Here is a 57,175-nt window from a genome sequence, read left to right on the forward strand (position 1 = left end):
GTATCGGTCTTCTTGGCGCGTGCCAGTTTTTCAGTGAGCTGCACCTGCTTGGCCTCGGCTTCAGCCTTGGTGGCGAACGGCCCCAGCAGCACTTCGTCCTTGCCGTCGACCTTCACGATGTAAAAATTGAAACCATGTTCCAGCAACCAGGCCGTGAGGTCGGTGAGCGCCTGTAATTTGTGGTCGGGTGGCCCGACCCATACATCCCATTCCTGAGCGGCAATCGCGCCGGTTTGTGGCTGGCTTTCAGTCACGGCAGGCTTGGCCTTGGGCGCATCGACGCTTTTGCCTTCACCGCAACCGGCCAATGCCAACACCGCAATTGCCATCGCTACTTTACGCACTGCCCTGCTCCTTAAAGGATTAAAGAGGCGACTTTATCATTCACTGTCTATTCTGGCCGTCATAAACGTTGGCTTAAACAATGCGAATGATGTATCGCAGACCTGTATGATGCCGGCATGGGAATTAATGCCGCCTCTATGCGTCCTAAAAGAGGCAGCCACAGGGAAGCGCTTAGCAGTAAGCTACACACATCTGACATCTGCCCTGTCTGAAACACGTGTCCTTAAAAGTAATCAAGGAGAAGTCCATGCTTATACTCACCCGCAAAGTCGGTGAAAGCATAAACATCGGTGATGACATCACGATCACCATCCTGGGCGTCAGCGGCCAGCAAGTACGAATCGGCATCAACGCACCCAAGGATGTTGCCGTGCATCGCGAGGAGATCTACCAGCGCATCCAGGCCGGCCTGAGTGCCCCGGACAAAAACCAGACGCCTTGAAGAACCTTCAGTAGCCAGCCCTTTCGTTCACTGTAACGGCTGGCGAAAACCCCTTCGAACCGCTCTTGTGTCTATTGCGTGATTGACGCCTCCAATGCATTCATCTTCGCGCCAAGATGAAACTGTCTTCACGCTTTGAACTTGTCGTGTCATCCATAGCCGAATCATCTACTGATACCCTGCCATCCGTGTGCGCGAAGGAGCACGTCGATGAGGCTAACCCCTGCGCAACCATTCGCTCTACGAGCCTGGATCATAGCCCTACTGATAGGGCTGGCATTCGTGGGGCTGGAATATGGCTTGAGGCTTGAAATCGCAGGCACCGACCCCGCCGATCCGCCGTCCTGGCTCGACCTCACACTGGTGCTGGGTGGCTACCTCTTCATGTTCTGCCTCAAGCCCATCCAGAGGGCCGTACAGCTTAAATTGTGTCAACAAACCGTTCAGAAAAATGCACGTTGATGCGCAGCGCTTCGCTATCAGATCGCCGGTATTTACAGCGACGCAGCACGACCTATGCTTTGCTCTGCACGCTCACTGAAAGGTGCTGAAACCGATGGACACTTTGAGCAAATCGCAAATCGAGTCCGCGCTGGCTGCCCGTCTGCCGAGCTACAACGTCACCTGCACATTGCACGCCGACGGCACCCTTTCGGCGGTGCTCAGCGGCCCGGAAACCGACCATTTCGCAATTACCGGAATCGTGCGCGCGCACTATCGTGGGGCGGAAGCCATTGCCCGACTGGCGAATGAAATTCTCAGGGAAATGGTGCTGTCCCGCCAGGCGATGAGGAATGACCGTATGCAGCCTCCCTCTGCTTCACCTGGCTGCGAACAAGGCCGAGACCGGTAACGGGTTTCGGCCTTTTTGTATCAGCCCACTTCATTCTGCAAGGACAACAAGCCATCAGCACCGCGCTGCACGCGCAGGTGGGCATAGCCGTCAATCCTGGCGTGTTCGGTCACCATGGGCTTGAGGTGCGTCGACGTTACGACCATCACGTCCGCCCCTGCCGCTTCTCCCGCACGAATCCCCACCGACGCATCTTCAAACACCAGGCAGTCCTGCACCGGCACGCCCAGGCGCTGCGCGCCCAACAGGTAACAGGCCGGGTCGGGCTTGCCAATGGCGACGTCTTCGGCCGTGACCAGCACCGCCGGCGGGGCAATCCCGGCCGCTCGCAGCCGACGCAACGCCAGCTCACGAGGCGCTGAGGTGACCAGCGCCCATTGATCGCCCGGCAGGCGGTTCAGAAACGCGACCGCGCCGGGGATCGCGACAATGCCTTCGACATCATTGATTTCCGCTTCGGTAATCCACTGCGCCTCAACTTCGGGATCAACCCCCGGCAACGCCTGGCGGGTGATGGTATCGATCGCGCGGGCGCCGTGAATGGTGGTCAGGAACGCCGCCACGTCCAGGCCGTGGCGTTCGGCCCAGGTGCTCCACACCCGCTCGGCGGCGGCGATGGAGTTGAGCAGGGTGCCGTCCATATCGAACAGAAAGGCGCGGTAACGGCGGGCAAATACGGCTGAACCTCGGATGGACACTGCGTGGCTTCCTCGTGGGCGGTAACAAATAATCGGCCCGATGCAATCTACGGATCACCTCGGTGCTTGTAAACGCCGCCAACCCCTCGATCGCATTACAGCTTTGTAATGAAGCTGTAAGTCTTGTCAGCACCCTCACTTCATACAGTGGCGGCGTCAGTCACCCACACCGGTTGACGCCACCTTCCCACTGATGAAAAGGGTCACCCCATGAAACCTGCAAGCAAACTCTGCCTGATCGCCGCCAGCCTGCTGATGCTGGGTACCGGCACCGCCCTGGCCGGCACTGTCGCACCGGTCAAAGCCAACAACGTGGTGCTGGTGCACGGTTCCTGGGCAGATGGCTCGAGCTGGTCCGAAGTGATCACCCGCCTCCAGGCCGCCGGCCTGCACGTCACCGCCGTGCAAAACCCACTGACATCGGTGGCCGACGATGTCGCCGCCACCAACCGCGTACTGAATCAACAGGACGGTCCTACCGTGCTGGTCGGCCATTCCTACGCTGGCACCGTGGTAAGCGATGCCGGGGTGAACCCCAACGTCAGCGCCCTGGTGTACGTGGCGGCCCGCGCCCCGGATGCCAATGAAGACTTTGTCGCGCTTTCCGCCAAGTACCCGACCATGCCGGTGCGGGCCGGTGTGGAAGATCACGATGGCTACCTCACGCTGAGCCAGGACGCGTTTCTCAAGTACTTCGCCGCCGACGTGCCGCACGCCAAGGCCATGGAGCTGTACGCCGTGCAGCAACCCATCACCAAGAGCCTGTTCAGCGGCCGCACCGTGAACGCCGCCTGGCACACCAAGCCATCCTGGTACGCGGTGTCGACCCAGGACCAGACCATCAACCCGGACCTGGAACGGTTCCTCGCCAAGCGCATGAACGCCAGCACGATCGAGCTGCCCTCGAGCCACTTGTCGCTGGTGTCCCACGCCAAGGAAATCACCGACCTGATCCTCGAAGCCTCCGGCCGCCAGCCTTGAGCCCTTGCATTACAAACTTGTCATGAACCTGTTGGTTGGCTGTTCGGAGCGCTTGGTTACCGTGAACCCACTGCCACGCTCTGGCAGCCAACCTATTAAGAGAGAGATCGCCATGAAACTGTTTATCCTCGGCTTTGCCGCTTTGCTTGCCACTGGCACCGTGTTCGCTGCCGAACCCGTCATCCACGACAAGACCGGCTTTTTCGTGCACCTGGATGTCGACAAAGTCTTGTCGAGTACCGATACCTACGGCCAATGCGGCATCGTTCCCGCGCGTCTCGACTACCTGGACCACCAGGGCCGCGAACACGTGCTGGACTACCAGGTACAGGCGATCGGTTGCCCGAGTGACAATTGATCGGACTACACTTGCGCAACGCACAGAAGCAGGGCAACTCCCATGAACATTCTTGTAGTCGAAGACGAACCCAAGGCCGGCAATTACCTGCTTAACGGCCTGCAGGAGCTGGGCTACTCCGTCAGCCTCGCCCGCGACGGCGTGGACGGTTTGCACCAGGCCCTGGAAACCTCGTTCGACGTGATCGTGCTGGATGTGATGATGCCGAAGATGGACGGCTGGGAAGTCCTGCGCCGCTTGCGCAAGGAAGCCGATACGCCGGTGCTTTTTCTGACGGCCCGCGATGATATCGCCGACCGCATCAAGGGCCTGGAACTCGGCGCCGATGATTACCTGATCAAGCCCTTCTCCTTCGCCGAACTGGTGGCGCGCCTGCGCACCCTGACCCGCCGTGGCCCGAGCCGGGAAGAAGAACAACTGCAGGTCGCCGACCTGCAGATCGATGTGCTGAAACGCCGCGTGACCCGCGCCGGCACACGCATCACCCTGACCAACAAAGAGTTTGCCCTGCTGCATTTGTTTGCCACTCACCAGGATCAGGTGTTGTCGCGCTCGCTGATTGCCTCGCGAGTGTGGGACATGAACTTCGACAGCGACACCAACGTGGTGGACGTGGCCGTGCGGCGCCTGCGCCTGAAAATCGACGACCCGTTCCAGCTCAAGTTGATCCACAGCGTGCGGGGCATCGGCTACCGCTTCGATACCCAGCCATGACCCACCGTCGCCATTATTCACTGACCCTGCGCCTGGCGGTGATTTTCGCCTTGCTGGCCTTCGCGCTGCTGGCCACGCTGGGCGTTGCGCTGTACCGCGAACTGGAGCGTGAGTTGATCAAGCGCGACGACGCTGCGCTGATCTATCGCACCGATCAGTTACGCAACCTGCTCAACGACAGCAATACATTGGATCTGATCAGGACCAAGCCTGAGCTGTTCCAGAACATGCTGGGCAACAGCGAGTCAGTGCTGAGCATTGCGGCGCCGGGGCAGAAGCCCTTGCTGCTGGTCAACCCGGGCAATATCGAGATGCCGGTGGTGCCGGCCGTTGCCAAAGACCACGCGCTGGGCCTTGCCGATGTGCACCATTTGCCTGGGGTCAACAATGTCCCCTTCGCCGCCGTGGCGGCGTCGATCGATTCCGGGGACCTGGGCAGCCTGCAAGTCACCACCGGACGCTTGATGACCGAACGCACCGCCATGCTCGCCAGCTATCGCCTGAGCGTGTTTATCCTGGCGAGCATTGCCGCGATCATCCTTGCCCTGGTCGGGTACTTGCTGGTGCACCGTGGCCTGCTGCCGTTGCGACGCCTGGCCCGGCATGCCCAAGGCATCGGCGTCGGCAACCTGGCCGAGCGCCTCGACAGCCACGGCGCGCCAAAGGAATTACTGCCGATGATCGACGCGTTCAACACCATGCTCGAACGCCTGGCCAGAGGGTTTGTGCAACTGGGCCAGGTGTCCACAGACATGGCCCACGAACTGCGCACGCCGATCAACAACCTGCTGGGCGAAACCCAGGTCGCGCTGCAACAGAGTCGCAGCATCGAGAGTTATCAACAGTTGCTGGCGTCCAACGTCGAAGAGCTTGAACGCCTGGCGCGGATGCTCGACAACATGCTGTTTCTCGCCCGCACGGATCCGGCCAGCGCCCTGCGCCAACGCCAGGAACTCAGTGCAGCGGATGAAGTGGAACGTATCGCCGATTACTTCGAAGGCCTGGCCAGTGACGTGGAGGTCAGCATTCGTGCCGAAGGTGACGGTGTGATCTGGGCTGAACCGATGCTACTGCGCCGGGCCCTGGCGAACCTGTGCGCCAACGCGATCAAATATGGCGCGCCGCGTTCCGAGCTGCTGATCCAGGCGGTGCCACAGGCCGAAGGCATCACCCTGAGGGTCAGCAACCAGGGTGAAACCATTGCTGCCGAGCACCTGCCACGGCTGTTCGAGCGCTTTTACCGGGTGGATGAATCGCGCGAGCGCTCGGCCCAGTCCAATGGCCTGGGCCTGTCGATTGTAGCGACCATCATGCAGTTGCATAACGGTCGATACAGCGTGAGCAGCGAGGCCGGACTGACGTGTTTTGAGTTGTTTTTTCCGAAGCGGGACGACTGAACCGCGCGTCCCAGGCACCTGGTGTTATTTTGCAAAAATTTGGCTGTCACCCCTGGCCGGAGTTCCCACTATTCTTTCCCCAAAGCGCACGCACAGTATTGGAAACAGGTGAAGTGCAGTGGAAAGGAAACACTATCGATTCGGCGGGACAAACTCGCTGAACACCCCACCTCAAGGCAGAGGTGGTGGCGGTAACGACGGAGGTTCAGGCATGGAAAAACGATTGGGTCTACTGGAAAAGGGGCTGGCTGAAATGAAAGAAAGGCTGATCACCGTTTCGAGCAGGGCAGACTCCCTGGAAAAGCACTTCGCGACCAAGGCGGACCTTACGACCACCGAGGTGAATCTCATCAAATGGTACGTGGCCACCGCCTTCGCAATGACTGGCCTGGCGTGCGCCATCACCTTCGGGCTCACCCGCCTGTTTGCTACCTGACGATGACCCGCGCAGGTCAGCTGACCTGCCCGCCCGTTTCCGTCACATCCACTGATGTATGCCAAGCGGCCAGCAACGCCACCCGCAGTCCCTCGACCTGCGTCTCCAGCGCCATTGACGCCGCGCCCGAAGCCAGCACTTGTTCGGGCAGATATGGCACGTGGATAAACCCACTGCGCACGGCGCTAGCAGCCAGTGCGTGCTGCAATAGGTAAAACACCTGGTTACACACGAAGGTACCGGCCGTGTGCGACACCGTCGCCGCAATCTCCGCTTCGCGCACCGCCTTGACCATCGCCTTGACCGGCAGCGTGGTGAAGTAGGCTGCGGGGCCGCCAGCCACCACGGCGGCATCAATCGGCTGCTCGCCGAGGTTGTCGGGAATACGCGCGTCATTCAGGTTGATCGCCACCCGCTCCATGGAAATAGCACTGCGCCCCGGCCCCAGCCCCGTGGCGATCACCATCGCCGGCTGCAATTGGTCGATCAACTGGATCAGGCACTCACCCGCCGTGGCAAACGCACACGGCAGCCGACGCGCAACAACCTGCACATCGGCGCCCAGTTGCCAGCCATCCAGCAGGCGCACCACTTCCCAGGACGGGTTTATCGGGTCTTGATCAAAGGGCTCGAAACCCGTCAACAATAGGGTCTGCATCGTGGCCTCACATCAACAGGTAAAGCAGGACAATATTGACCACCAGCATCATCAGCGCGGTCGGCAGCTGGGCCTTGATCACCGCGTTTTTGTCGGGCAACTCCAGCAGTGCTGCCGGCACGATATTGAAGTTGGCCGCCATCGGTGTCATCAACGTACCGCAGTAACCCGAGAACATGCCAATCGCGGCCATCACTGCGGGGTTGCCGCCGTAGATCCCCACCAGCACCGGCACGCCGACGCCGCCGGTCATCACCGGGAATGCCGCGAAGCCGTTCCCCATGATCACCGTGAACAGTGCCATGCCCAGCACATACACCATGACTGCCACCAGCTTGAAATCCAGGTTGATGTAGGTGGTGGTGACATGCGCGACGGCCGTACCGACTCCGGCTTCATTGAACAACAGCCCCAGCATCGCCAGCATTTGCGGTAGCACCATGGCCCAGCCCAGGGCCTCGGTCAGGCGCCGCGATTCGCGCAAGGCCTGCACCGGGGTGTCGCGGGTCAGCCAGCACGCCAGGCCGAGGGCGATCAGGCACCCGATGCCGAGGGAAACGAAGGTGGTGTTTTTCGGGTCCAGCAGCGGTACGCCGCCGATCTCGGTGTGTTTGAGTAATACCGAGCCGATCACCGTCGTCAGGGGAATCGCCAACGCCGGGATAAACAGTTTGTGCCCCAGGCGACCGGCGCTGGCGCGGGACGCCTTGTCATGCAGCTCGGCGTGCGTGCCACGGCCGACGCCGCCCAGCCCGGCAATCAACGCCATGACCACCACGCCCACACCAATGACCACCGAGGGCAGGCGCTCGCCCACCAGGAACGGAACCGCGAACAGCAACCAGAACAAGGCGCTGGACCAGCGCTTGGGGTGGGTCCGGTCCATCAGGATCATGCCCGCAGTGATCAGCAGCAGCACTCCGGCGAGCCAGTACAGGTATTGAATCGAGATGATCATTGCGCGGCCTCCACGGCAGTGGCCACCGGCGTCATCTCACGGGTCAGCCGCCGGTCGAACCGATGCAGGCGAATCGCGTGAATGATAAACGCGCAGATCGCCGTCGGGATGCCCCACACCGCGATGTGCAGCGGCTCGACATCAATCCCCGAGCCCAGCAGGAAGGTGTGCATCAGCGCAATCGCACCAAAGGCGACGAAGATGTCCTCACCGAAAAACAGACCGACGTTGTCCGTCGCAGCGCACATGGCCAGCACCTTGTGGCGCAGCTTGTCCGGCAACTTGCCGTAGCGCTTTTCCGCTGCGCCCTCAGCCATCGGCGCCAGCAGTGGGCGCACCATCTGCGGGTGTCCGCCCAGGCTGGTCAAGCCCATGGCGGCGGTGGATTCACGCACAAACAGATAGATGATCAACAGGCGCCCTACCGTGGCGCGCTCGAACCGCGCGATCCAGTTCTGCGCGTGCAGGCGCAACCCATGGCGCTCCAGCAAGCCGATAACCGCCAGCGGCAATAACAGAATCAATTGCAGGGCACGGGTCTGAAGGAAACCGTCACCCATGGTCGCGAGGATTTTTTCCAGCGGGAAGTGGGCGGCAAGCCCGGTGGCGATGGCGGCGGCGGTCACCACCAACAGCGGATTGAAGCGCAAGACAAAGCCAACCACGATCACAAGTACGCCGATCAACGGCCATAAGTTCACAACAGTTTGCATGGCGGTGAGGTCCTTTAATGCGCGCTGCGGCGCCGTTACAGCAGGATGTGAACAAAGGGTTCACAGCAGGAAGTGGCGTGCAGTCGGCTCGGTTTTTTATTGTTGACCCGGAAGGTCGAGCGTCAGTGGCGGCAACTTTGCTGCCTGGGGGCGGGAGGTGTCCAACAAGAAAAATTGTTGCTGCAAACCAATAAATTTTGTCGGGGTTTACTGCGCACACGTAACAAGATGTGGACAGGTAACCCGCGAGTCACGCATCTTAGCGCCGCCCGTTGATCGGGTGCGGCACCGGGTACCGGCGCACGCCTCTCTCACTATTGTTGTGGATATGGAAATTCGATGAAAACCCAAAAGGTCCTGATCGCCCTCTCGTGCGCCGTTGCCCTGTCCCTGCTGGGCGGTTGTGCAGCGAAGGTTAAAAGTGGCGGCAGCGCAGCACTGGCCATCCCGGAAGCGGCCAAGCAGAACCTGGTGGTGAGCATCCATGGCGAAAAACAGGTGGAGCAAAACCCTGACTGGAACCTGCTCAAGCGCGACTGGAATAACGCGCTCCAGGTCGAAGCACGCCAGGCCGGCTTCACGGTCACCGAAAGCCCTAAAGTCGCGGCCAATGGTGAAGACGGCGTGGGCATCAGCATCAACGTGAGCAAGTTTCGCTATATCGAACCGGGTTCGCGGTATGTCGCCGGTGCGCTGGTGGGTAATGCCTGGGTGTTCTCCCGCGCCGACTACTCCGACTTGAAATCCGGCGCGCCCATTGGCTCACGCACCTACGACACGTCATCCTCGGCCTGGGAAGGCGTGGCTTCGGCAATGACGCAGAAGCAGGTCCAGGCAATCGCCAAGCAGATGATCAGCGACATCAAGAGCGCCAAGGCCCAGTAAGCCACCGCGCCTTAAACAAGGGCCAACCGCTGGGTTGGTCCTGATACTGCAATCCCGCCTGGCTTGCTTCAGAGTTGCTTGAGGGTCTCACGCGATACTTCTTGCAGACCCGCCTCGGTGATTTTCTTCCAATCACTCTCCGTCACCGCCTGCATGCTTTCATTCTTGCGCGTCACCACATTCAGCGCAGTGGCGCCCGGGGTTTCGATACGCAGGTGGGCTTTGTTACTCACGTCGACAGAGAAGAAGCCTGGGGTAAACCAGGACCAGAATTCGACAATATGCACGTTCACTGGCACGGCATCCGGAGTGCCTGGCTCGGTGACGACCTGGTAACCGGCCTGCTTGTAAGCCGCGGCTACCGACTCATTCACCAGTTGGGAAACGGTGCGGCCAGAGGGCAGCAACACGTCGCCCAACCCTTTGCCGTAACCGTTGCGCTTACGGGCAATGGCGCGCTCGGTAATCGACTTGTCATTGACCTCGTCATTTTTCAGCGATGGCGTATCCGGGCTTCGTGGAGCTATCTGGAAAACGCGATCATCCACGGTGCTGATCAGGACTTTCTTGCCATTGCTTGTTGCTGCGGCCTGGCTTGTGCTGAGCGACGCAACATTGACATCCACTTCCGACCGACTCGTGGCGCATCCCGCCAGAACCATCAGTGCCGCAATCCCCACCACTAACCGAACGCTCATGACTACCGCTCCTTATCGCCATCATTGGCATGGCCGGATATCGGCCGGCGACGATTGTACATGCGCGATATCATTTAGACATCACTCCGGCTTTTTTGAAATAACTGCATGCCGGTGAGTGTGCACTCAAGCCCGACCCGGTATCGTCAACCCAGAACGACCGTCAATGAACAAGGGGCAGCACCGGTGACTTCTTCCGCCACACCCACCGCCGAGAATGGCCTCAGCATCCAGACCCGCCTGATCGCCCTGGTGGTCGCCGTGACTTTCTTCATGGAAAACCTCGATGCCACGGTGATCGCCACGGCATTGCCGACCATGGCCACAGCGTTCGGGGTCACGCCGGTCGACATGAACATCGGCATCACCGCCTACATCCTCGCCGTGGCGATCTTCATACCGTTGTCCAGCTGGATCGCCGATCGATTAGGTGCGCGCCGGGTCTTTGCCGGCGCGATCATCGTCTTCACCCTCGCCTCGCTGCTGTGCGGGCTGAGCCAGAGCCTAGAAATGTTCGTCTTTGCGCGGGTCCTGCAGGGCATCGGTGGCGCACTGATGGTGCCCGTGGGGCGGCTGGCGGTGCTGCGCAATACGGATAAAAAAGACCTGGTCAAAATGATCGCGATCATCACCTGGCCCGGCCTGGTGGCGCCGATCCTGGGGCCAGTGGCCGGCGGACTGATCGTCACCCATGCCTCCTGGCCCTGGATCTTCTACGTGAACCTGCCGCTGGGCGTATTGGCGTTGGCCGCCGCACTGTGGCTGGTGCCGGAAGGTCGCGAAGCCAGCGTGCGCAAGTTTGATGCGAAGGGGTTCGTACTGCTCGCAGGCGCCTGTGTCGCCTTGCTGGGCGGGCTGGAATGGCTGGGCAGCCAGGCCGGCGAAATGCTCATCCCAGGCGTGGTGCTGGTCGCAGCGGGCATTGCGTTGGCGGTGTGGGCCGTGCACCACTGTCAGCACCATACTGACCCGTTGTTGCCGCTGCAGACCCTGGCGATCAATACCTTTCGCGTGAGTATCTATGGTGGGTCGCTGTTTCGCCTGGCCATCAGCGCGCTACCGTTCCTGCTGCCGCTGTTGTTTCAGGTGGCCTTTGGCTTATCCCCGGTGGACGCGGGCCTGTTGGTGCTGGCGGTTTTTGCCGGCAACCTGGCGATGAAACCCCTGACCACGACCATCATGCAGCGCTTCGGCTTTCGCCAGGTGCTGCTGGTGAATGGCGTGATCGGGGTGGCGTCGATTGCGGCTTGCGCCCTTTTCACCGCGCAGACCCCGCTCGCGGTCATCGCAGTGGTGCTGTTTGTGGGCGGGTTGTCACGCTCGATGCAGTTCACCTGCTACAACTCGATTGGCTTTGCAGATGTGCCCAAGCCACGCATGAGCGAGGCATCGGCGTTGTTCAGCATGTCGTTCCAGCTGGCCATGGGGATGGGCGTGACGGCAGCGGCGCTGTTGTTGCGCGCGTCGATGAGCGTGCAGGGGCATGAGATTCACGCACAAGTGGGTGACTTCCGGGTGGCGTTCATCGGGGTGGCATTGCTGGGGGCGCTCGCGCTGGTAGACGTCTATCGACTGCCAGCGCACGCGGGAGAAAGTGTGTTGAAGCGCGGTTGAACGCCGCCTCGTCGAATTAGGCGGTCGTGCTGACGATTGATCCCGTCGCACTGCCGCCCTCAGCGGTGACAGCCTGCAACAGCGCGGCAGTCGCTGTCTGCAACGCAGCGGCAGTGGTTGCAATCTGCGCTTGCGCCGCCGCAACCGCAGCAGCCTTGGCCGCCTCGCTCTGGTTGCTGGACTGTGCCTGCTGCATGGCTTGTTGCTGCTCTTGAAGCTGCTTTTGCAACTGCTCGATCTGCTTCTTCAACTCCTTGACCGTGTCCGACTCCGTCGAGCTGGAAGACGCCTGGCCACCGCCGCCAGCACCCGCAGTCGCTTGCGTGCCCGCGTTCATATTGACGGTCAGGCCGCCGGTACGGTTGGTGCTCTCGTTTGCCTGGGGAACCGTCGAGGTTGCAACGCTTTGACTGCTGGCTACGGCAGGAGGATTGCTGATGTTGATGAGCATGCCAAATGTCCGATGATGAAGGCTTACCGACTGCATCGGCGTGTCGGTCGATTAATTGAGGGCGGCGTCAGGATTAAATCCGAGGCAACAAAAAAGGGCCCACCTTTCGGTGAGCCCTTCTAGACCGCCCAGCAGAGCGGATTTTGTTTGGTAGGCGCGATTGGACTCGAACCAACGACCCCCACCATGTCAAGGTGGTGCTCTAACCAACTGAGCTACGTGCCTGCTGTGAGGCGGCATTCTACGGAATTCCGGAGGGGTGTCAACATCTTTTTTGCAGCTAACCCTATGAATATGCGAATTTTTTATTTGCGGCCGGCACATCGGTATTTTTTCGGTGGCTGGCAGGCAATTTTCAACTCAGGTAGGATCGGGGCACTCGTAAAAAATATAAAACAGAGGTTCCAGGATGGCGAACACCCCCTACCCCCAGTCGTATTACGCCGCTTCCGCGAATGCCGTACCGCCACGCCCAAGCCTGCAAGGCGAGGTCGAAACCGACGTGTGCGTGATCGGTGCCGGCTACACCGGCCTTTCCAGCGCGCTGTTCCTGCTGGAGAACGGTTTTCGCGTGACCGTGCTGGAAGCCGCCAAGGTCGGCTTTGGTGGCTCTGGTCGCAATGGCGGGCAGATCGTCAACAGTTATAGCCGTGACATCGACGTGATCGAGCGCAGCGTCGGCCCCAAGCAGGCACAGTTGCTCGGGCAGATGGCGTTCGAGGGCGGCAAGATCATTCGCGAGCGGGTGGCGAAGTACCAGATCCAGTGCGACCTGAAGGACGGCGGCGTGTTCGCTGCACTCAACAGCAAGCACATGGGCCACCTGGAGTCGCAGAAGCGCCTGTGGGAGCGTTACGGCCATACGCAGCTGGAGTTGCTGGACGAACGTCGCATCCGCGAGGTCGTGGCGTGTGACAACTATGTCGGCGGCCTGCTCGACATGAGCGGCGGGCACATCCATCCCCTCAACCTGGCGCTGGGCGAAGCAGCGGCGGTGGAATCCCTGGGCGGCAGCATCTACGAGCAGTCCGCGGCAGTGCGCATCGAGCGCGGCGCCAATCCGGTGGTGCACACCGCCGAGGGCAAGGTCAGGGCCAAGTTCATCATCGTCGCGGGCAATGCCTACCTGGGCAACCTGGTGCCGGAGCTGGCAGCCAAGTCGATGCCCTGCGGCACGCAAGTCATCACCACTGCACCGCTGGGTGACGAACTGGCCAAGTCGCTGCTGCCGCAGGATTACTGCGTCGAAGACTGCAACTACCTGCTCGACTACTACCGCCTCACCAGCGACAAGCGCCTGATCTTCGGCGGCGGCGTGGTGTATGGCGCGCGTGACCCGGCGAACATCGAGGCGATTATCCGTCCGAAGATGCTCAAGGCCTTCCCGCAGCTCAAGGACGTGAAAATCGACTACGCCTGGACCGGCAATTTCCTGCTGACCCTGTCGCGCTTGCCACAGGTCGGCCGCCTGGGCGACAACATCTACTACTCGCAGGGCTGCAGCGGCCATGGCGTGACGTACACACACTTGGCCGGCAAGGTACTGGCAGAAGCCCTTCGAGGCCAGGCAGAGCGTTTTGATGCGTTTGCCGACCTGCCCCACTACCCATTCCCGGGCGGCCAACTGCTGCGCACGCCGTTTGCCGCACTGGGCGCCTGGTACTACGGCTTGCGCGACAAATTAGGCTTTTGAGGCAAAACCTGTAGGAGCCCGCTCGCGGGCGATGGCGTCCGTGAGTTCGCCATCGCCCATGAGCGGGCTCGTACAATTCATAAATCGCAGACACAAAAAACCCCGGTCTTTCGACCAGGGTCTTTGCTATCGGATCAAAGTAGCCAGAGGCTTTCTTTGTGCTTCAAGGCGTTCAGTGGGCCTTGAGGCAGATATGGCGCAGCGGACGGGACTCGAACCCGCGACCCCCGGCGTGACAGGCCGGTATTCTAACCGACTGAACTACCGCTGCGTATCGCTTGACCAGCTACGGGTAAACCCCACAACCGTCTTGAAACATCTGATCGACCAGCCTTGGCTGTTCAATCTCAAGCCCGACGAATCGAACCTGGAAAATATGGCGCAGCGGACGGGACTCGAACCCGCGACCCCCGGCGTGACAGGCCGGTATTCTAACCGACTGAACTACCGCTGCGCGTCGGTGCAACCTTTAACGTTGCGTCTTGCCCGAAGGCAAAACTCTCAAGAAGTGGTGGGTGATGACGGGATCGAACCGCCGACCCTCTGCTTGTAAGGCAGATGCTCTCCCAGCTGAGCTAATCACCCTTTGCTTCGTTGAGGCCGCGAAATTTACGCAGGTAGCGGACCTAAGTCAATAGCCTGCTTGAAGTTTTTCTGAAAAAGACAAAATGGCTTCAAGACCGCCTACTCGCTGTAAATCATCTTCTTGCTCATGCCACCGTCGACCACGAACTCCTGCCCGGTGACAAACCCGGCCTGACGCGACAACAGCCACGCCACCATCGCCGCCACATCCTCCACCGCTCCCACCCTGCCCGCCGGATGCTGGGCATGGTCGGCGTCCGTCAACGGCTCGGCACGGCGCGCCGCAGGATCACGCGCATCGATCCAGCCGGGGCTGACGGCGTTCACTCGCACCTCCGGACCCAGGCTGATCGCCAATGCGTGAGTCAGCGCCAGCAAGCCGCCCTTGCTCGCCGCGTAGGCCTCGGTGTCCGGCTCCGATTGACGGGCCCGGGTCGACGCCAAGTTGACGATCGCCCCGCCATGGGCGCGCAGGTACGGCGCACAGTGCTTGGCCAGCAACATCGGCCCACTGAGGTTCACCGCCAGTACGCGATTCCAGTAAGCCAGGTCGAGGCTTTCCAGGGTGATATTGCGCGGGTCGGCCACTGCCGCGTTGCACACCAACGCGTCCAGGCGACCAAACTGCCCCAGCACCTCGGCGACACCCTGGGCCACTTGCTTCTCGTCCGCCACGTCCATGGTGATAAACCAGGCGTTGTCGCCCAGCACCTTGGACACCTTGGAACCGCGCTCGCGGTCCAGGTCCGTCAATACCACCTGCCAGCCTTCACTGATCAGCCACGCAGCAATCCCGAGGCCAATGCCCCGGGCTGCCCCAGTGACCAATGCGACGCGGCCGTTACTGGCCGCTGCAGCTTCCATGGACCACTCGATCACAAGGCTGCCAGCCCGCGAGCCAGGTCAGCTTGCAGGTCAGCCACATCTTCCAGGCCTACCGCAATACGGATCAGGCTGTCGCGGATACCGGCGGCTTCACGCTCCTGCGGCGCCAGGCGGCCGTGGGAGGTGGTGCTTGGGTGGGTGATGGTGGTCTTGCTGTCACCCAGGTTGGCGGTGATGGAGATCAGTCGAGTCGCGTCGATAAAGCGCCATGCGCCCTCCTTGCCACCCTTGACCTCGAAACTCACCACGGCACCGAAGCCGCGCTGCTGGCGCTGGGCCAACTCATGCTGCGGATGGCTCTTGAGACCGGCGTAATGCACCTTCTCGATACCGTCCTGCTGTTCCAGCCATTCGGCCAGGGCCTGGGCGTTGGCGCAGTGGGCCTTCATCCGCAGGCTGAGGGTTTCCAGGCCCTTGAGGAAAATCCACGCGTTGAACGGGCTCAGGGTCGGGCCAGCCGTGCGCAAAAACCCGACGATTTCCTTCATCTGCTCGCTGCGACCGGCCACCACACCGCCCATGCAACGGCCCTGGCCGTCGATGAATTTGGTTGCCGAGTGCACCACGACGTCCGCGCCCAGCTTCAGCGGCTGCTGCAACGCCGGCGTGCAGAAGCAGTTGTCGACCACCAGCATCGCGCCCTTGGCGTGAGCCACTTCGGACAACGCGGCGATGTCCACCAGCTCGGCCAGCGGGTTGGACGGCGATTCGACGAACAGCAACTTGGTGTTGGCCTTGATTGCCGCGTCCCACCCGGAAAGATCCGCCAGGGGCACGTAGTCCACCTCGATGCCGAAGCGCTTGAAGTACTTCTCGAACAGGCTGATGGTCGAACCGAATACGCTGCGAGAAACCAGCACATGGTCGCCAGCGCTGCACAGGCTCATCACCACTGCCAGGATCGCCGCCATGCCAGTGGCGGTGGCCACGGCCTGCTCCGCGCCTTCCAGGGCCGCGATACGTTCTTCGAACGCACGCACGGTCGGGTTGGTGTAGCGCGAATACACGTTGCCCGGCACTTCACCGGCGAAGCGCGCAGCGGCGTCGGCGGCGGTGCGGAACACGTAGCTGGAAGTGAAGAACATCGGGTCACCGTGTTCGCCTTCCGGCGTGCGGTGCTGGCCAGCGCGCACAGCCAGGGTATCGAAAGCTACGCCATCGAGGTCGCTGTCCAACCGACCGGCATCCCATTCCTGACTCATGCTGTGACTCCTTACTCAATTCTTTATTTAAGATACAAAACCGGCCCCTCAGGGCCGGTGTCTACTCAGTTGTTGTACAGATCGATGATCGCGCTGACCGCCTGGGTCTTGATCTTCGAGGAGTCGTTGCGCGCCTGCTCGATCTTGTTCAGGTAGGCCTCGTCGACATCACCGGTCACGTACTTGCCGTCGAACACGGCGCAGTCGAACTGGTCGATCTTGATCTTGCCACCGCCGACCGCTTCGATCAGGTCCGGCAGGTCCTGGTAGATCAGCCAATCGGCGCCAATGAGGTCGGCCACGTCCTGGGTCGTACGGTTGTGAGCGATCAGTTCGTGGGCGCTCGGCATGTCGATACCGTAGACGTTCGGGTAGCGCACGGCAGGCGCTGCGGAACAGAAGTACACGTTCTTGGCGCCGGCTTCACGGGCCATCTGGATGATCTGCTTGCACGTGGTGCCACGCACGATGGAGTCGTCCACCAGCATCACGTTCTTGCCGCGGAATTCCAGCTCGATGGCGTTGAGCTTCTGGCGTACCGACTTCTTGCGCGCCGCCTGGCCCGGCATGATGAAGGTACGGCCGATGTAGCGGTTCTTCACGAAGCCTTCGCGGAATTTGACGCCCAGGTGGTTGGCCAATTCCAGCGCAGCCGTACGGCTGGTGTCCGGGATCGGGATGACCACGTCGATGTCGTGCTCAGGACGCTCGCGCAGGATCTTCTCGGCCAGCTTCTCGCCCATGCGCAGGCGTGCCTTGTACACCGAAACGCCGTCGATGATCGAATCCGGACGCGCCAGGTAGACGTGTTCGAAGATGCACGGGGTGAGTTTCGGCGCCACGGCGCACTGACGGGTGTGCAGCTTGCCATCTTCGGTGATGTACACCGCTTCGCCCGGCGCCAGGTCGCGGATCAGGGTGAAGCCCAGCACATCCAGGGACACGCTTTCGGAGGCGATCATGTACTCGACGCCCTCGTCGGTGTGACGCTGGCCGAACACGATCGGACGGATGCCGTGCGGGTCACGGAAGCCTACGATGCCGTAGCCGGTAACCATCGCCACCACCGCGTAGCCACCGACGCAACGGTTGTGCACGTCGGTCACGGCGGCGAACACGTCCTCTTCGGTCGGCTGCAGCTTGCCGCGCTGGGCCAGCTCGTGGGCGAACACGTTGAGCAGTACTTCCGAGTCGGAACTGGTGTTGACGTGGCGCAGGTCAGATTCGTAAATCTCCTTGGCCAGCTGTTCAACGTTGGTCAGGTTACCGTTGTGCGCCAGGGTGATGCCGTAAGGCGAGTTGACGTAAAACGGTTGAGCTTCGGCCGATGTGGAGCTACCGGCAGTCGGGTAACGCACATGGCCAATGCCCATGTGCCCGACGAGGCGCTGCATGTGACGCTGATGGAACACGTCACGCACCAGGCCATTGTCCTTGCGCAGGAATAACCGGCCGTCGTGGCTGGTCACAATACCGGCAGCGTCCTGGCCGCGGTGCTGGAGGACGGTTAGCGCGTCATACAGCGCCTGATTGACGTTCGACTTACCGACGATACCGACGATGCCACACATGCGACGCAACCCCTACTTAATGAATCTTGACTGAACACAGCTTACTGAGGCGTTTTGGCCGGCAAGAGGTGTTCCTTGAACGGAAGATCAGCGGGTACGCTGATTCCGCTGGCCAGCCACTGACTGCTCCACCCCAATATGAGGTTCTTGGACCAATCTGCAACCAATAGAAATTTTGGCACGAGTACCGACTCCTGCCACCACGAATCCTGCTGTACCGGCCCCAGGCTCAACAGCCCGACCGCCACGACCACCAGCAACGCGCCACGCGCGGCGCCGAAGGCCATGCCGAGAAATCGATCGGTCCCGGAGAGGCCGGTGACACGTATCAACTCGCCAATAAGATAATTGACCATTGCCCCCACCAGCAGCGTGGCGATGAACATGATGGCGCAGCCCGCGATGACGCGAGCCGAAGGTGTCTCGATGTATCCGGCCAGGTAAACCGACAATGAACCGCCGAACATCCAGGCTACGACTCCTGCGATGATCCAGGTCAGCAACGACAGTGCTTCTTTTACGAAGCCGCGGCTTAGACTGATCAAAGCGGAGATGGCGACGATTGCAACGATCGCCCAGTCAACCCAGGTAAATGGCACGTTTGAGCCTACGGACGGATAAGGCGGCGCATTTTAGCAGAGCGTCGGGCTGTCGGTAAGCTGTGATTGCGGGTGCTTTGCAAATCAATGGTTTGGAGACCCCGTCCAACTTCAACCCAGCCCCAAAACCAATGTGGGAGCAGGCTTGCCTGCAATGGGGGCGGCGCATTCAACATCGCTGTCGACTGCAACCACCGCCATCGCGGCAAGCCAGCTCCCACATTTGGCCAGCATTCCAACCAGAGAGTGACAGTGATCAACCGCGCTCAGGCTGGAAACGGGTGACGAACCCCTTCAAGTTCTGCTGGCGATCCAGCAAGTCCCGCAGACGGTCGGCCTCGGCACGCTCGATCAGCGGCCCGATAAACACCCGGTTCTTGCCGTCGGCACTGCGGATATAGGCGTTATACCCCTGGCTACGCAGCTTTTTCTGCAGCGCATCGGCGCCGTCGCGATTGCCGAGGCTGGCGACTTGAATCGACCAACTGATCGGCAGGCCATTCGGGTCGATACGGCTCTGCCCCACGTCCGGCTTACCCGGTGCGGCAGGCTGCGGCGCGACCGGCTTGGGCGCAGGTGCCGGCGCTGCGGGCTTGGCAGCGGCGACAGGCGCGGCCGGAGCCGGCTTGACCACCGGCACGCTTGGCTGCACGGGCATCGACGGCGCCTGTTGCGCGGCCACTTCATCATCGGTCGGCACCGGTTCTTCTTCCGGCAGGGCCTGCGGCTCGGGCACCACCACTGGCTCAACCTGCACCTGCGGCACCGCCGGTGCCTGCGGCGCGGCTGGCGCCTCCACCACCACCTGGCGCTGTTCGTCCTGGCGGGAAAACAGCATCGGCAGGAAGATCACCGCCAATGCCACCAGAACCAGGGCTCCGACCATTCGCTGCTTGTATGCGCTATCCAGTAATGCCATGTGCAGCTTCCTCCGTGGAGCGCCGGGCCAACCACTCAAGCGCCTCGGCAACACAATAAAATGATCCGAACAACAGAATTTCGTCCTCGGCCGTCGCCACCGCACACTGCGCCTCAAGGGCTGCGGTCAGGCTTGCATACGACGCCACCGGCGCACCAAGGTTCTGCAACGCCTTTTCCAACTCAACCGCAGGACGGCTTCGCGGCGTATCCAGCGGCGCGACCGCCCAAGCCTGGACGCTCGCCAGCAGCGGCGCAACCACGCCATCCAGGTCCTTGTCCGCCAACAACCCGAAGACCGCCAGGCGACGCCCGACCGGTGGCGTGCGTGACAGGCGCTGCGCCAGGTACTCGGCCGCATGCGGGTTATGCCCCACATCCAGCAGCAGGTTCAGGCGCTTGCCTTGCCATTCGAATTCACGACGATCCAGGCGCCCCACTACGCGGGTCGCCAGCAACGTCGCCGCAATCTGCGCGGCATCCCACGGCAGATCCAGCAGCAGATAGGCTTGCAGCGCGAGCGCGGCATTTTCCATCGGCAGGTTCAACAGCGGTAGGTCATGCAGCTCCACCAACTGGCCACGCGCATCACGCCCGCGCCACTGCCAGTGCTGGTCACCGATTTCGAGATTGAATTCACGACCGCGCAGGAAGAACGGGCAATCCAGCTCGCGGACCTTGTCGAGCAAGGTAGACGGCGGATCCACGTCCCCACACAGCGCAGGCTTGCCCTGGCGAAAGATCCCGGCCTTTTCATAAGCCACCGACTCACGGGTATTGCCCAGGTAGTCGGCATGGTCCACACCAATGCTGGTGACCAGGGCCATGTCGGCATCCACCACGTTGACCGTGTCCAGGCGCCCGCCCAGGCCGACTTCCAGCACCACCACATCGAGTTGCGCGCGCTCGAACAACCAGAACGCCGCCAGGGTGCCCATTTCGAAGTAAGTCAGGGAGATCTCGCCCCGGCCGGCATCAAGTGCCGCGAAGGCTTCGCAGAGTTGCTCATCCGTGGCTTCGACGCCATTGAGCTGCACCCGCTCGTTGTAGCGCAGCAGGTGCGGAGAGTTGTAGACGCCGACTTTCAGCCCTTGGGCCTGCAGCAGCGCCGCGACAAAGGCACACGTAGAGCCTTTGCCATTGGTGCCGGTCACCGTGATCACTCGCGGCGCCGGCCGACCCAACCCAAGGCGGGCCGCTACCTGTTGCGAGCGCTCCAGGCCCATGTCGATGGCGGACGGATGCAACTGCTCAAGGTAGGCGAGCCATTCGCCGAGGGTACGTTGGGTCATAGGTTTGCAGGCACCGGTGGGACGACGATTGGCTCGACTTTAGGCGCGACGTACACAGGGGTCGGCAGGCCCATCATTTGTGCCAGCAGGTTACCCAGGCGTGGACGCAGTTCGCCGCGCGGGATGATCAGGTCGATGGCGCCATGCTCCAGCAGGAACTCGCTGCGCTGGAAGCCTTCCGGCAGTTTTTCGCGCACGGTCTGCTCGATTACGCGCGGGCCGGCGAAGCCGATCAGGGCTTTTGGCTCACCGACGATCACGTCACCGAGCATCGCCAGGCTGGCGGAAACGCCGCCGTAGACCGGGTCGGTCAGTACGGAGATGAATGGAATGCCTTCCTCGCGCAGACGCGCCAGTACCGCAGAGGTCTTGGCCATTTGCATCAGGGAGATCAGCGCTTCCTGCATACGCGCACCACCAGAGGCGGCGAAGCAGATCATCGGGCAACGGTTTTCCAGGGCGTAGTTGGCAGCGCGAACAAAGCGCTCGCCGACGATGGCCCCCATGGAACCGCCCATGAAGGAAAACTCGAACGCCGACACCACCACCGGCATGCCCAGCAGCTTGCCGCTGACGGAAATCAGTGCGTCCTTCTCACCGGTCTGCTTTTGCGCAGCGGTCAGGCGGTCCTTGTACTTCTTGCCGTCGCGAAACTTCAGGCGGTCAACCGGCTCCAGGTCCGCACCCAGCTCGTTACGGCCTTCGGCGTCGAGGAAGATATCGATGCGGGCGCGGGCGCCGATACGCATGTGGTGATTGCACTTGGGGCAAACGTCCAGGGTCTTTTCCAGCTCGGGGCGGTACAACACCGCGTCGCAGGATGGGCACTTGTGCCACAGACCTTCAGGAACCGAGCTTTTCTTCACCTCGGAACGCATGATCGAAGGGATCAGTTTGTCTACTAACCAGTTGCTCATGCTTTCTTTCTCCAGTACCGGTGGCTTGAACACAGCCCCGCGTATGCCCTTGAGCTAAATTCATATGTGGCGATGACACAGGTGGGACGGGGTCAGGTGTTCGACCAGCCATTTCCCGCCTGCATCCTCAGCCTTCCAGACAACCTGCCAGCGCAGGCTTGCCACTTCATTGCCGGGCCACCCACAGGCGGCGCCGGGCTGTTTTACACAGTGGTAGTTATGGACGGCGGCAGACTGCCAGCCGTCACATCCCGCCACTGCTGTTGCGCACAGCCTGCATGAATGCGCGAATCTTGCTGTGATCCTTGATGCCCTTGCCCTGCTCTACCCCACCGCTGACGTCCACCGCGTACGGGCGCACCTGCTTGATCGCCGCGCCGACGTTGTCGGGGTTGAGCCCCCCGGCGAGGATGATCGGCTTGCCCAGCCCCGGAGGAATCAGCGACCAGTCGAACGCTTCACCGGTGCCACCGGGCACGCCTTCGACATACGTATCCAGGAGGATCCCGCGTGCACCGGTATAGGCGGCGCAGGCACGGGCGATATCATCACCGGCCTTGACCCGCAACGCCTTGATATACGGGCGCTGGTAGCTTTCGCACTCATCAGGGGTTTCGTCGCCGTGAAACTGCAGCATATCCAGCGGCACGGCATCCAGGGTTTCGTTGAGTTCACAGCGGCTGGCATTGACGAACAGGCCCACGGTGGTCACGAACGGCGGCAAGGCATTGATGATCGCCCGCGCCTGCAACACATTCACCGCCCTCGGGCTTCGCGCATAAAACACGAAACCGATGGCATCCGCCCCCGCCTCGACTGCCGCCAGCGCGTCTTCTATGCGGGTAATCCCGCAAATCTTGCTGCGAACGGCAGACATATCGTAGAAACCTCAGGGGTTGAACCGAGAAAGTCCCGGATGGTAACAAAAGCTTTTCCGGGCGTCAGCCGCCAAGTTCACTGAAACCTGTGAGGAAGTGTGGCCCGATGAAACGCTCCGGCAGCTCGAACTCGTCACGGTACTCCACTTGCACCAGGTACAGGCCGAACGGATGCGCCGTCACCCCGCCGGTGCGGCGTATACGGCTTTCCAGCACTTCCTTGGCCCATTCAACCGGACGCTCGCCGGTGCCGATGGTCATCAGTACGCCAGCAATATTTCGTACCATATGGTGCAGGAACGCCCCGGCACGGATATCCAGCACGATCATCTTGCCGTGACGGGTCACGCGCAGGTGGTGGACTTCCTTGATCGGCGACTTGGCCTGGCACTGCCCCGCGCGAAAGGCGCTGAAATCATGCACGCCGACCAAGTGCTGCGCGGCCTCGGCCATGCGCTCGGCGTCCAGAGGACGGTGGTTCCAGGTGATTTCCTGGTTGAGGTGCGCCGGGCGGATCTGGTCGTTGTAGATCACGTAGCGATAACGCCGGGCAATCGCCTTGAAACGCGCATGAAAATGCGCCGGCATGACCTTGGCCCAGCTGACGCTGACGTCATGCGGCAAATTGATATTGGCGCCCATCACCCACGCTTTCATCGAACGCTCGGCCTGGGTGTCAAAGTGCACCACCTGGCCGCACGCATGCACGCCGGCATCGGTGCGTCCGGCGCACATCAGCGATACGGGGGAGTCGGCGACTTTCGCCAGGGCATTCTCGAGGGTTTCCTGCACCGTCAACACGCCCGAGGCCTGACGCTGCCAGCCGCGATAGCGCGAACCTTTGTATTCCACGCCCAGGGCGATGCGGTAAAAGCCGTCAGCCGCCATTTCGGCGACCGGATTATCTATATTTGCCAAGAACTGAGAGCCTGATGAGTTGCGCAAAGGCCGCCATTATGCCGATTTGTGCCGGAGCTGGCTTGCCTGCGATGCAAGCGACCCGGTCTTTCGGTAAAACCGAGCGAAGGGTATCGCCGGCAAACCAGCGCCGACAAAAGCAAAACGGCGACCCGAAGGTCGCCGCTGCATCAACTATTGACTGTTACGCCAGTCGGCCGAGCATTTCCTTGGCCTCGCCGCGCTGCACTTCATCACCTTCGGTGAGCACTTCGGAAAGGATATCCCGCGCACCGTCGGCGTCGCCCATGTCGATATAGGCTTGGGCCAGGTCGAGCTTGGTGGCGACTTCGTCAGTGCCGGAGAGGAAGTCGAACTCCGGCTCATCACCGCCCAGCGCCGCGTCTTCAGCGGTGAAGGACGGCTCGATGGAGGGGTGTTCCAGGCTCTGCGACAGGCGATCCAGCTCTGCGTTGACGTCATCCAGCTCCGAGGCGAAGGCATCAGGCTTGGCGGTGGCCTCCGGTTCGTCGGCCAGGGACAGGTCGAAATCTTCCGGCAGGTCGAAGTCATCCAGCGCCGCAGGCGTCAGGGTCGGCGGCTCGACCGCCGGCACATCCTTCATCTGGTCTTCAAGGCCGGAAAGGAAGTCGTCGTCGGACTGCGCCGAAACCGGGGCATCCAACTGCAGGTCGAGGTCGAAGTCCGACAGATCATCCGGGCTCGCCTTGGCTTCGGTCTGCTGCTGCAGGAGCGATTCAAACGTCTGCTGATCACCCTTGACCTCGGCCGGCGAAGCCGCTTCGAGATCGTCCAGGCTCAGATCGAAATCGGTGTCGAACGCCTCAGGCTCAGGGGCCGCGGGTTTGTCTTCAAGCAAATCCTTGACGTACTGGGCATCCAGCGCGGCCGCGGCGACGGCGGCACTGACGCCTGCCGCCAGCACCGCCATGGCCGGGAAGCGGCTCTTGAGCTGCTCGACCTGGGCATGGTTTTCACCGTTGGCGACCAGTTGGCGCTCCTGGGTGACAAAACCATCCTTGTCGTTTTGCAGGCCGTAGACTTCCATCAGCTTCAAGCGCAGGTCGCTGCGCTTGGGCTCGTGCTTGATCGCCTGCTCCAACACGTCAGCGGCCTGGTTCAGATGGCCACGGTCTATATGCGACTGCGCCTGTACCAATGCGTCGTTGGCGTTTTCCGGGGCCACGGCAACGGCCAGCGGGGCGAGCACCGAAGCAACCGTCGGCGCCACCACCGCCGGCTCAACCACTGGGGCCGGCGCGGGAGCTGCCGCCAGCTTGACGTTCGGCGGCGGTACTTCCAGGCCTTCGAAGCTGTCGGGCGGCAGGTCGTGGTCGATATTGGAGGTGAAGGCCGGCTCTTCAGCCAGGGCCCGCGCCATGCGCAGGTGCTTTTCCTCTTCCAGGCGCGCATTGCGATGACGCGCCCACAACAGCAGGAGCAGCAGCACCAGCAAGCCCGCCGCACCGCCGATCACCCCCAGGACGATCGGGTTGGTCAGCAGGTCATTGAATTTGCCTTCGGTGGTGGCGGGCGCAGCCTCCGGCTTGATCGGCTCGGGTGCGGGCGCTGCTGGCGTAGCGGCAGCGGCCGGGGCTGCAGGGGCCGTTGAAGCGGCGGCCGGGTCGCTGGCCAACTGCGCGGGCAGCGCCGTCGTGGCCTGCGCGCTCGGATCACCCTTCTCCGCCTGCAAGCGCGCGAGTTGATCGTTCTTCAGCTGAATCAGCTTTTGCAGCTTGTCCAACTGGCTCTGCAAGTCGGCCGCACGGCTTTTCAGTTCTTCGTTGTCGCGGCGAGTGGTGTCGAGTTGTTCCTGGGTCATCGCCAGCTTGTCGCTCAGCGCCTGGCCGTCGCCGGCCTTGCCCTTGCCGCCCTTGCGCGCGGCTTCGGCCGAGACCAGGCTCAGGTTGTCCTTGGCGTTGGTGCTTGCCGGTGCATTGCCGGCCTGGGTACGCCGGGTGGCGTCCAGCTGTTGCTTGCCTGCTGCTTGATTCGTGCCCGAACGGCGCCCCTCACGCCAGGCGGCATTCTGTGCGCTGACTTCGGCAATCGCCTGTGGTTGCGCGAGTGCGGTGCTTTGCACCGTGTCGGGCAGGCGCAGGACCTGGCCGGTTTTCAGGCGGTTGATATTGCCGTCGATAAACGCATCGGGGTTGAGCGCCTGGATAGCCAGCATGGTCTGCTGTACCGAACCGCCGTTGCGGTTCTTCGCGGCAATTTCCCACAAGGTATCGCGGGAGGTGGTTGTGTGTTGCGCAGGCTTGGTCGCGGCAGGCGCGGTGCTGGCTGCAGTCCCCGCACGCGGTGCGGGGGCTGCTGCCGTCGGCGCTGGCTGATCGAATTTTGCCGGGTCAAGCAACACGCTGTAGTCGCGCATCAGGCGGCCGTTGGGCCATTGCACCTGCAGCAGGAAGCGTACGTAGGAATCGGGCAACGGCTTGCTGGAGGTGACACGCACCACGCTGCGGCCGTTGGGATTGACCACCGGCGTGAAGGTCAGGTCATTGAGAAAGGCCTGGCGGTCAACCCCGGCATCCACAAACGCCTGGTCGGAAGCCAGGCTCGGGGTGATCTCGGACGCCGTGAGGCCACCGACATCGAGCAATTCGATTTCCACCGACAACGGCTGGTTCAACTTCGACTTGAGGGTCATCTCCCCCAGCTGCAGCGCCTGCGCCATACCGGAGGACAGCGCCGAGGCGGCCGCTATTGCTAACACCAGTTTGCGAACTTGAACCATAGCCTCATCCTTTGTTTGAACACTCCCCGGCCTGCGAGAAGGTTGGTAACCGCTGCCATAAGGCATGGCGAGCCGATAGGTCACCGACACGCTTCTGTTCCGCTTCGGGCCAAGCATAGCGCCTGGCTAGAATCAATCTACAAATTGCCGCCAAGTATCTTTTACGCAAGGCCTTTTATCAACAACTGCGCCAGCTGTACGGCGTTAAGCGCTGCGCCTTTGCGTACGTTATCTGACGCCAGCCACAAATTTAGTTCCGCCGGGTCATCCACACCGGCGCGCACTCGGCCCACATAGACCACATCCTGGCCCACCGCGTCGCCCACGGCGGTGGGGTAATCGCCCTCCTCGACCAGCTCGATGCCGGGCGCTGCGTCCAGCGCGCGATTGACGACAGCCAGATCCACCGCCGCCCCCAATTGCAACGACACTGTCAGGCTATCGCCAAAAAACACCGGGGCTTGAACGCAAGTGGCGGAAATCTTCAGGGAAGGCAAGCCCAGCACCGCGCGCAGTTCGTGGACGAGGCGTTTTTCCAGCGCGGTGTGGCCCTGGGCATCTGGCGTGCCGACTTGCGCCAGCAGGTTGAACGCCATCTGCCGATCAAAGAACTGCGGCTCCAGCGGACGCACGTTCAGCAGCTCGGCGGTTTGCCGGGCCAGCTCGCTGACGGCCTCACGGCCCTGGGCGGAGACTGCCAGGCAGGCGGTGACATTCACCCGCTGGATATCCAGCAGGCCGCGCAATGGCGCCAGGACCACGGCCAGGTTGGTGGCAGAGGGGCTGGGACTGGCGAGCTGGAATGGCTTTTTCAGCCCCTTCAGCACCTCAGCATTGGCCTCCGGCACCACGTGGGGCGCCTGCTCTGCGGGCAAGGCGCCCGACAGGTCGATCACCGAGCATCCGGCGGCCGTGGCCCGCGGCGCGAAGCTCAGGGTCACTGCCGGCCCCGCCGCGAAGAACGCCAATTGCGCCTTGCTGAAATCGAACTCGTCGACTTCCTTGACCCGCACATTCTTGCCGCGAAACGGCACCGATGCCCCGGCGGAGTTGCTGCCCGCCAGCAGATACAGGGTGCCCACCGGGAAATCCAGTTCTTCGAGGATCTGCACCAGGGTTTCACCAACGGTGCCGGTGGCGCCGATCACGGCGATTTCAAAGGTCTGGGTCATGGGGCTGCCTCGGGCATTGCGGGGGAGCGGCACTTTACCGGGTGGCTGGGGGTGAGGCAATTAGCCTGGTTTTTGGGGGATGGCTGATGGCCTCTTCGCGGGCAAGCCAGCTCCCACATTCGACCGAGTTTCTTCAGTTGAGATGCGATCAAATGTGGGAGCTGGCTTGCCTGCGATGAGGCCCTCCAGGGCAATAAAAAAACCCGCGCCTGTCACCAGAACGCGGGTTTCCAATTACCAGCAGCGATCAACGCTCCAGCAGAATCCGCAGCATGCGACGCAGCGGCTCCGCCGCGCCCCACAGCAGCTGGTCGCCCACGGTGAATGCGCCGAGGAACTGGCTGCCCATGTTCAACTTGCGCAGACGGCCCACCGGTACATTCAGGGTGCCGGTGACCTTGGTCGGGCTCAGCTCCTGCATGCTGATGTCGCGGTTGTTCGGCACCAGCTTGACCCACGGGTTGTGCTGGCTGATCAGCCCTTCGATATCGGCGATCGGCACGTCTTTGTTCAGCTTGATGGTCAGCGCCTGGCTGTGGCAGCGCATGGCGCCGATGCGCACGCAGATGCCGTCCACCGGGATCGGGTTCTTGAAGCGCCCGAGGATCTTGTTGGTTTCGGCCTGGGCCTTCCACTCTTCACGGCTCTGGCCGTTCGGCAGTTCCTTGTCGATCCACGGGATCAGGCTGCCGGCCAGCGGTACGCCGAAGTTCTCGGTCGGGTAGGCATCGCTGCGCATGGCTTCGGCCACACGGCGGTCGATGTCGAGGATCGCGCTGGCCGGGTCGGCCAGTTGATCGGCGACGGCCGCGTGGGTCGCGCCCATCTGCTTGATCAGCTCACGCATGTTCTGCGCGCCGGCACCGGAGGCCGCCTGATACGTCATCGCGCTCATCCACTCGACCAGGCCGGCTTCGAACAAGCCGCCCAGGCCCATCAGCATCAGGCTGACGGTGCAGTTGCCGCCGACGTAGTTCTTGGTGCCGGCATCCAGCTGCTGGTCGATGACCTTGCGGTTGACCGGGTCGAGGATGATCACCGCGTCGTCCTGCATGCGCAGGCTCGAGGCGGCGTCGATCCAGTAGCCCTGCCAGCCGGCTTCACGCAGCTTGGGGAAGACTTCGCTGGTGTAGTCGCCACCCTGGCAGGTCAGAATCACGTCGAGGGTTTTCAGCTCTTCAATGCTGTAGGCGTCCTTGAGCGGGGCAATATCCTTGCCCACGGACGGCCCTTGGCCACCGACATTCGAAGTGGTGAAAAACACCGGCTCAATAAGATCGAAATCCTGCTCTTCCAGCATCCGCTGCATGAGCACGGAACCGACCATACCGCGCCAACCGATCAGACCTACACGTTTCATCGCAACTACACCTTGTTAAAAAGTGGGCCGCCTTGCAGCAACAACTGCAAGCGGGCCCGAGAGATTACAGATTCCGCAGCGCGGCGACTACTGCGTCGCCCATTTCTTGTGTGCCGACCTTGGTGCAACCCTGCGACCAGATGTCGCCGGTACGCAAACCTTGATCCAGCACCAGGCTCACGGCCTTCTCGATTGCATCCGCCGCTTCGCCCAGGTTGAAGCTGTAGCGCAGCATCATCGACACCGACAGGATGGTCGCCAGCGGGTTGGCAATGCCCTGGCCCGCGATGTCCGGCGCCGAACCATGGCAAGGCTCGTACATGCCCTTGTTGTTGGTGTCCAGGGACGCCGACGGCAGCATGCCGATGGAGCCGGTGAGCATCGACGCCTGGTCGGACAGGATGTCGCCGAACAGGTTGTCGGTGACGATCACGTCGAACTGCTTCGGCGCACGCACCAGTTGCATGGCGGCGTTATCGACGTACATGTGGCTCAGTTCGACGTCCGGGTAGTCCTTGGCGACTTCTTCGACGATTTCACGCCACAGCTGGCTGGACGCCAGCACGTTGGCCTTGTCCACCGAGCAGACTTTCTTGCCACGCACGCGGGCCATGTCGAAGCCGACACGGGCGATCCGGCGGATTTCGCTCTCGCTGTACGGCAGGGTGTCGTAGGCCTGGCGCTCACCATTTTCCAACTCGCGCACGCCGCGTGGCGAGCCAAAATAGATACCGCCGGTCAGTTCGCGCACGATCAGGATATCCAGGCCCGCGACCACTTCCGGCTTGAGGCTCGAGGCATCGGCCAGTTGCGGGTAGAGGATCGCCGGGCGCAGGTTGCCGAACAGGCCCAGTTGCGCACGGATTTTCAGCAGGCCGCGCTCAGGACGGATGTCACGCTCGATCTTGTCCCACTTCGGGCCACCCACGGCGCCGAGCAGCACGGCGTCGGCCGCGCGGGCGCGGTCCAGGGTTTCGTCAGCCAGCGGCACGCCATGCTTGTCGATGGCGGCGCCGCCGATCACGTCGTGGCTCAATTCGAAGCCCAGGCTGTACTTGCTGTTGGCGAGTTCCAGGACTTTGACCGCTTCGGCCATGATTTCCGGACCAATACCGTCGCCAGGGAGAATCAGAATCTGCTTGCTCATGCGTTCCTCATTTCATCAAGCGACCTGCCCGTGGGCAGGTCGGAAAAAGTTAATCAGCGCTCGGCGAAGACCACCAGCACGTCGGTGCTGAAGGTGCCGTCGGCTTGAATCTCGTAATAATCGCGCACTTCCTGGCCCATCGCCTGCTGCAGCTCAAGGATCGCGGCGCGCAGCGCCTGCGGCGTACGCATGCGTTCGACCCACGAGGTGTATTCCAGGCGCAGGCGCTGGCGGCTGCTGGTGCGCACATGCAGGCCGGCTTCGCTGAGCTGGCGCAGCCATTCGGCGGCGGAGTAATCACGCACGTGGCTGGTGTCGCGCAGCACCTCGACGGTTTGCAGGTAAGTGTCCAACAGTGGGCTGCCCGGTGACAACACATCGACGAACGCCGCCACGCCACCCGGCTTGAGCACCCGGCGCACTTCACGCAGGGCCAGGCCGAGGTCGCTCCAGTGATGGGCCGAGTAGCGGCTGAACACAAAGTCAAACTCGCCGTCGGCAAACGGCAGGCGTTCGGCGGCGCCGTGGACAGTGCGGATATTGCCCAGGCCACGGTCCTTGGCGGCGCCAGCCACCACGTCAAGCATCTGCTGCGACAGGTCGTAGGCCACGACTTCCTTGACCAGTGGTGCCACCTGGAAACTCACATGCCCGGCGCCGCAGCCCAGGTCCAGCAGTCGTGCACTGCCCTGCCCGGCCAGCTCGGCCTGGAGCAGCGCGAACTCGGTGCCCTGGGCGTGCACGGCACTGCTCAGGTAGGCCGAGGCTTGCTCGCCGAATTGTTTTTGCACGACTTGGGTGTGGGCGCTACTGGTCATGATGATGTTCCTGGCTTTTGTGTTGTTCGTACAGGCCCTTTCGCGAGCAAGCCCGCTCCCACATTTGATCGCATTTCAACTCAAGGAACTCGGTCGAATGTGGGAGCGGGCTTGCTCGCGAAGGGGCCAGTCCAGCCTACATAGAATTACGCATCACGAAACAACCAGGGCTGGCTGGCCCGGTGCTTGGCTTCAAACGCCGCAATCGCATCGCCGTCCTGCAAGGTCAGGCCGATGTCGTCCAAGCCGTTGAGCAGGCAGTGCTTGCGGAACGCGTCCACCTCAAAGTGATACACCTTGCCGTCCGGACGGGTCACGGTCTGCGCGGCCAGGTCGACGGTCAGCTGGTAGCCGACATCGGCTTCAACCTGCTTGAACAGCTCGTCCACTTCTGCGTCGCTCAGGATGATCGGCAACAGGCCGTTCTTGAAGCTGTTGTTGAAGAAGATGTCGGCGTAGCTCGGCGCGATGATGCTGCGAAAGCCATATTCTTCCAGGGCCCACGGCGCGTGTTCACGGCTGGAGCCGCAACCGAAGTTTTCCCGGGCCAGCAACACGCTGGCGCCCTGGTAGCGCTCGGCGTTGAGCACGAAGTCCTTGTTCAACGGGCGCTTGGAGTTGTCCTGGTAGGCATAACCCACGTCCAGGTAGCGCCACTCGTCGAACAGGTTGGGGCCGAAACCGGTGCGCTTGATCGACTTCAAGAACTGCTTGGGGATGATCTGGTCGGTGTCGACGTTGGCACGGTCCAACGGCGCGACCAATCCTGTGTGTTGGGTAAAAGCTCTCATCGGGTTTTCCTCAGATCAATTCGCGAACGTCGATGAAACGACCGTTGACGGCAGCAGCAGCGGCCATGGCCGGGCTGACCAGGTGGGTACGCCCACCGGCGCCCTGACGCCCTTCGAAGTTACGGTTGGAGGTCGACGCGCAATGCTCGCCCGACTCCAGGCGGTCCGGGTTCATCGCCAGGCACATCGAGCAGCCCGGCTCACGCCATTCAAAACCGGCTTCGAGGAAGATCTTGTCCAGGCCTTCGGCTTCGGCTTGCGCCTTGACCAGGCCCGAACCTGGCACCACGATCGCTTGCTTGATGGTCGAGGCCACCTTGCGGCCCTTGGCGATCACCGCCGCGGCGCGCAGGTCTTCGATCCGCGAGTTGGTGCAGGAACCGATAAACACGCGATCCAACTGGATGTCGGTGATCGCCTGGTTGGCTTTGAGGCCCATGTACTTCAAGGCGCGCTCGATGGAGCCGCGCTTGACCAGGTCGGCTTCCTGCGCCGGGTCCGGCACGTTCTGGTCGACGGCCAAGACCATTTCCGGCGAGGTGCCCCAGCTGACTTGCGGCTTGATCTGGGCAGCGTCCAGCTCGACCACGGTGTCGAACACCGCATCGGCGTCGGACACCAGGTCTTTCCAGGCTTCGACGGCGGCATCCCACTCCGACCCTTGCGGGGCGAAAGGACGGCCTTTGACGTATTCCACGGTTTTTTCATCCGCCGCCACCATGCCCACGCGGGCACCGGCCTCGATGGACATGTTGCAGATGGTCATGCGGCCTTCGATGGACAGGTCGCGGATCGCGCTACCGGCGAATTCGATGGCATGCCCGTTACCGCCGGCGGTGCCGATCTTGCCGATCACCGCGAGGACGATGTCCTTGGCGGTCACACCGAAGGGCAGCTTGCCTTCAACGCGCACCAGCATGTTCTTCATTTTCTTGGCGACCAGGCACTGGGTGGCGAACACATGTTCCACCTCGGACGTGCCGATACCGTGGGCCAGGGCGCCAAAGGCACCGTGGGTGGAGGTGTGGGAGTCGCCGCAGACCACGGTCATGCCCGGCAAGGTGGCGCCCTGCTCCGGGCCGATCACGTGCACGATCCCTTGACGCACGTCATTCATCTTGAATTCGGTGATGCCATATTCGTCGCAGTAATCGTCGAGGGTTTGCACCTGCAAACGCGAGACCTGGTCGGCAATCGCTTCGATGCCGCCCTTGCGCTCGGGAGTCGTCGGTACGTTGTGATCCGGGGTGGCGATGATCGAGTCGACGCGCCAAGGCTTGCGCCCGGCCAGGCGCAGGCCTTCGAACGCTTGGGGCGAGGTCACTTCATGGATGATGTGACGGTCGATATAGATCAGCGACGAGCCATCGTCGCGCCGTTTCACTTCATGGGAATCCCAAAGCTTGTCGTAAAGCGTTTTGCCGGCCATCAGTCGGTCCTCATCAGCGGTCTTTCTATGCCCCGGGTCTTGAGACATTCAATAACCCTTTGGCTTGTGAGGCTGATGGTATGGCGCTACATTAAATAACTCAAATTCATATTTTTTATGCTTTGGATTACCAACTGGAATAGCACAATGGACCTGGCCAACCTCAATGCCTTTATTGCCATCGCCGAGACCGGCAGCTTCTCCGGCGCCGGTGAGCGCCTGCACCTGACCCAGCCGGCCATCAGCAAGCGCATTGCTGGCCTGGAGCAACAATTGAAGGTGCGCCTGTTCGACCGCCTGGGCCGTGAAGTGGGCCTGACCGAGGCCGGCCGCGCCCTGCTGCCGCGCGCCTATCAGATCCTGAATGTGCTGGACGACACCCGCCGCGCCCTCACCAACCTGACCGGTGAAGTCAGCGGTCGGCTGACCTTGGCCACCAGCCACCATATCGGCCTGCACCGCCTGCCGCCGATCCTGCGCACGTTTACCCGCGAGTACCCGAATGTGGCGCTGGATATCCAGTTTCTCGATTCGGAAGTAGCCTACGAAGAAATCCTCCACGGCCGCGCCGAAGTGGCCGTGATCACCTTGGCGCCCGATCCTCACCACCTCGTCCGCGCCACCCCGGTGTGGGACGACCCGCTGGATTTCGTGGTGGCGCCGGAACACAGCCTGATCAGCAACGGCTCCGTCAGCCTGGCCGATATTGCCGGCCACCCGGCGGTTTTCCCCGGAGGCAACACCTTTACGCACCATATTGTCAGCCGGCTGTTCGAGGCCCAGGGCCTGACGCCGAATATCGCGATGAGCACTAACTACTTGGAAACTATCAAGATGATGGTGTCGATCGGCCTGGCCTGGAGCGTTTTGCCACGCACCATGCTCGACGATCAGGTGGCAAGTATCGCTTTGCCGGGCATACAGCTCAGTCGCCAGCTAGGCTATATCGTGCACACCGAAAGGACGCTGTCGAACGCTGCGCGGGCTTTCATGAGCCTATTGGATGCACAGGTCGATCTGCCAGGGACACCGGCATGAACTTGTGCGCCCTCAAGGTCTGAACCTACCGCGCCGAACGCCCACAGAGCCAAGGCCCCTTGATAATGCGCAACCCCGTCGATTCCTTGCCTCCCCTGCCGCGCATCTACGCCCTTGACCCTCAAGAGGCGGAGCAAAGCTGGGACAGTGCCCCGCAACTGCTGGCCGCCCTGAATGCGGCGCGGCTGGGCGCATGGTGCTGGGAAATCGACACCGGGCGCATCAGTTGGTCGCGGGGCACCCAGGCGCTGTTCGGCTTCGATCCGCGCCAACCGCTGCCCAAGGACCTCGACTACCTGGACCTGCTCGCACCGCAGGACCGCACCCGCGTGGTGCGCGCCTTTCATGCGGTGCTGGCCGGTGAGCCGTTCGAGCAGGCCATGCATCACCACATCCAGTGGCCGGACGGCAGCCATCACTGGCTGGAAATCAACGGCAGCCTGGCCCCCGACAAGGCGGGCCGGCGCCGCATGATCGGGGTGATCCGCGAGACCACCCGCCAGCGCGAGCGCGAGCACGCCCTCAGCCACTCCGAAAAGCGCTTCGCCACGCTGTTTCACCTGTGCCCGAACATGGTCCTGCTGACCCGCCAATCCGACGGGCTGATCAGCGAAGCCAACCAGTATTTCGAAATGCACTTCGGCTGGTCGGTGGCCGACGTCATTGGCCGCACCACCCTGGACCTGGGCCTGTGGCGCCACCCCGAACAACGCGCGCAACTGGTCAAGGCCACTCAGCGCAAGGGCGAACCGATCAGCATGGAAGTACAGTTCTGCGCCAGCAACGGGCAGATTCACGATGGCACGCTCAGCGCGCAGAAAGTCGAACTGGAGGGCGAGGCTTACCTGATCAGCACCTTTGTCGACACCACCGATCGCAAAAATGCCGAGCAGGCGCTCAAGGACAGCCAGGAGCGCCTCGACCTGGCGCTGGACTCGGCGCAATTGGGCACCTGGGACTGGCACATTCCCAGCGGCATGCTCTACGGCTCGGCCCGCGCCGCCCAGTTGCATGGCTTGCCGCCCGAGCCGTTCCATGAATCCTTCGAGGCCTTCTTTGAAGGCATGCCCGATGAAGAACGCGACAATATGCGCGACGCCTACCGCACGTTGCGCGAAGGCCCGGCCGGCAACTATCAGTTGACCTACCGCGTGCAGCTGGAGGATGGCAGCTCGCGTTACCTGGAAAGCCGCGCCCGCCTCTACCGCGACGAACTGGGCGCGCCGCAGCGCATGGCCGGTACCCTGCTGGATATCACCGACCAGGTCGAGCGCGAACAACGCCTGACCGCCTCCGAGGAAAAATTTGCCAGCCTGTTCCAGGCCAGCCCCGATCCGATCTGCGTCACCTACCTGGACAGCGGTGCATTCATCGAGATCAACCCGGCCTTTACCCAGACCTTCGGCTGGACCGCCGCCGAGGTCATCGACAAGAGCGCCGAGCAGATCGGCCTGTGGGACGAATCGAGCAAGCGCCTGCAGCGTATTGAACGGGTGATCCGCGAGCAGGGGCTGAGCAACGTGGCCATCGTGGTGCACCACAAGAACGGCCAGGCCCTGACCTGCGTGATTTCCAGCCGCCTGATCAAGGTCGGCAACCAGCCGTGCATCGTCACCACGTTGCGTGACATTACCCAGCAGCAACGCTCGGAGGCCGCGCTGAAGGCCAGCGAAGAGAAGTTCGCCAAGGCGTTTCATTCCAGCCCCGACGCGATTTCCATTACCGAGCGCGACACCGGCCGTTATGTCGAGGTCAACGACGGCTTCTGCCGCCTGACCGGCTACCGCGCCGAGGATGCCATCGGCCTGACGCTGTACCAGATCGGCATCTGGGCCGACGAAAACCAGCGCGCGGCACTGCTCGCCGAGCTGCAGATCAAGGGGCGCATCCATCACCTGGAAATGCTCTGGCACAACAAGCGTGGCGAAGTGCTGGCGGTGGAGGTGTCGGTCGAGCCGATCACCCTCAATGAAACCCCGTGCCTGCTGCTGACCGCGCGCGACGTGAGCCTGTTGAAGAACGCCCAGGCGCAGATTCGCCACCTGGCCTATCACGACCCACTGACCAACTTGCCCAACCGCGCGCTGCTGATGGACCGCCTGAGCCAGCAGATCGCCCTGCTCAAGCGCCACAACCTGCGCGGTGCCCTGCTGTTCCTCGACCTCGACCACTTCAAGCACATCAACGATTCACTCGGCCACCCGGTGGGCGACACGGTGCTGAAAATCGTCACCGCACGCCTCGAAGCCAGCGTGCGCATGGAGGACACGGTGGCGCGCCTGGGCGGCGATGAATTTGTGGTGCTGCTCAGCGGGCTGGAGGGTACGCGCAGCGAAGTCAGCGGCCAGGTGCAGGAACTGGCCGACACCCTGCGCGAATTGCTTTCGGAACCGATGTTCCTCGATGGCCACCGCTTGCAGGTCACGCCAAGCATTGGCGTGGCACTGATTCCCGATCATGGCTCGACCCCGGCCGACTTGCTCAAGCGCGCCGACATCGCCCTGTACCGCGCCAAGGATTCGGGGCGCAACACCACGCAGATGTTCCACAACAGCATGCAGAAAACTGCCAGCGAGCGGCTGCGCATGGAGACCGACCTGCGCCTGGCACTGTCGCGCGGGGAGTTCAGCGTGCATTACCAGCCGCAGGTGGATGCGCGCGGCAACAAGATCGTCGGGGCCGAAGCACTGGTGCGCTGGCAGCATCCGCAACTGGGCGCACAGTCCCCCACCGAATTTATCAAGGTGCTGGAAGACAGCGGCCTGATCCTCGAAGTGGGCACCTGGATCCTCGATGAAGCCTGCGCCGCGTTCGAGCAATTGATTGCCGACGGCCTGGTGGACCCGCTGAATTTCAGCCTGTGCGTGAATATCAGCCCCCGACAGTTTCGCCAGAACGACTTTGTCGAACGGGTGGAGCGCAGCCTCAAGCAGCATCGACTGCCTTACAGCCTGCTGAAGCTGGAAATCACCGAAGGCATCGTGATCCAGAACCTGGAAGACACCATCAGCAAGATGCGCCGGCTGAAAAAACTCGGCGTGAGCTTTGCGATGGATGACTTCGGCACCGGCTATTCATCGCTGACCTACCTCAAGCGCCTGCCGGTGGATGCGCTGAAAATCGACCAGTCGTTTGTACGCGACGCGACCCACGACCCGAACGACGCCGAAATCATCCGCGCCATCGTGGCCATGGCTCGCAGCTTGAACCTGGAAGTGATTGCCGAAGGCGTGGAAACCTCGGAGCAACTGGCATTCCTGCAAAAGCTGGGCTGCCATTTGTTCCAAGGTTTCTTACACAGCCGGCCCTTGCCGATCGAGGGGTTCAGGCAGTTGCTGGGTTAGCCCTCACACCAGCTTCAAGGCGGTCAGCGTCTTGCGCTTCCAGTGCGAGGTGCCCAGATCATACTTTTGCCCATACAGGTCCAGCGCCCCGCCCACTACCGCCACGGAGTGCCAGCCGTCCGCAAGCGTGCCGATGGCGCCGTCGGCCAATTCTTCAGCCGTGCTGTTACGGATATAGCCGAACAGCCCCAGCCTTTGCAGCGCCTCGCCGGGATACTCGCCATCGTTGAGGGTTTCCAGCGCCACCGCAAACCCTTGTTCGGCGCGGAAGTCGTTGTTTTCCATTTGCGCCCGCTTGGCGCTGCAGGCGTACAGGAAGTTCGCGTAGTCCAGCAACACCGGGTTGCTGCCGGCAAAGTTCGAGGCGGCAGTGGCCTGCCTCAGCTCGGCATGGCTCAAGCGCAGCCGGAAGCCATCGCGCATCGTCACTTCACAGCCGCCCGGCGTCCTGACGATGGACGTGTAGATACCTTCCGGGAAACGAGTGATGGCGGCCTTGATTGCCGACACGGTGACGCAATTGCCCTCGACGCCCTGATAAAAGCCGCTCCAGATGTCGGCATGCCTGATGCCCTCCGCCACTTGAGACTCCTCCCCGTCCCTTTGCGGCGGCGTCTCACGGTCATCGAACAACACATACCCGTAACCATTGCCGTGTGGGTGACTGGCACCCCTCACCACGAGCGCGGCACCAAAGTCATGGGTCTGGCGGACCCAGGGCGACTCCCTGCCGACCATGTCACGAGCGGCAACCCATCGCGACAGCCCGTAGACGCCCATCCCTTCCAGGCAACGCTTGCTTGTCTCGCCCTCAAGGCTTTTTGCCAGGGCCGCCTCAAACGTCGGATAGCCACCCAACTGCTGCTTGCGCTTTACAAACGCAGCCAACATGAAGTTGGCGTGCTTCACCACGTCAGGGTCCTGCCCGCTGAACCGCGAAGCCTGCGCGGCCCGCTCAAGCTCGGCCTGGGACACCTGCACCCGGTATTGATCCTTCATGGTGACGGCATAACCATCACCCGCCGGGGTGACTTCGCTGAAAACATCGGAGGCACGCGGGCCGAGGGTCATCATCATCATATTGATAACGGCCACGTGAGTACTGCAGTCAAAGCGCTCGCCGAATCGACGCTCGGCGCCTTGAAGTGCATTCACGAAGTCACCCCGTTTCGCACCGGCCTGCACATTGAAACCACTTGCAACAGGCTCAGGCAACCGACTTGGCACCACCGAGCCACGACCATCAATTGAAGCGTTCATGGAATTGTTCACTCAAGACAGGGCAGGAAAAAAGTGCAGCCAGAGATCCCGGCTGCATCCTTTAACAGGAAACGAATAGCCGTGGATCAGATCAGTGCGACGGCGTCACCCCGCGTCGGCGCCGAGCCCTGCCGCCCGTAAATCTCTTCGCGTCCATTGATCACGGCCACCGAATGGCGGGCTCGGTTGCACATGCCCAATTGGCCCTTGGCCAGATCGCGCACGCTGACCCGCTTCATATGGTGCCTCAGCCCCAAGCGCAGGAAGCCTTCACCGGGGCCATTGTCATCTTCGCCATCGTTCAGACTCTTTACAGCCGCTCTAAAGCTGCGCGCTGCCGTGCCGTCGTTGTTTTCCATTTGCGCCCGCTTGGCACTGACAGCGAAAAGAAACTGCGCGTCCTTGAGCATGCCTTTATCCGTGCCCTTAAATAGCGAGCCTGCCGCGCCTATTTGCAACTCCTGGTCGGTCAGCCTGACCACAACATCATCACGCATCGTTACTCGATAACCGTCGTTCGTCTTTAATACCTCCTTATAGATATCCGTAGGGCTTTGGCCAAACCGATACATCGCAGCCTTGATGGCGGATACCGTGACACAGTTGCCATCCGGGCCTTGGCGGAAGCCACTCCAGATATTGTCCGGCTTGGTGCCGTTGCGTTTATCGGACAAGTTCGGGATCTGGGTCGGTACAGTGGGCATCGGTTGCGGTGCGGGTGTCGGCGCTGGCAGGGGGGCCGGTATTGGCGCTGGAATAGGCGCCGGCACTAACGGGGGAGTGACTTCTGGTCTCGGCGTAATAGCGGGAGTGCTCTTGTCCGGTCTAGCCGATATCAAGTCGATCAACCGCGTGATCAATGAATTGAACAATGTAATCAGGCCGGCAATCGGGGCCAAGTTATCTCCTATCGCGACATTGTTCTGCGGCACGCTCACGGGCGTCGATACAGGGCGTGGGCCAAAGCCTGACTGTTTCGGTTCACCAGGCCCCGTGGTTTCATTAGTTGCGTCCGGTAACTCCCTGTTCAACGCCTGGCGTACGTCCACTACGCGAGCAATATTATTAATTGAGCAGCATGACATGACTGTCTCTCCACTTTTTTAGCGACTCTCCGAACGCCTGGTCCGGAGAGCGCTGTTTTTTATCGAAGAAGTCGAAACACGACGCCAGGCATCAAGTCCTTACCCGTCGACGGTTGATAAAGCTCCAGCCCTGCAGATCGGTTTGGTTTTCAGCGGGGCCCGGGCTGGTCACATCAGGCACAGGCGTTGGCACGACAGGCACAGGCGTTGGCACGACAGGCACAGGCGTTGGCACGACAGGGTTGAACGGCGGCTGCGGTGCAACGTCGGGCTTGGGCTGTGGCGTGAGCGGTGGCTGCGGTGCAGCGTCTGGCTTGGGCTGTGGATTGAGCGGCGGCTGCGGTGCAGCGTCTGGCTTGGGCTGTGGATTGAGCTGTGGCTGCAGTGCAGCGTCTGGCTTGGGTTGTGGCGTCAGCGGTGGCTGTGGCGCAGCGTCTGGCTTGGGTTGGGGCGTGAGCGGCGGCTGTGGCGCAGCGTCTGGCTTGGGTTGGGGCGTGAGCGGCGGCTGTGGCGCAGCGTCTGGCTTGGGTTGGGGCGTGAGCGGTGGCTGCGGCGCAGCGTCTGGCTTGGGTTGGGGCGTCAGCGGTGGCTGTGGCGCAGCGTCTGGCTTGGGTTGGGGCGTGAGCGGCGGCCGCACGCCTTTGTCATGCTCGGAGCGGGTGTCAGGGCAGTGACAATGGTTGACATTGACCTCCACTTTCACCTGCGCATTGGCATTGTTGGTAACTTTGACATCGGGTTGGGGAAACGGAGGTAGAACGCCCGGAATGGCTTTAGGCGTAATCACACTCAGCCCGCCATTATCTATTTTGACCTTTGGCTGCTCTGCAGCATCTGGCGAGACCTTGGGTAACGGGTTCGCCCCAGGCTTCACTTTCAGCGGGTCTGCCGCGTCGGGAGCCACCTTCGGCAACGGGTTCGCCTCTGCCTTCACTTTGGGCTGCTCTGCCGCGTCGGGCGCCACCTTCGGCTGCGGGTTCGCCTCTGCCTTCACTTTTGGCTGCTCTGCCGCGTCGGGCGCCACTTTCGGCTGCGGGTTTGCCTCTGATTTCACTTTGGGCTGGTCTGCCGCGTCGGGCGCCACCTTCGGCAACGGGTTCGCCTCTGCCTTCACTTTTGGTTGGTCTGCTGCATTCGGCGCAACTTTCGGCAACGCGCTTGAATCCGTACTCGCTTTGTCGTGAGGCGCGGCATCCGGCTTGACCTTGGCTTTGGCCGCCGTATCGGAAGCGGCCTTGAGGTCGGGAGTTACATCTTTCCCCGACAGCATTTCGCGCATGGCTTTGAAGACTTGTTCAAGCATGTCAAATAACTTTGAAAGCGCGCGGGCGTTAATCATCATTTCGCCCTGCGGCCCTCGGCTAATATCTTGCTGGGTAGCCGGCGGGATAACTTTTGAATCAGTCGCCGGTGTAGAGAGTGTTGCAGCGCTTTTTGGGAGTGTGGGCGTTTGTGGGTCTTGGGGAGTTGTATCGAACTTTACATAGGGCGAATTATTAATCGAGAAAGACATATCAAATTCCTTAGTCAGCGCAGCCAGGCGGTGAACACCTGGGACAGCGATAGGATTTATAGAAGCTGAATACAACCGCGTTGCATCTCAGTCCCCTAATTCGTGGAAACTGACGCTATCGAGTTCCAGAAATCGCGCCTCACATAAGGAAAGAAAAGCAAACTTTCAGACTTTGCCTCATCGCCACCTGGAGCCAGCCGTGATTTATCGTGCCCGCACCTTCTCGCGACAGACATATGCACTTATAAACCGAGAGACCTGTCACTCAGCGACATAATTAACCGTACTTTCAAACGAATGCCTGTGATAGTTCACGCGCACAGGCATACCCCCACAGCACGGGTTGGTTTATCAACTCGAACAACGACAGTGACTGTCAGAATATTTCAGCGGTAACGTTTAAACGTATTAAAACGCAAAAATGCTCCTTATCTTTCGATAAGGAGCATTCGTTTGAAATGCTGGCAGACAGTTTCCGGGGTCAGGCGGCAACCGCAGGACTCATCCCCAATAAACGGCTGACCTGGTCAAGTTCAGTTTCGCGGCGCAGGGCGGTAAACAGTGCCACCGCTTCCGGGTAATTGCGCGTCAACATCGCCAGCCACTGTTTCAGTCGCCCCGGTGCCTGCCGCTCGGTCAGTTGCGCTACCGATTGGGTCCAGAAGTCCTGAAGCAGGGGCTGCAGTTGCGCCCAGGTCATTTCCACCACGTCCTCACCCGCGCGTGCCGCGGCGATCTGGCGTGCCAGGTCAGGACGCGCAACCAGGCCGCGACCGAGCATGATGTCTTCGACGCCGCTGATTTCCCGGCAACGCCGCCAGTCTTCGACACTCCAGATATCACCGTTGGCGAACACCGGCACCTTGACCACGTCCTGCACGCGAGGGATCCACTCCCAGTGCGCAGGCGGCTTGTAACCATCAGTCTTGGTCCGCGCATGCACCACAATGTTCGCCGCGCCGCCCTCGGCCAGGGCGGTTGCGCAGACCAGTGCGCCGTCCGGGCTGTCGAAACCCAGGCGCATCTTGGCAGTGACCGGAATATGCGCGGGAACAGCGCGGCGTACGTGTTCGACGATCTGGTTGAGCAGCTCCGGCTCCTTGAGCAGCACCGCCCCGCCGCGCGACTTGTTGACGGTCTTGGCCGGGCAGCCGAAGTTCAGGTCGATGACCTGCGAGCCCAACTCGCAGGCGAGCGCGGCGTTTTCCGCCAGGCACACCGGGTCCGAGCCGAGCAACTGCACGCGCAGAGGCACGCCGGCAGCGGTGTGGGCACCGTGCAGCAGTTCCGGGGCGAGCTTGTGAAAATACGCCGGGGTGAGCAAGCGGTCGTTGACGCGGATGAACTCGGTCACGCACCAGTCGATACCGCCGACTCGGGTCAGCACGTCCCGCAGGATGTTGTCGACCAACCCCTCCATGGGCGCCAAAGCAATTTGCATGGAAAACACTCAACAAAAATCGTGGCGCAGTTTACTGGGTTTCCCACGGCAACCGTTAACCCCCTGTCAGGGCGGGGCCATAACCGTCGAGAAACTCGGGCGGCATGCGCTTGGGCTTGCCGGTAGACAGTTCGATGCACACAAAGGTGGTCTGCGCCCGCAACAGCGTGGCGCCATCGCGTGGGCGCAACAGCTGGAAGCGGCGGGTCATTTTCAGGCGCTGGTCCCAGTCGACGATCCAGGTCGCCAGTTGCAGCTCGTCGCCCTCGTAGCCGGCGGCCAGGTAATCGATTTCATGCCGCACCACGGCCATGGCGCGATCCAGGCGGCGGTATTCGGTGAGATCCAGCCCCAGGCGCTGTGAGTGGCGCCAGGCGCAGCGCTCCAGCCAGGACACGTACACCGCGTTATTGGCGTGCCCGAGGCCGTCGATGTCTTCAGGGGCGACCTGCAGATCGATGATAAACGGCGTTGCCAAATCCCAGCCCATGCCTTGCTCCCAGTCGATTAATGTCGGCGGGGAGCAGTGTATCAGGCGGTTTGCCGCTCCTGTAGACGACGGCCGGCCAACAGCGCCAGCACCCCGTCGATCACGCGGGGATCGGCCAGCACTTTCTGGTGACCGCCCTGCTCCAGACGTAGCAGGCGGCTGTCGAACCAGGCTTCATGGATGGCTTGCGATGCCTTGACCGGCACGAAGGTATCGTCTTCGGCGTGCACGATCAGGCCGGGGATATTCATCTGGTAGTGGGCCACATCCAGATGCTTGAGCGGCATGCCGAAGGTCAGCTCCACTTCCTGGATAAACGCCGAACGCGCCCGCGCCGGCAGCCCGACCATCTGGGTAAAACCGCGCAGCACATCCAGAAAGCGCGACGGCGCGGCAATGCTCACCAACGCCTCGGTACGCAGCCCCAACTGCACCGCCAGCATTGCACTGGCGCCGCCCATTGAATGGCCGATTACCGCGTGCAATGGTGGCAGTTCCGCCGCTGCCTCCAGCATGGCACGCGCAAAGAGCAGCACATGCGCTTCTCGCCCTGGGGAACGCCCGTGGGCGGGACCGTCCAGGGCAATCACGGAGTAGCCGTTGTCCACCAACGCGGTGATCAAGCTGGCGAACTGTGTGGGGCGCCCTTCCCAACCGTGCATCAACAGCACCGCCGGGCCCTGGCCCCAACGCAAGGCCGACAAGCCGAAACGCAAAGTGATGCGCTCCGATTGCGCCAGCAGCGGCAGCTCCCAGTCACGCGGCGGCAGGTCGCGCGGAGTCATGAAGGCGCGACGCATCTTGTTGGCCACCGTGTGCGGTGCCAGGTGCCCCAGCGTGCCATTGATGCGACGAATCCAGGTCAATGTGCCCATCCTGCAAGCCCTCTCCTTAACGCACCGCCGACTTGGCCGCGCGTAACACTCGATCCGACAACTCACCCGGCCCCAGCGCGCGCGCCAAGGCCAGGCCACCGATCATCAGCGCCATGTCCGCCAGGGCTTTATCGGTGTCTTCGGGGCTGGCAGCGAGTTGAGCGGCCATCAGCTCCACGTGTTCGTTCAGCGCATCGCGAAAAGCGTCCGGCAAACGGGCCATCTCGCCAACGGTGGCCGGGATCGGGCACGCCTGGGCAGTTGAGTCGCGGTGCTTGCGTGACAGGTAAAACGCCGCCACCAGCCCCCTGCGCTCTTCGCCGGTCAGCTGTGCATCCATATCGTCGATCGATGCACGACGCCGGGCCAGCAACTGAGTGAAGGCCTCCAGCATCAGCGCGTCCTTGCTTTCAAAGTGCGCGTAGAAACCGCCGACGGTCAGCCCCGCCGCGCCCATGACTTCACCCACGCTCGGCTCGGCCGGGCCACGCTGGATCAACGCGGCGCTGGCGGCTTGCAGAATACGTTCGCGGGTTTGCGCTTTTTTATCGTTCATCGTTGCCTCCGTCTTTCATGGGTTGAATATTATTACCATAATAATATTTCGCAAGCGACAGGCATGACCGCTGGTCAGAACACAGGAAGGGGAATGAGAAGAGGATTGGCCAAACGCCAGACAAACAAAAGGGCCATTCAATAATTGAATGACCCTTAAAAATCCCGCAGAGCGGGTAATCGTGGCGTCCCCTAGGGGACTCGAACCCCTGTTACCGCCGTGAAAGGGCGGTGTCCTAGGCCACTAGACGAAGGGGACACAAACCTTCTATACAACTGATCAGTGCTGAGTACTGATCGATTCAAGGACGGTGTGGCCAGACCTTGAACCTGTAAATTGGTGGAGCTAAACGGGATCGAACCGTTGACCTCTTGCATGCCATGCAAGCGCTCTCCCAGCTGAGCTATAGCCCCGGATTTTTCGTCTCGCGACGCAGCAGGCCTTGCGAACTGCTTGTTGAAACTGGCGTCCCCTAGGGGACTCGAACCCCTGTTACCGCCGTGAAAGGGCGGTGTCCTAGGCCACTAGACGAAGGGGACAAAACCTTCTGTACAACAGATCAGGGCTGAGACCTGATCGATTCAAGGACGGTGTGGCCAGACCTTGAACCTGTAAATTGGTGGAGCTAAACGGGATCGAACCGTTGACCTCTTGCATGCCATGCAAGCGCTCTCCCAGCTGAGCTATAGCCCCTCATCGGTGAGGACGGGGCGAATCTTAATGGCGGTTTGAAAGGCTGTCAAATTTATTTTCAACAATTTTCAAAATTTTTTGCCGGGATAACAATCACTTACCGTTAAAACCCCGGAAAACCGGGGTTTTAACGTTACTGCTCGTTGCTTAAGCGATAGCGCCCAGCAGCTTTTCCCATTCCTTGTTTTCTTTCTTCGACACACCACCAAGCAAATCAAGGGCTTGGCGCAGACGGAAACGCGTCAGGTCCGGGCCGAGAATTTCCATCGCATCGAGCACCGACACCGAGCTGGCCTGCCCGGTGATCGCGGCAAACATCAGCGGCATCGCATCGCGCAATTTCAGCTCGAGAGACTCGACCACCGCCTGGATTGTCGCGGTAATTGCATCCTTCTCCCACTGGCGCAGGCTTTCCAGCTTCCACAGGATCAACTGCATCAGTTGGCGAACCTGGTCGCCCGAAAGCTTCTTGGATTCAAACAGCTTGGGATCCGGGTTCACGCCGCCGGCAAAGAAGAAACTGGCCAGCGGCGCGACCTGGCTGAACGTCTCCACCCTGCCCTGCACCAGCGGCGCGATCTTCATCATGTACTCAGGGTTCAACGCCCACTGCTGCACGCGGCTGGCGAACTCCTCCACCGGCAAGTCACGCAGCCATTGGCCATTGAGCCAGGACAGCTTCTCGATATCGAAGATCGGCCCGCCCAGCGACACGCGGGACAGGTCAAAGTTGTCGACCATTTCCTGCAGCGAGAACTTCTCGCGCTCGTCCGGCATCGACCAGCCCATGCGGCCCAGGTAGTTGAGCATCGCTTCCGGCATGAAGCCCATGCGCTCGTAGAAGGTCACCGAGGTCGGGTTCTTGCGCTTGGACAGCTTGCTCTTGTCCGGGTTACGCAGCAGCGGCATGTAGCACAGCTGCGGCTGCTCCCAGCCGAAGTACTCGTAGAGCAGGATCAATTTGGGCGCCGACGGCAACCACTCTTCGCCACGCAGCACGTGGGTGATGCCCATCAGGTGGTCGTCGACCACGTTGGCGAGGAAGTACGTCGGCAGGCCGTCGGTCTTCATCAGCACCTGCATGTCCATGCGGTCCCACGGGATCTCGACGTCACCGCGCAGCATGTCCGGCACCACGCACACGCCTTCGCTCGGCACTTTCATGCGGATCACATGCGGCTCGCCAGCGGCCAGGCGGCGGGCCACTTCTTCCTTCGAGAGCAGCAGTGCGCGGCCGTCGTAGCGCGGGGTTTCGCCACGGGCCTGTTGCTCGGCACGCATCTGGTCGAGTTCTTCGGCGGTGCAGAAGCACGGGAACGCGTGGCCCATGTCGACCAGTTGCTGGGTGTATTGCTTGTAGATGTCGCTGCGCTCGCTCTGGCGATACGGGCCGTGCGGGCCGCCAACGTCCGGGCCTTCTGCCCAGGTAATGCCCAGCCAGCGCAAGGCATCGAAAATCTGCTGTTCCGACTCGCGGGTCGAACGCAGTTGGTCGGTGTCTTCGATCCGCAGGATGAATTCACCGCCGTGCTGCTTGGCAAAGCAGTAGTTGAACAAGGCGATGTAGGCAGTGCCGACGTGGGGATCCCCAGTAGGCGATGGCGCGATGCGCGTGCGGACGGTGGTCATGGCAGGTCTCGAATGGGCGATATAACTGAAATTGAAACAAGGGGCGAATGGTAACAGCCCCAGGCACCCCGGCTCCAGCACAAGGGCATAGTGGCCAAGCTTCGGTCTGGAGGTGTGCCATGGCTATTTGCCAGATGCGTGGCTGGCTATATTCCATTACCTCTTGTTACAGACATCCTGCCCATGCCTGCCCCACTCAAACGCCGCCTGTTTATCTTTGTGTTTATCGTGACCCTGATTGCCCTGGGTTTCTTCGCCCAGTGGTTCTTCAGGGGCCGCTTCTATGAAAGCACCGACAACGCCTACGTGCAGGGCGAAATCACCCGTGTGTCGAGCCAACTGGGCGCGCGGATTGTCGAGGTGCTGGTCGGCGACAACGAGCACGTGCAAAAAGGCCAGTTGCTGGTAAAGCTCGAAGGCGATGACTTCCACCTGGCCGTCGACCGCGCCAATGCCGCCCTGGCCATGCGTGAAGCCGAGCGCGTCCAGGCGCAGAGCAAGCTCACCCAGCAAGCCAGCCTGATCGCCGCCGGCGCGGCCAAGGTCGCGTCCAGCCAGGCCAGCCTGGGGCGCTCGCAGATTGACTTGTCGCGCGCGCAAACCCTGCGCGGGCCCGGCTACGTCTCGGAAGAACGCGTGACCACCCTCTCCGCCGACAACCACATCGCCCGCTCCCAGGTGAGCATGGCCGAGGCCGATCTGCAGGGCCAGCGCCAGCAGGTGAATGCCCTGAACGCCGAGATCAAGCGCCTCGACGCCATGATCGTCAACGCGAAGACCGACCTTGCCCAGGCCGAACTCAACCTGACCCGCAGCGAAATCCACGCGCCGATCAGCGGCCTGGTCGGCCAGCGCGCCGCGCGCAATGGCCAATACGTGCAGGCCGGCGCCTATCTGCTATCAATCGTCCCCGACCAGGACATCTGGATCCAGGCCAACTTCAAGGAAACCCAGATCGGCCATATGCAACCGGGGCAACACGCCGAGCTGACCTTCGATGCCTATGGCGACACGCCCATCGCGGCGCGGGTCGACAGCCTGTTCGCCGCCTCCGGGGCCCAGTTCAGCCTGTTGCCGCCGGACAATGCCACCGGCAACTTCACCAAAGTCGTCCAACGCATTCCGGTAAAGCTCACGTTTGCGCCGGATAACCCGCTTCAGGGCAAGATTCGCCCTGGCATGTCTGTCACCGTCAAAGTGAACATCAAAGACCAGCCCGATGGCCGGTGATCAACTGCTGCGCCCGGTCGGCGAACCGACCCGGCGCGACTGGATCGCGGTCATGAGCGTGATGCTCGGCGCCTTCATGGCCGTGCTCGACATCCAGATCACCAACTCGTCGCTCAAGGATATCCAGGGTGCGCTGTCAGCCACGCTGGAAGAAGGCTCGTGGATTTCCACCTCCTACCTCGTCGCCGAAATCATCATGATCCCCCTCACCGCCTGGCTGGTGCAGCTGCTCTCGGCACGGCGCCTGGCCGTGTGGGTGTCGGTGGGTTTCCTGATCGCCTCATTGATGTGCTCCATGGCCTGGAGCCTGGAAAGCATGATCGTGTTCCGCGCCTTGCAGGGCTTCACGGGCGGTGCGCTGATCCCGCTGGCGTTCACCCTCACCTTGATCAAACTGCCCGAGCATCACCGCGCCAAAGGCATGGCGATGTTCGCGATGACGGCCACTTTCGCCCCGTCCATCGGTCCGACCATCGGCGGTTGGCTCACCGAAAACTGGGGCTGGGAGTACATTTTCTACATCAACGTGCCACCGGGCCTGGTGATGATCGCCGGGCTGCTCTATGGCCTGGAGAAAAAGCCGTCGAATTGGGATTTGCTGAAAAGCACCGACTACCTCGGCATCGTCACCCTGGCCATTGGCCTGGGCTGTTTGCAGGTGTTTCTGGAAGAGGGTCATCGCAAGGACTGGCTTGAATCGAGCCTGATCGTCAGCCTGGGCAGCGTCGCGCTGCTCAGCCTGATCACCTTTGTCATCGTGCAACTGTCCAAGCCCAACCCACTGATCAACCTGGGCATCCTGGCCAACCGTAATTTCGGCCTCTCGAGCATTTCCAGCCTGGGCATGGGTGTGGGGCTGTATGGCTCGATCTACCTGCTGCCGCTGTACCTGGCGCAGATCCAGAACTACAACGCGCTGCAGATCGGCGAAGTGATCATGTGGATGGGCGTGCCCCAGTTGTTCCTGATTCCGCTGGTGCCCAAGCTGATGAAGTACGTCTCGCCCAAGTGGCTGTGCACGCTAGGCTTTGGCCTGTTCGGCCTGGCGAGTTTTTCCTCGGGGGTGCTTAACCCGGACTTCGCCGGCAGCCAGTTCAACCAGATCCAGATCATCCGCGCCCTCGGCCAGCCGCTGATCATGGTGACCATCTCGCTGATCGCCACCGCCTACATCCTGCCCCAGGACGCGGGCTCGGCGTCGAGCCTGTTCAACATCCTGCGCAACCTCGGCGGCGCCATCGGCATTGCGCTGCTGGCAACCTTGCTGGATGCGCGCACCAAGACCTACTTCGATTATCTACGCGAGGCGATCGTGCCGACCAATCCGCAGGTGGCGGAGCGGATGGCGACGCTGACCGAGAAGTTCGGCAACGAGACGGCGGCATTGGGCAAGTTGAGTGAGATTGCGCACCAGCAGGCGCAGATCATGGCCTATAACGATGCGTTTCATTTTGTCGGGCTGGCGCTGGGGATCAGCATGTTGGCGATATTGTTGACCAAGGCGTTGCCGGCGGGGCTCAAGGCGGGGAAGCGCATTAGACCGAGTCGCCGCCTTCGCAGGCAAGCCAGCTCCCACAGTGAACGCGTCGTCCAGGCGAACGCGTTCAACTGTGGGAGCTGGCTTGCCTGCGATGAGGCCCTTCCAGACGCTACACCTCAAACAGCCAGCAGACCCTCACGCAGCTTGCCGACCTCATCACGCGTCTGCGCCGCAGCCTCAAACTCAAGGTCCCGCGCAAGCGGCTACATCTCCCACAGTTGAGTGCGTCGTCCAGGCGAACGCGGTCAACTGTGGGAGCTGGCTTGCCTGCGATGAGGCCCTTCCAGACGCTACACCTCAAACAGACAGCAGACGCTCACGCAGCTTGCCAATCTCATCACGCGTCTGCGCCGCAGCCTCGAACTCCAGGTCCCGCGCAAGCGGCTACATCTCCCACAGTTGAGTGCGTCGTCCAGGCGAACGCGGTCAACTGTGGGAGCTGGCTTGCCTGCGATGAGGCCCTTCCAGACGCTGCACCTCAAACAGCCAGCAGACGCTCACGCAACTTGCCGATCTCATCACGCGTCTGCGCCGCAGCCTCGAACTCCAGGTCCCGCGCGAGCGGGTACAGCTCCCACAGTTGAGCGCATCATCCAGGCGAACGCGCTCAACTGTGGGAGCTGGCTTGCCTGCGATGAGGCCCTTCCAGACGCTACACCTCAAACAGCCAACAAGCGCTCACGCAACTTGCCAATCTCATCACGCGTCTGCGCTGCTGCCTCGAACTCCAGGTCCCGAGCGAGCTGGTACATCTTCTCTTCCAGCTGCCGGATGCGCTTGGTGATCTCACTCGGCGAGCGCAGTTCGTTTTCGTACTTGGCGCTTTCCTCGGCAGCCTTGGCCATGCCCTTGCGCTTCTTGCTGCGCGAGCCGGGCACCGTGGCGCCTTCCATGATGTCGGCGACATCCTTGAACACGCCCTTGGGGGTGATGCCATTTTCCAGGTTGAACGCAATCTGCTTGTCGCGACGCCGCTGGGTCTCGCCAATCGCGCGCTCCATGGACCCGGTGATGCGGTCCGCGTAGAGAATCGCCCGGCCGTTGAGGTTACGCGCCGCGCGGCCGATGGTCTGGATCAGCGAACGCTCGGAACGCAGGAAGCCCTCCTTGTCGGCATCGAGGATCGCCACCAGCGACACTTCCGGCATGTCCAGGCCTTCACGCAGCAGGTTGATGCCCACCAGCACATCAAAGGTACCCAGGCGCAGGTCGCGGATGATTTCCACGCGCTCCACGGTGTCGATGTCCGAGTGCAGGTAACGCACGCGCACGCCGTGGTCGGCCAGGTAGTCGGTCAAGTCTTCGGACATGCGCTTGGTCAGCGTAGTGACCAATACGCGCTCTTCGAGGGCCACGCGCTTGGTGATTTCCGAAAGCAGGTCGTCGACCTGGGTCAGCGCCGGGCGGATTTCGATTTCCGGGTCGACCAGGCCGGTCGGGCGCACCAGTTGCTCGATCACGCGGCCCGCATGCTCGGCCTCGTAGTTGCCCGGCGTCGCCGACACGAAGATGGTCTGCGGGCTGATGCTTTCCCATTCGTCAAAACGCATCGGCCGGTTGTCCAGCGCCGACGGCAGGCGGAAACCGTATTCCACCAAGGTCTCTTTACGCGAACGGTCACCCTTATACATGGCGCCGACCTGCGGCACGCTGACGTGGGATTCGTCGATCACCAGCAGCGCGTCGGCCGGCAGGTAGTCGTACAGCGTCGGCGGCGGCGCACCGGATTCGCGGCCCGAGAGGTAGCGCGAGTAGTTTTCGATGCCGTTGCAGTAGCCCAGCTCCAGGATCATCTCCAGGTCGAACCGGGTGCGCTGCTCCAGGCGCTGGGCTTCCACCAGCTTGTTGTTGGAGCGCAGGTATTCGAGGCGCTCGGCCAGCTCGGTCTTGATGCCTTCGATGGCGCCCAGCAGGGTTTCGCGTGGCGTCACGTAGTGGCTTTTCGGATAGAAGGTAAAACGCGGCAGCTTGCGGATGACTTCGCCGGTCAACGGGTCGAAGGCCGACAGGCTCTCGACTTCATCATCGAACAGCTCGATGCGGATCGCTTCCAGGTCGGATTCGGCCGGGTAGATGTCAATCACATCGCCGCGCACGCGGAAGGTGGCGCGGGCAAAGTCCATGTCGTTGCGGGTGTATTGCAGGTCCGCCAGGCGGCGCAGCAAGGCGCGCTGGTCGAGTTTGTCGCCGCGATCGACGTGCAGCACCATCTTCAGATAGGTTTCCGGGCTGCCCAGGCCGTAGATGCACGACACCGTGGTGACGATGATCGCGTCCTTGCGCTCCAGCAGCGCCTTGGTTGCCGACAGTCGCATCTGCTCGATGTGGTCGTTGATCGAGGCGTCCTTCTCGATAAAGGTATCGGAAGACGGCACATAGGCTTCGGGCTGGTAGTAGTCGTAGTAGGAAACGAAGTACTCCACCGCGTTGTTCGGGAAGAACGCCTTGAACTCGCCATACAACTGCGCGGCCAGGGTCTTGTTCGGCGCCAGCACCAAGGTGGGACGGTTGATCTGCGCGATCACGTTGGCAATGCTGAAGGTCTTGCCTGAACCGGTCACCCCGAGCAAGGTCTGGTGCGCCAGGCCGGCCTCGATGCCTTCGACCATCTGGCGAATGGCCTCGGGCTGGTCGCCAGCAGGTTCAAAGCGGGTGACTAGTTGGAAATCCGACATAACGTACCTCTTGGAGTCACCCCAGACTGTAAACCCGTCGGGGACGAATAAGACCACAACCCGCGAAGATTCAGAGCGGGCCGTAGGAAAAAACCATGATAGCCGTAGAAGTGGTGGCGAATGTGGCGGGTTTCAAGGCAATCATCTGACCTGCCGTCCGGGAGCAATGTTGCAATACGACTAACGGTGGGCAAATAAACCGAAAAACTTGGCCGAAAAGCCGTTTCGGCTGTCGCCCTTGGCGGTGATGGCCTCTATACTAGCTCCCCGTTTGTGCACCGCTCTAGTGCATTCGGCTGGAGCGCGACACGTCCCTCCTTTCCCCCAAAGAGCTGCCGCAAAAATGAGCCTGTTCTCCGCTGTCGAAATGGCACCACGCGATCCAATCCTGGGCCTCAACGAAGCATTCAACGCCGATACACGAACCACCAAGGTCAACCTTGGCGTGGGCGTTTACTGCAACGAGGAGGGGAAAATTCCACTCTTGCGTGCCGTTGCCGAAGCGGAAGCCATTCGCGTGGCGCAACATGCCGCCCGTGGCTACTTGCCGATCGACGGCATCGTGGCCTATGACCAGGCCGTGCAGAAACTGCTGTTCGGCGCTGAGTCGCCGCTGCTGAGCGCCGGCCGCGTCATCACCGCCCAAGCGGTCGGCGGTACCGGCGCACTGAAGATCGGCGCGGACTTCCTCAAGCAACTGCTGCCCAACGCTGTCGTTGCCATCAGCGACCCAAGCTGGGAAAACCACCAGGCGCTGTTCGAAAAAGCCGGCTTCCCGGTACAGACCTACCGCTACTACGACGCCGCCACCCACGACGTGAACCGTGCTGGCCTGCTCGAAGACCTCAACGCCCTGCCACCACAGTCCATCGTGGTGCTGCACGCGTGCTGCCACAACCCGACCGGCGTCGACCTGAGCCCGGCCGACTGGCAAAACGTGCTGGACGTGGTCAAGGCCAAGAACCTCGTGCCGTTCCTCGACATGGCCTACCAGGGCTTTGGCGACGGCATCCACGAAGACGCCGCTGCGGTGCGCCTGTTCGCTGAATCGGGCCTGACCTTCTTTGTGTCCAGCTCGTTCTCCAAGTCGTTCTCGCTGTACGGCGAACGTGTGGGCGCGCTGTCGATCGTCAGCGAATCCAAGGAAGAAAGCGCGCGCATCCTGTCCCAGGTCAAGCGTGTGATCCGCACCAACTACTCCAACCCGCCGACCCATGGCGCGGCAATTGTGGCTGCGGTGCTGAACAACCCTGAGCTGCGCGCCCAGTGGGAAGCCGAACTGGCTGAAATGCGCCTGCGCATCCGTGGCATGCGCGAGCAGATGGTCGCCGAACTGGCCAAGGCTGCTCCGGGCCACGACTTCAGCTTCGTCGGTCGCCAGCGCGGGATGTTCTCCTACTCCGGCCTGACTGTTGAGCAAGTCACCCGCTTGCGCACCGAGTTTGGCATCTACGCGCTGGATACCGGGCGTATCTGCGTGGCAGCGTTGAACCAGTCGAACATTGGTGCCGTGACGAAGGCGATTGTTCAGGTGCTGTAAACCTGAAACGGCTGTGACGAGGGGGAAGCCATTCACGGGCTTCCCCTTTTTTATTGGCTGTGGCGAGCGAGCTTGCAAAAAATTCACTGGCCGCAACACTCAGCCCCTAGACTGAACCCTGACTGCCCCTTTGCTGTGAGAGCCTTATGAGAAACGACGACCTGGACCTGCGCGCCGACCGCGACGAACTGCATGACTACACCCCGCGCGCCCCGCAAGCCAAGCGCCAGAAAAGCCTGGTGCTGCAAGTGGCCCTGGGGGTGTTCCTCGGCGGGTTGGCGCTGTGGCTGGTGCAGCTCGGCGCGACAGCCATCATGGCCAAGCTGGCCATGGGCACCCTGCAATTTGGCGGCTGACACATCCTGTAGGGGCTGGCTTGCCAGCTCCTACAAAGGGGTTACGCGTTCTTCCAGCAGCTTCACGAAGCTGTTCAAGCTCTGCGACACCGTGCCTCGGCGCCAGATCAGCCAGGTATTCAGGATGCGGAACGAGTCTGCAAGCGGCCACACACTCACCGCCGCAAACCCCGGCATGCTCTCCAGCATGCTGCGCGGCATCAGCGCCAGCCCGGCACCGGCGCTGACGCAGGCAAGCATGCCGTGGTACGACTCCATCTCGAAGATCCGCCCCGGCACCGCGCCATCCTGTGAGAACCAGCGCTCGAAGTGGTGCCGGTACGAACAATTCGAGCGAAAGGTGTAGATGCTCTCCCCGTTCACATCCTGCCCACGCGTGATCGGCGCGTGGTGCAATGGCGCGATCACCACCATCTCCTCCTCGAACACCGCCACGCCTTCCAGGGTCGCGTGCAGCACCGGCCCATCGACAAACGCCGCCGCCAGGCGCCCCGAGAGTACGCCCTCGATCATCGTGCCCGACGGCCCGGTGCTCAGGTCCAGCTCGACCTTGGCGTGCTTCTGGTTATACGCCGCCAGCAATGCCGGAATGCGCACTGCCGCAGTACTTTCCAGCGAGCCGAGGGCAAACGCGCCCTGGGGCTCCTCCCCCGCCACGGTGGCACGCGCCTCCTGGACCAGATCGAGAATGCGTCGCGCGTAGCCGAGGAAATTCCAGCCGGCCGGTGACAGGCGCAGGCGGCTCTTCTCGCGGATAAACAATTCCACGCCCAGGTCCTGCTCCAGTTGCTTGATGCGCGTGGTCAGGTTCGACGGCACCCGATGAATCACCTGCGCGGCGGCACTGATGCTGCCCTGCTCGGCAACGGCCTTGAAGATTTCCAGCTGCACCAGGTCCAAATCATTCTCCAATCGTGAACGTATTGCTTAATATTATTCAGTTTCCAGAAAAGATGCAGCCCCGTAGGCTGGACTCATTCCCCTCATTCAGCCGGACGGTGCCATGAACGCTATTTCTCACCAGACCCACGCCCTGTCGATCAACCCCGCCAATGGCGAGACTGTCGGCAGCTACCCTTACGAAACCGCAGCGCAACTGGACGCCGCTCTCGACCGGGCCACCGGTGCCTTCCGCACCTGGCGCCGCCAGCCGGTGAGCCAGCGTGCCGAGCTGCTGCTGGCCCTGGCTGGCGCCCTGCGCGAGCAAGCCGAAGACATGGCGCAGATGATCACCCTGGAAATGGGCAAGCCCATCGCCCAGGCACGGGCCGAAATCGAAAAATGCGCGCAACTCGCCGAATGGTACGCCGCCCACGGCCCGGCCATGCTGGCCCCGGAGCCAACCCTGGTCGACAATGGCAGCGCCCAGATCGAATACCGCCCACTGGGCCCGATCCTCGCCGTGATGCCGTGGAACTTCCCGGTCTGGCAAGTGCTGCGCGGTGCCGTACCGACCATGCTCGCCGGCAACACCTATGTACTCAAACACGCGCCGAACGTAATGGGCAGCGCCTACCTGATGAAAGCCGCGTTCGACAAAGCCGGCTTCGCTGAAGGCCTGTTCGAAGTGCTCAACGTGACCCAGGATGGCGTATCCAAAGCCATCGCCGACCCCCGCATCGCCGCCGTGACCCTCACCGGCAGCGTGCGTGCCGGCATCGCCATCGGTTCCCAGGCGGGTGCTGCATTGAAAAAATGCGTGTTGGAACTGGGCGGCTCCGACCCGTTCATCGTGCTCAACGACGCCGACCTCGACGCCGCCGTGCAGGCTGCCGTGATCGGTCGCTTCCAGAACAGCGGCCAAGTCTGCGCCGCCGCCAAGCGCCTGATCATCGAAGCAGGCGTGGTGGAAGCGTTCACCGCGAAATTCCTCGAAGCCAGCCGTGCGTTGGTGATGGGCGATCCGACCTCGCCCCACACCTATGTCGGCCCGATGGCGCGCTTCGACTTGCGTGACGAGTTGCACGGCCAGGTCCAGGCCACCCTGGAAGAAGGCGCAACCTTGCTGCTGGGCGGTGACAAAGTACCGGGTGCCGGCAACTACTACGCGCCGACCGTGCTGGCGGGTGTCACCGACCAGATGACTTCGTTCAAGCAGGAATTGTTCGGCCCGGTGGCCTCGATCATCACCGCCCGGGACGCCGACCACGCCGTGGCCCTGGCCAACGACAGCGAGTTCGGCCTGACCGCGAGCATCTTTACCACTGACGCAGCCAAGGCGCGGGAGATCGCCAACCAGCTGGAAACCGGCGGGATCTTCGTCAACGCGTTCAGCGTGTCCGACCCTCGGGTGGCGTTTGGTGGGGTGAAAAAGAGCGGCTTCGGGCGCGAGTTGTCGCACTTCGGCGTGCGGGAGTTCTGCAACGCGCAGACGGTCTGGCTGGATCGCAAGTAAGCAGGATCAGCACGAGTGCCGGCTTTCGTGGTGAGCCACCTGGTCGTGGTGAGCAGGCTTGTCGTGGTGAGCAGGCTTGTCCTGCGTTGGGGTGCGAAGCGCCCCCATGAATCCCACCGCATCGTTTCAGGAAATCCGTGGTGTGAGGTTTTAGGGCTGCTTCGCAGCCCAACGCAGGGCAAGCCTGCTCACCACAATTAGCCTACTGGGCCTGCGCATTGGTGACCGAGTAGTGAATCTGCATACCTTTCAGATACACCCCTTCACAGGCGTCGCCGATCACGGCCACGTCAACAGGTTGTTGTGGTGAGCAGGCTTGCCCTGCGTTGGGGTGCGAAGCGCCCCCAAGTAATCCCACCGCATCGTTTCAGGCACACCGTGGTGTGAGGTTTTAGGGCT

49 protein-coding genes, 8 tRNA genes and 4 pseudogenes (1 of these 61 cut by a window edge) are annotated in these 57,175 nt (G+C 61.8%); 17 read left to right on the forward strand and 44 right to left on the reverse strand.

Translation table 11 applies throughout. The features are described from left to right. Positions 1–329: the 5' portion of a penicillin-binding protein activator LpoB gene (locus tag JFU04_RS19610; protein ID WP_065903706.1), read on the reverse strand. The gene continues 37 nt to the left of window position 1, outside the view; 329 of the gene's 366 nt are visible here — the first part of the coding sequence; its start codon is at positions 327–329; its stop codon lies beyond the left edge, outside the window. 263 nt (positions 330–592) lie between these two features. Here JFU04_RS19610 and csrA point away from each other — a divergent pair, with 263 nt between their 5' ends. After that, on the forward strand, positions 593–787 hold the full coding sequence (gene csrA / locus JFU04_RS19615) for a carbon storage regulator CsrA (protein ID WP_027604095.1): 195 nt from the start codon (positions 593–595) through the stop codon (positions 785–787). 556 nt (positions 788–1,343) lie between these two features. Then, entirely contained in the window at positions 1,344–1,640 is a 297-nt protein-coding gene (locus JFU04_RS19620) for a hypothetical protein (protein WP_201145444.1), read from the forward strand. A gap of 20 nt (positions 1,641–1,660) precedes the next feature. Here the strand turns inward: JFU04_RS19620 and JFU04_RS19625 are convergent, their stop codons facing one another. Then, positions 1,661–2,338 (reverse strand): HAD-IA family hydrolase, encoded by a 678-nt coding sequence (locus JFU04_RS19625; RefSeq protein ID WP_201145446.1) that lies wholly within the window; start codon positions 2,336–2,338, stop codon positions 1,661–1,663. 210 nt (positions 2,339–2,548) lie between these two features. On the opposite strand from JFU04_RS19625, the gene JFU04_RS19630 reads away from it, so the two are divergent. The 5 genes from JFU04_RS19630 (at position 2,549) to JFU04_RS19650 (ending at position 6,224) form a co-directional block, all read left to right on the forward strand. After that, positions 2,549–3,319 (forward strand): alpha/beta hydrolase, encoded by a 771-nt coding sequence (locus tag JFU04_RS19630; RefSeq protein ID WP_065903721.1) that lies wholly within the window; start codon positions 2,549–2,551, stop codon positions 3,317–3,319. Positions 3,320–3,431: 112 nt separating this feature from the next. Further along, on the forward strand, positions 3,432–3,677 hold the full coding sequence (locus JFU04_RS19635; RefSeq protein ID WP_065903723.1) for a DUF2790 domain-containing protein: 246 nt from the start codon (positions 3,432–3,434) through the stop codon (positions 3,675–3,677). A gap of 42 nt (positions 3,678–3,719) precedes the next feature. After that, on the forward strand, positions 3,720–4,391 hold the full coding sequence (locus JFU04_RS19640; protein ID WP_065903725.1) for a heavy metal response regulator transcription factor: 672 nt from the start codon (positions 3,720–3,722) through the stop codon (positions 4,389–4,391). Further along, the gene (locus tag JFU04_RS19645; RefSeq protein ID WP_201145449.1) at positions 4,388–5,788 is read left to right on the forward strand and encodes a heavy metal sensor histidine kinase; all 1,401 of its coding nucleotides are present in this window, start codon (positions 4,388–4,390) and stop codon (positions 5,786–5,788) included. The genes JFU04_RS19640 and JFU04_RS19645 overlap by 4 nt, the downstream gene beginning before the upstream one ends. Before the next feature lie 211 nt (positions 5,789–5,999). Then, positions 6,000–6,224, forward strand: coding sequence for a hypothetical protein (locus JFU04_RS19650; protein WP_065903730.1), 225 nt, complete (start codon positions 6,000–6,002; stop codon positions 6,222–6,224). Positions 6,225–6,240: 16 nt separating this feature from the next. On the opposite strand, the gene pcp is transcribed toward JFU04_RS19650, so the two are convergent. From pcp to JFU04_RS19665, 3 genes are read right to left on the reverse strand one after another with little or no spacing between them, the layout of a single operon-like run. Further along, a complete protein-coding gene (gene pcp / locus JFU04_RS19655) occupies positions 6,241–6,882 on the reverse strand; it encodes a pyroglutamyl-peptidase I (RefSeq protein ID WP_201145450.1) in 642 nt (213 codons plus the stop codon). A 7-nt stretch (positions 6,883–6,889) separates the two neighbouring features. Beyond that, positions 6,890–7,840, reverse strand: a complete 951-nt coding sequence (locus JFU04_RS19660) for a DUF979 domain-containing protein (protein ID WP_065903735.1) — start codon at positions 7,838–7,840, stop codon at positions 6,890–6,892. Continuing rightward, complete coding sequence (locus JFU04_RS19665) at positions 7,837–8,553, reverse strand: DUF969 domain-containing protein (protein WP_065903737.1); 717 nt, start codon at positions 8,551–8,553, stop codon at positions 7,837–7,839. Before JFU04_RS19665 ends, JFU04_RS19660 begins: the two co-directional genes overlap by 4 nt. Before the next feature lie 339 nt (positions 8,554–8,892). Here JFU04_RS19665 and JFU04_RS19670 point away from each other — a divergent pair, with 339 nt between their 5' ends. Further along, complete coding sequence (locus JFU04_RS19670) at positions 8,893–9,438, forward strand: DUF4410 domain-containing protein (RefSeq protein ID WP_201145452.1); 546 nt, start codon at positions 8,893–8,895, stop codon at positions 9,436–9,438. A gap of 68 nt (positions 9,439–9,506) precedes the next feature. On the opposite strand, the gene JFU04_RS19675 is transcribed toward JFU04_RS19670, so the two are convergent. Then, the gene (locus tag JFU04_RS19675) at positions 9,507–10,136 is read right to left on the reverse strand and encodes a flagellar biosynthesis protein (protein WP_201145454.1); all 630 of its coding nucleotides are present in this window, start codon (positions 10,134–10,136) and stop codon (positions 9,507–9,509) included. Between the two features lie 186 nt (positions 10,137–10,322). Here JFU04_RS19675 and JFU04_RS19680 point away from each other — a divergent pair, with 186 nt between their 5' ends. Beyond that, complete coding sequence (locus tag JFU04_RS19680; protein WP_201145456.1) at positions 10,323–11,750, forward strand: DHA2 family efflux MFS transporter permease subunit; 1,428 nt, start codon at positions 10,323–10,325, stop codon at positions 11,748–11,750. Between the two features lie 16 nt (positions 11,751–11,766). Here the strand turns inward: JFU04_RS19680 and JFU04_RS19685 are convergent, their stop codons facing one another. Together JFU04_RS19685 and JFU04_RS19690 are read right to left on the reverse strand one after the other, a co-directional pair. Next, positions 11,767–12,201 carry a hypothetical protein gene (locus JFU04_RS19685; RefSeq protein WP_201145458.1) on the reverse strand — a complete coding sequence of 145 codons (435 nt, stop codon included), beginning with the start codon at positions 12,199–12,201 and terminating at the stop codon, positions 11,767–11,769. A gap of 148 nt (positions 12,202–12,349) precedes the next feature. Further along, positions 12,350–12,426 (reverse strand) — tRNA-Val (locus tag JFU04_RS19690). Positions 12,427–12,610: 184 nt separating this feature from the next. On the opposite strand from JFU04_RS19690, the gene JFU04_RS19695 reads away from it, so the two are divergent. After that, on the forward strand, positions 12,611–13,894 hold the full coding sequence (locus JFU04_RS19695; RefSeq protein ID WP_201145460.1) for an NAD(P)/FAD-dependent oxidoreductase: 1,284 nt from the start codon (positions 12,611–12,613) through the stop codon (positions 13,892–13,894). A gap of 194 nt (positions 13,895–14,088) precedes the next feature. On the opposite strand, the gene JFU04_RS19700 is transcribed toward JFU04_RS19695, so the two are convergent. The 19 genes from JFU04_RS19700 to leuC all read right to left on the reverse strand — a co-directional run bounded on the left by JFU04_RS19700 (position 14,089) and on the right by leuC (position 33,116). Beyond that, positions 14,089–14,165 (reverse strand) — tRNA-Asp (locus JFU04_RS19700). Positions 14,166–14,271: 106 nt separating this feature from the next. Beyond that, positions 14,272–14,348 (reverse strand) — tRNA-Asp (locus tag JFU04_RS19705). A gap of 55 nt (positions 14,349–14,403) precedes the next feature. Then, positions 14,404–14,479 (reverse strand) — tRNA-Val (locus JFU04_RS19710). A gap of 99 nt (positions 14,480–14,578) precedes the next feature. Further along, positions 14,579–15,343 carry an SDR family oxidoreductase gene (locus JFU04_RS19715; RefSeq protein WP_201145462.1) on the reverse strand — a complete coding sequence of 255 codons (765 nt, stop codon included), beginning with the start codon at positions 15,341–15,343 and terminating at the stop codon, positions 14,579–14,581. Between the two features lie 11 nt (positions 15,344–15,354). Continuing rightward, complete coding sequence (locus JFU04_RS19720; protein ID WP_106803185.1) at positions 15,355–16,566, reverse strand: O-succinylhomoserine sulfhydrylase; 1,212 nt, start codon at positions 16,564–16,566, stop codon at positions 15,355–15,357. Positions 16,567–16,631: 65 nt separating this feature from the next. Beyond that, positions 16,632–18,137 (reverse strand): amidophosphoribosyltransferase, encoded by a 1,506-nt coding sequence (purF, locus tag JFU04_RS19725; RefSeq protein ID WP_065904549.1) that lies wholly within the window; start codon positions 18,135–18,137, stop codon positions 16,632–16,634. Between the two features lie 41 nt (positions 18,138–18,178). Further along, positions 18,179–18,736, reverse strand: a complete 558-nt coding sequence (locus JFU04_RS19730) for a CvpA family protein (RefSeq protein ID WP_003192538.1) — start codon at positions 18,734–18,736, stop codon at positions 18,179–18,181. Positions 18,737–18,992: 256 nt separating this feature from the next. Beyond that, a complete protein-coding gene (locus JFU04_RS19735; RefSeq protein ID WP_106803184.1) occupies positions 18,993–19,655 on the reverse strand; it encodes an SPOR domain-containing protein in 663 nt (220 codons plus the stop codon). Then, entirely contained in the window at positions 19,639–20,946 is a 1,308-nt protein-coding gene (gene folC / locus JFU04_RS19740; RefSeq protein ID WP_120449188.1) for a bifunctional tetrahydrofolate synthase/dihydrofolate synthase, read from the reverse strand. The genes JFU04_RS19735 and folC overlap by 17 nt, the downstream gene beginning before the upstream one ends. Then, entirely contained in the window at positions 20,943–21,863 is a 921-nt protein-coding gene (gene accD / locus JFU04_RS19745) for an acetyl-CoA carboxylase, carboxyltransferase subunit beta (RefSeq protein WP_025856447.1), read from the reverse strand. Before accD ends, folC begins: the two co-directional genes overlap by 4 nt. A gap of 244 nt (positions 21,864–22,107) precedes the next feature. Further along, positions 22,108–22,740 (reverse strand): phosphoribosylanthranilate isomerase, encoded by a 633-nt coding sequence (locus tag JFU04_RS19750; protein WP_201145464.1) that lies wholly within the window; start codon positions 22,738–22,740, stop codon positions 22,108–22,110. A gap of 64 nt (positions 22,741–22,804) precedes the next feature. Next, complete coding sequence (gene truA / locus JFU04_RS19755; RefSeq protein ID WP_106803181.1) at positions 22,805–23,629, reverse strand: tRNA pseudouridine(38-40) synthase TruA; 825 nt, start codon at positions 23,627–23,629, stop codon at positions 22,805–22,807. A 214-nt stretch (positions 23,630–23,843) separates the two neighbouring features. Then, positions 23,844–26,399, reverse strand: coding sequence for a FimV family protein (locus JFU04_RS19760; RefSeq protein WP_201145466.1), 2,556 nt, complete (start codon positions 26,397–26,399; stop codon positions 23,844–23,846). A 161-nt stretch (positions 26,400–26,560) separates the two neighbouring features. Continuing rightward, positions 26,561–27,571 (reverse strand): aspartate-semialdehyde dehydrogenase, encoded by a 1,011-nt coding sequence (locus JFU04_RS19765; RefSeq protein ID WP_065904539.1) that lies wholly within the window; start codon positions 27,569–27,571, stop codon positions 26,561–26,563. Between the two features lie 247 nt (positions 27,572–27,818). Then, entirely contained in the window at positions 27,819–28,931 is a 1,113-nt protein-coding gene (gene asd, locus JFU04_RS19770; protein WP_005789767.1) for an aspartate-semialdehyde dehydrogenase, read from the reverse strand. Between the two features lie 64 nt (positions 28,932–28,995). Beyond that, positions 28,996–30,078, reverse strand: a complete 1,083-nt coding sequence (leuB, locus tag JFU04_RS19775; protein WP_065904535.1) for a 3-isopropylmalate dehydrogenase — start codon at positions 30,076–30,078, stop codon at positions 28,996–28,998. A 53-nt stretch (positions 30,079–30,131) separates the two neighbouring features. After that, a complete protein-coding gene (locus JFU04_RS19780; RefSeq protein WP_115486914.1) occupies positions 30,132–30,896 on the reverse strand; it encodes a class I SAM-dependent methyltransferase in 765 nt (254 codons plus the stop codon). A 146-nt stretch (positions 30,897–31,042) separates the two neighbouring features. Next, complete coding sequence (gene leuD, locus JFU04_RS19785; protein ID WP_065904531.1) at positions 31,043–31,687, reverse strand: 3-isopropylmalate dehydratase small subunit; 645 nt, start codon at positions 31,685–31,687, stop codon at positions 31,043–31,045. Positions 31,688–31,697: 10 nt separating this feature from the next. Then, the gene (gene leuC, locus JFU04_RS19790; RefSeq protein ID WP_106803176.1) at positions 31,698–33,116 is read right to left on the reverse strand and encodes a 3-isopropylmalate dehydratase large subunit; all 1,419 of its coding nucleotides are present in this window, start codon (positions 33,114–33,116) and stop codon (positions 31,698–31,700) included. A gap of 147 nt (positions 33,117–33,263) precedes the next feature. Here leuC and JFU04_RS19795 point away from each other — a divergent pair, with 147 nt between their 5' ends. Both JFU04_RS19795 and JFU04_RS19800 read left to right on the forward strand, forming a co-directional pair. Then, the gene (locus tag JFU04_RS19795) at positions 33,264–34,154 is read left to right on the forward strand and encodes a LysR family transcriptional regulator (RefSeq protein ID WP_065904527.1); all 891 of its coding nucleotides are present in this window, start codon (positions 33,264–33,266) and stop codon (positions 34,152–34,154) included. A 65-nt stretch (positions 34,155–34,219) separates the two neighbouring features. Further along, positions 34,220–37,498, forward strand: coding sequence for an EAL domain-containing protein (locus JFU04_RS19800; protein WP_201145468.1), 3,279 nt, complete (start codon positions 34,220–34,222; stop codon positions 37,496–37,498). Between the two features lie 3 nt (positions 37,499–37,501). On the opposite strand, the gene JFU04_RS19805 is transcribed toward JFU04_RS19800, so the two are convergent. From JFU04_RS19805 to gltX, 12 genes are all read right to left on the reverse strand, one after another. Beyond that, entirely contained in the window at positions 37,502–38,770 is a 1,269-nt protein-coding gene (locus JFU04_RS19805) for a hypothetical protein (protein ID WP_201145470.1), read from the reverse strand. A gap of 74 nt (positions 38,771–38,844) precedes the next feature. Then, positions 38,845–39,432, reverse strand: a complete 588-nt coding sequence (locus JFU04_RS30475) for a hypothetical protein (protein WP_342389448.1) — start codon at positions 39,430–39,432, stop codon at positions 38,845–38,847. Between the two features lie 502 nt (positions 39,433–39,934). Further along, entirely contained in the window at positions 39,935–41,356 is a 1,422-nt protein-coding gene (locus JFU04_RS19815; protein ID WP_201145474.1) for a hypothetical protein, read from the reverse strand. A 481-nt stretch (positions 41,357–41,837) separates the two neighbouring features. Then, complete coding sequence (locus JFU04_RS19820) at positions 41,838–42,797, reverse strand: tRNA dihydrouridine synthase (protein ID WP_201145476.1); 960 nt, start codon at positions 42,795–42,797, stop codon at positions 41,838–41,840. Positions 42,798–42,852: 55 nt separating this feature from the next. Continuing rightward, positions 42,853–43,287 carry an acyl-CoA thioesterase gene (locus JFU04_RS19825; RefSeq protein ID WP_065904515.1) on the reverse strand — a complete coding sequence of 145 codons (435 nt, stop codon included), beginning with the start codon at positions 43,285–43,287 and terminating at the stop codon, positions 42,853–42,855. 41 nt (positions 43,288–43,328) lie between these two features. Further along, entirely contained in the window at positions 43,329–44,162 is an 834-nt protein-coding gene (locus JFU04_RS19830; RefSeq protein WP_065904513.1) for an alpha/beta hydrolase, read from the reverse strand. Between the two features lie 16 nt (positions 44,163–44,178). Further along, positions 44,179–44,718 carry a TetR/AcrR family transcriptional regulator gene (locus tag JFU04_RS19835; protein WP_065904511.1) on the reverse strand — a complete coding sequence of 180 codons (540 nt, stop codon included), beginning with the start codon at positions 44,716–44,718 and terminating at the stop codon, positions 44,179–44,181. Between the two features lie 182 nt (positions 44,719–44,900). Beyond that, positions 44,901–44,976 (reverse strand) — tRNA-Glu (locus tag JFU04_RS19840). A gap of 79 nt (positions 44,977–45,055) precedes the next feature. Then, positions 45,056–45,131 (reverse strand) — tRNA-Ala (locus tag JFU04_RS19845). 50 nt (positions 45,132–45,181) lie between these two features. Continuing rightward, positions 45,182–45,257, reverse strand: a tRNA-Glu gene (locus JFU04_RS19850). Positions 45,258–45,335: 78 nt separating this feature from the next. Beyond that, positions 45,336–45,411: transfer RNA gene (locus tag JFU04_RS19855), tRNA-Ala, on the reverse strand. Positions 45,412–45,558: 147 nt separating this feature from the next. Further along, on the reverse strand, positions 45,559–47,040 hold the full coding sequence (gene gltX / locus JFU04_RS19860) for a glutamate--tRNA ligase (protein ID WP_025856465.1): 1,482 nt from the start codon (positions 47,038–47,040) through the stop codon (positions 45,559–45,561). Between the two features lie 183 nt (positions 47,041–47,223). Here gltX and JFU04_RS19865 point away from each other — a divergent pair, with 183 nt between their 5' ends. After that, positions 47,224–48,270 (forward strand): HlyD family secretion protein, encoded by a 1,047-nt coding sequence (locus JFU04_RS19865; protein WP_065904509.1) that lies wholly within the window; start codon positions 47,224–47,226, stop codon positions 48,268–48,270. Then, a pseudogene (locus tag JFU04_RS19870) lies at positions 48,260–49,795 on the forward strand (MDR family MFS transporter); the annotation flags it as partial. The gene JFU04_RS19865 and the pseudogene JFU04_RS19870, both read left to right, overlap by 11 nt. Before the next feature lie 131 nt (positions 49,796–49,926). Here JFU04_RS19870 and JFU04_RS30685 read toward each other — a convergent pair. The 4 genes and pseudogenes from JFU04_RS30685 to uvrB all read right to left on the reverse strand — a co-directional run. Beyond that, positions 49,927–50,010 (reverse strand): annotated as a pseudogene (locus tag JFU04_RS30685) (hypothetical protein); the annotation flags it as partial. Between the two features lie 97 nt (positions 50,011–50,107). After that, positions 50,108–50,191 (reverse strand): annotated as a pseudogene (locus tag JFU04_RS30690) (UvrB/UvrC motif-containing protein); the annotation flags it as partial. A gap of 97 nt (positions 50,192–50,288) precedes the next feature. Beyond that, positions 50,289–50,384, reverse strand: a pseudogene (locus JFU04_RS30695) (UvrB/UvrC motif-containing protein); the annotation flags it as partial. Positions 50,385–50,469: 85 nt separating this feature from the next. After that, positions 50,470–52,485 carry an excinuclease ABC subunit UvrB gene (gene uvrB / locus JFU04_RS19885; protein WP_065904495.1) on the reverse strand — a complete coding sequence of 672 codons (2,016 nt, stop codon included), beginning with the start codon at positions 52,483–52,485 and terminating at the stop codon, positions 50,470–50,472. A gap of 343 nt (positions 52,486–52,828) precedes the next feature. On the opposite strand from uvrB, the gene JFU04_RS19890 reads away from it, so the two are divergent. Beyond that, complete coding sequence (locus JFU04_RS19890) at positions 52,829–54,025, forward strand: amino acid aminotransferase (RefSeq protein WP_034116881.1); 1,197 nt, start codon at positions 52,829–52,831, stop codon at positions 54,023–54,025. Between the two features lie 146 nt (positions 54,026–54,171). Next, positions 54,172–54,381, forward strand: coding sequence for a hypothetical protein (locus JFU04_RS19895; RefSeq protein WP_017138724.1), 210 nt, complete (start codon positions 54,172–54,174; stop codon positions 54,379–54,381). Between the two features lie 30 nt (positions 54,382–54,411). Here JFU04_RS19895 and ptrR read toward each other — a convergent pair whose 3' ends face one another. Beyond that, positions 54,412–55,281 (reverse strand): putrescine utilization regulator PtrR, encoded by an 870-nt coding sequence (gene ptrR, locus JFU04_RS19900; RefSeq protein ID WP_065904494.1) that lies wholly within the window; start codon positions 55,279–55,281, stop codon positions 54,412–54,414. Between the two features lie 103 nt (positions 55,282–55,384). Between ptrR and JFU04_RS19905 the strand changes: the two genes are divergently transcribed. Then, the gene (locus tag JFU04_RS19905) at positions 55,385–56,776 is read left to right on the forward strand and encodes an aldehyde dehydrogenase family protein (protein WP_120449197.1); all 1,392 of its coding nucleotides are present in this window, start codon (positions 55,385–55,387) and stop codon (positions 56,774–56,776) included. The last annotated feature ends 399 nt before the right edge of the window (positions 56,777–57,175 follow it).

The sequence above is a fragment of the Pseudomonas sp. TH21 genome, assembly GCF_016651025.1.
In the GTDB taxonomy this organism is placed as follows: Bacteria; Pseudomonadota; Gammaproteobacteria; order Pseudomonadales; family Pseudomonadaceae; genus Aquipseudomonas; species Aquipseudomonas aylmerensis.

Bases quoted from the DNA above. Each gene is read 5' to 3' on its own strand.
- JFU04_RS19675 (WP_201145454.1), bottom strand. From the start codon at position 10,136: ATGAGCGTTCGGTTAGTGGTGGGGATTGCGGCACTGATGGTTCTGGCG.
- JFU04_RS19630 (WP_065903721.1), top strand. From the start codon at position 2,549: ATGAAACCTGCAAGCAAACTCTGCCTGATCGCCGCCAGCCTGCTGATG.
- JFU04_RS19665 (WP_065903737.1), bottom strand. From the start codon at position 8,553: ATGCAAACTGTTGTGAACTTATGGCCGTTGATCGGCGTACTTGTGATC.
- JFU04_RS19645 (WP_201145449.1), top strand. From the start codon at position 4,388: ATGACCCACCGTCGCCATTATTCACTGACCCTGCGCCTGGCGGTGATT.
- JFU04_RS19660 (WP_065903735.1), bottom strand. From the start codon at position 7,840: ATGATCATCTCGATTCAATACCTGTACTGGCTCGCCGGAGTGCTGCTG.
- JFU04_RS19750 (WP_201145464.1), bottom strand. From the start codon at position 22,740: ATGTCTGCCGTTCGCAGCAAGATTTGCGGGATTACCCGCATAGAAGAC.
- csrA (WP_027604095.1), top strand. From the start codon at position 593: ATGCTTATACTCACCCGCAAAGTCGGTGAAAGCATAAACATCGGTGAT.
- JFU04_RS19765 (WP_065904539.1), bottom strand. From the start codon at position 27,571: ATGACCCAGACCTTTGAAATCGCCGTGATCGGCGCCACCGGCACCGTT.
- JFU04_RS19685 (WP_201145458.1), bottom strand. From the start codon at position 12,201: ATGCTCATCAACATCAGCAATCCTCCTGCCGTAGCCAGCAGTCAAAGC.
- JFU04_RS19815 (WP_201145474.1), bottom strand. From the start codon at position 41,356: ATGTCTTTCTCGATTAATAATTCGCCCTATGTAAAGTTCGATACAACT.
- JFU04_RS19800 (WP_201145468.1), top strand. From the start codon at position 34,220: ATGCGCAACCCCGTCGATTCCTTGCCTCCCCTGCCGCGCATCTACGCC.
- JFU04_RS19640 (WP_065903725.1), top strand. From the start codon at position 3,720: ATGAACATTCTTGTAGTCGAAGACGAACCCAAGGCCGGCAATTACCTG.
- asd (WP_005789767.1), bottom strand. From the start codon at position 28,931: ATGAAACGTGTAGGTCTGATCGGTTGGCGCGGTATGGTCGGTTCCGTG.
- JFU04_RS19905 (WP_120449197.1), top strand. From the start codon at position 55,385: ATGAACGCTATTTCTCACCAGACCCACGCCCTGTCGATCAACCCCGCC.
- JFU04_RS19895 (WP_017138724.1), top strand. From the start codon at position 54,172: ATGAGAAACGACGACCTGGACCTGCGCGCCGACCGCGACGAACTGCAT.
- JFU04_RS19795 (WP_065904527.1), top strand. From the start codon at position 33,264: ATGGACCTGGCCAACCTCAATGCCTTTATTGCCATCGCCGAGACCGGC.
- JFU04_RS19890 (WP_034116881.1), top strand. From the start codon at position 52,829: ATGAGCCTGTTCTCCGCTGTCGAAATGGCACCACGCGATCCAATCCTG.
- pcp (WP_201145450.1), bottom strand. From the start codon at position 6,882: ATGCAGACCCTATTGTTGACGGGTTTCGAGCCCTTTGATCAAGACCCG.
- folC (WP_120449188.1), bottom strand. From the start codon at position 20,946: ATGACCCAACGTACCCTCGGCGAATGGCTCGCCTACCTTGAGCAGTTG.
- JFU04_RS19735 (WP_106803184.1), bottom strand. From the start codon at position 19,655: ATGGCATTACTGGATAGCGCATACAAGCAGCGAATGGTCGGAGCCCTG.
- JFU04_RS19780 (WP_115486914.1), bottom strand. From the start codon at position 30,896: ATGACCAGTAGCGCCCACACCCAAGTCGTGCAAAAACAATTCGGCGAG.
- leuB (WP_065904535.1), bottom strand. From the start codon at position 30,078: ATGAGCAAGCAGATTCTGATTCTCCCTGGCGACGGTATTGGTCCGGAA.
- JFU04_RS19760 (WP_201145466.1), bottom strand. From the start codon at position 26,399: ATGGTTCAAGTTCGCAAACTGGTGTTAGCAATAGCGGCCGCCTCGGCG.
- JFU04_RS19830 (WP_065904513.1), bottom strand. From the start codon at position 44,162: ATGGGCACATTGACCTGGATTCGTCGCATCAATGGCACGCTGGGGCAC.
- uvrB (WP_065904495.1), bottom strand. From the start codon at position 52,485: ATGTCGGATTTCCAACTAGTCACCCGCTTTGAACCTGCTGGCGACCAG.
- JFU04_RS19670 (WP_201145452.1), top strand. From the start codon at position 8,893: ATGAAAACCCAAAAGGTCCTGATCGCCCTCTCGTGCGCCGTTGCCCTG.
- JFU04_RS19620 (WP_201145444.1), top strand. From the start codon at position 1,344: ATGGACACTTTGAGCAAATCGCAAATCGAGTCCGCGCTGGCTGCCCGT.
- JFU04_RS19820 (WP_201145476.1), bottom strand. From the start codon at position 42,797: ATGCAAATTGCTTTGGCGCCCATGGAGGGGTTGGTCGACAACATCCTG.
- purF (WP_065904549.1), bottom strand. From the start codon at position 18,137: ATGTGTGGCATCGTCGGTATCGTCGGTAAGTCGAACGTCAATCAGGCG.
- gltX (WP_025856465.1), bottom strand. From the start codon at position 47,040: ATGACCACCGTCCGCACGCGCATCGCGCCATCGCCTACTGGGGATCCC.
- JFU04_RS19720 (WP_106803185.1), bottom strand. From the start codon at position 16,566: ATGAGTCAGGAATGGGATGCCGGTCGGTTGGACAGCGACCTCGATGGC.
- truA (WP_106803181.1), bottom strand. From the start codon at position 23,629: ATGGCGGCTGACGGCTTTTACCGCATCGCCCTGGGCGTGGAATACAAA.
- leuC (WP_106803176.1), bottom strand. From the start codon at position 33,116: ATGGCCGGCAAAACGCTTTACGACAAGCTTTGGGATTCCCATGAAGTG.
- JFU04_RS19695 (WP_201145460.1), top strand. From the start codon at position 12,611: ATGGCGAACACCCCCTACCCCCAGTCGTATTACGCCGCTTCCGCGAAT.
- accD (WP_025856447.1), bottom strand. From the start codon at position 21,863: ATGAGCAACTGGTTAGTAGACAAACTGATCCCTTCGATCATGCGTTCC.
- JFU04_RS19715 (WP_201145462.1), bottom strand. From the start codon at position 15,343: ATGGAAGCTGCAGCGGCCAGTAACGGCCGCGTCGCATTGGTCACTGGG.
- leuD (WP_065904531.1), bottom strand. From the start codon at position 31,687: ATGAGAGCTTTTACCCAACACACAGGATTGGTCGCGCCGTTGGACCGT.
- JFU04_RS19865 (WP_065904509.1), top strand. From the start codon at position 47,224: ATGCCTGCCCCACTCAAACGCCGCCTGTTTATCTTTGTGTTTATCGTG.
- JFU04_RS19835 (WP_065904511.1), bottom strand. From the start codon at position 44,718: ATGAACGATAAAAAAGCGCAAACCCGCGAACGTATTCTGCAAGCCGCC.
- JFU04_RS19635 (WP_065903723.1), top strand. From the start codon at position 3,432: ATGAAACTGTTTATCCTCGGCTTTGCCGCTTTGCTTGCCACTGGCACC.
- JFU04_RS19825 (WP_065904515.1), bottom strand. From the start codon at position 43,287: ATGGGCTGGGATTTGGCAACGCCGTTTATCATCGATCTGCAGGTCGCC.
- JFU04_RS19650 (WP_065903730.1), top strand. From the start codon at position 6,000: ATGGAAAAACGATTGGGTCTACTGGAAAAGGGGCTGGCTGAAATGAAA.